This window comes from Pectobacterium araliae (genome assembly GCF_037076465.1).
Lineage (GTDB): Bacteria > Pseudomonadota > Gammaproteobacteria > Enterobacterales > Enterobacteriaceae > Pectobacterium > Pectobacterium araliae.
On sequence record NZ_AP028908.1, the window covers coordinates 4,552,117 to 4,609,787 of the forward strand.

General features: G+C 50.3%; 48 protein-coding genes, 2 tRNA genes and 3 rRNA genes (2 of these 53 only partly in view). 28 read left to right on the forward strand and 25 right to left on the reverse strand.

The window, feature by feature from the left end:
- The 4 genes from trmH to AACH44_RS20645 form a co-directional block, all read left to right on the forward strand.
- Positions 1-322 carry the end of a tRNA (guanosine(18)-2'-O)-methyltransferase TrmH gene (trmH, locus tag AACH44_RS20630; protein ID WP_261849943.1) on the forward strand. 371 nt of this gene lie to the left of the window's left edge, so the window shows 322 of its 693 coding nt (coding positions 372-693); its start codon lies beyond the left edge, outside the window; its stop codon occupies positions 320-322.
- The gene (recG, locus tag AACH44_RS20635) at positions 322-2,403 is read left to right on the forward strand and encodes an ATP-dependent DNA helicase RecG (RefSeq protein WP_261849942.1); all 2,082 of its coding nucleotides are present in this window, start codon (positions 322-324) and stop codon (positions 2,401-2,403) included. The genes trmH and recG overlap by 1 nt, the downstream gene beginning before the upstream one ends.
- 168 nt (positions 2,404-2,571) lie before the next feature.
- Positions 2,572-3,960: a nucleobase:cation symporter-2 family protein gene (locus AACH44_RS20640; protein ID WP_261849941.1), complete on the forward strand. Its 1,389-nt coding sequence runs from the start codon at positions 2,572-2,574 to the stop codon at positions 3,958-3,960.
- 157 nt (positions 3,961-4,117) lie between these two features.
- Positions 4,118-5,809, forward strand: a complete 1,692-nt coding sequence (locus AACH44_RS20645; RefSeq protein WP_261849940.1) for an AsmA family protein — start codon at positions 4,118-4,120, stop codon at positions 5,807-5,809.
- Positions 5,810-6,010: 201 nt separating this feature from the next.
- Here AACH44_RS20645 and fabY read toward each other — a convergent pair whose 3' ends face one another.
- The 4 genes from fabY to typA all read right to left on the reverse strand — a co-directional run bounded on the left by fabY (position 6,011) and on the right by typA (position 10,136).
- Positions 6,011-6,952, reverse strand: a complete 942-nt coding sequence (fabY, locus tag AACH44_RS20650; protein ID WP_261849939.1) for a fatty acid biosynthesis protein FabY — start codon at positions 6,950-6,952, stop codon at positions 6,011-6,013.
- A gap of 85 nt (positions 6,953-7,037) precedes the next feature.
- Positions 7,038-7,475: a D-aminoacyl-tRNA deacylase gene (gene dtd, locus AACH44_RS20655; RefSeq protein ID WP_014702091.1), complete on the reverse strand. Its 438-nt coding sequence runs from the start codon at positions 7,473-7,475 to the stop codon at positions 7,038-7,040.
- A gap of 64 nt (positions 7,476-7,539) precedes the next feature.
- Positions 7,540-8,151 carry a glucose-1-phosphatase gene (gene yihX, locus AACH44_RS20660; protein WP_261849938.1) on the reverse strand — a complete coding sequence of 204 codons (612 nt, stop codon included), beginning with the start codon at positions 8,149-8,151 and terminating at the stop codon, positions 7,540-7,542.
- Between the two features lie 161 nt (positions 8,152-8,312).
- Positions 8,313-10,136 (reverse strand): ribosome-dependent GTPase TypA, encoded by a 1,824-nt coding sequence (gene typA / locus AACH44_RS20665; protein ID WP_261849937.1) that lies wholly within the window; start codon positions 10,134-10,136, stop codon positions 8,313-8,315.
- 369 nt (positions 10,137-10,505) lie between these two features.
- Between typA and glnA the strand changes: the two genes are divergently transcribed.
- From glnA to AACH44_RS20685, 4 genes are all read left to right on the forward strand, one after another.
- Entirely contained in the window at positions 10,506-11,915 is a 1,410-nt protein-coding gene (glnA, locus tag AACH44_RS20670) for a glutamate--ammonia ligase (RefSeq protein WP_261849936.1), read from the forward strand.
- A 202-nt stretch (positions 11,916-12,117) separates the two neighbouring features.
- Entirely contained in the window at positions 12,118-13,167 is a 1,050-nt protein-coding gene (gene glnL, locus AACH44_RS20675; RefSeq protein WP_261849952.1) for a nitrogen regulation protein NR(II), read from the forward strand.
- A gap of 8 nt (positions 13,168-13,175) precedes the next feature.
- A complete protein-coding gene (glnG, locus tag AACH44_RS20680; protein ID WP_039349760.1) occupies positions 13,176-14,588 on the forward strand; it encodes a nitrogen regulation protein NR(I) in 1,413 nt (470 codons plus the stop codon).
- A gap of 143 nt (positions 14,589-14,731) precedes the next feature.
- A complete protein-coding gene (locus tag AACH44_RS20685; RefSeq protein WP_338659444.1) occupies positions 14,732-14,869 on the forward strand; it encodes a YshB family small membrane protein in 138 nt (45 codons plus the stop codon).
- Positions 14,870-14,926: 57 nt separating this feature from the next.
- Here AACH44_RS20685 and hemN read toward each other — a convergent pair whose 3' ends face one another.
- Complete coding sequence (gene hemN, locus AACH44_RS20690) at positions 14,927-16,300, reverse strand: oxygen-independent coproporphyrinogen III oxidase (protein ID WP_224717749.1); 1,374 nt, start codon at positions 16,298-16,300, stop codon at positions 14,927-14,929.
- A gap of 243 nt (positions 16,301-16,543) precedes the next feature.
- Complete coding sequence (yihI, locus tag AACH44_RS20695; RefSeq protein WP_261849935.1) at positions 16,544-17,101, reverse strand: Der GTPase-activating protein YihI; 558 nt, start codon at positions 17,099-17,101, stop codon at positions 16,544-16,546.
- Positions 17,102-17,304: 203 nt separating this feature from the next.
- Here yihI and yihA point away from each other — a divergent pair, with 203 nt between their 5' ends.
- On the forward strand, positions 17,305-17,940 hold the full coding sequence (gene yihA, locus AACH44_RS20700; RefSeq protein ID WP_261849934.1) for a ribosome biogenesis GTP-binding protein YihA/YsxC: 636 nt from the start codon (positions 17,305-17,307) through the stop codon (positions 17,938-17,940).
- Between the two features lie 418 nt (positions 17,941-18,358).
- Here yihA and polA read toward each other — a convergent pair whose 3' ends face one another.
- From polA to AACH44_RS20720, 4 genes are all read right to left on the reverse strand, one after another.
- On the reverse strand, positions 18,359-21,148 hold the full coding sequence (gene polA / locus AACH44_RS20705; protein ID WP_261849933.1) for a DNA polymerase I: 2,790 nt from the start codon (positions 21,146-21,148) through the stop codon (positions 18,359-18,361).
- Between the two features lie 377 nt (positions 21,149-21,525).
- On the reverse strand, positions 21,526-22,149 hold the full coding sequence (gene dsbA, locus AACH44_RS20710) for a thiol:disulfide interchange protein DsbA (protein ID WP_261849932.1): 624 nt from the start codon (positions 22,147-22,149) through the stop codon (positions 21,526-21,528).
- A gap of 24 nt (positions 22,150-22,173) precedes the next feature.
- On the reverse strand, positions 22,174-23,160 hold the full coding sequence (locus AACH44_RS20715; RefSeq protein WP_261849931.1) for a serine/threonine protein kinase: 987 nt from the start codon (positions 23,158-23,160) through the stop codon (positions 22,174-22,176).
- Between the two features lie 78 nt (positions 23,161-23,238).
- Positions 23,239-23,508, reverse strand: a complete 270-nt coding sequence (locus AACH44_RS20720; protein ID WP_261849930.1) for a YihD family protein — start codon at positions 23,506-23,508, stop codon at positions 23,239-23,241.
- 212 nt (positions 23,509-23,720) lie between these two features.
- Between AACH44_RS20720 and mobA the strand changes: the two genes are divergently transcribed.
- A complete protein-coding gene (gene mobA, locus AACH44_RS20725) occupies positions 23,721-24,299 on the forward strand; it encodes a molybdenum cofactor guanylyltransferase MobA (protein WP_261849929.1) in 579 nt (192 codons plus the stop codon).
- Positions 24,289-24,810: a molybdopterin-guanine dinucleotide biosynthesis protein MobB gene (gene mobB, locus AACH44_RS20730; RefSeq protein WP_261849928.1), complete on the forward strand. Its 522-nt coding sequence runs from the start codon at positions 24,289-24,291 to the stop codon at positions 24,808-24,810. Before mobA ends, mobB begins: the two co-directional genes overlap by 11 nt.
- A 190-nt stretch (positions 24,811-25,000) precedes the next feature.
- On the opposite strand, the gene rrf is transcribed toward mobB, so the two are convergent.
- The 12 genes from rrf to AACH44_RS20790 form a co-directional block, all read right to left on the reverse strand.
- Positions 25,001-25,116 (reverse strand): 5S ribosomal RNA (rrf, locus tag AACH44_RS20735).
- A 133-nt stretch (positions 25,117-25,249) separates the two neighbouring features.
- Positions 25,250-28,157 (reverse strand): 23S ribosomal RNA (locus AACH44_RS20740).
- Between the two features lie 210 nt (positions 28,158-28,367).
- Positions 28,368-28,443 (reverse strand) — tRNA-Ala (locus AACH44_RS20745).
- A 42-nt stretch (positions 28,444-28,485) separates the two neighbouring features.
- Positions 28,486-28,562 (reverse strand) — tRNA-Ile (locus tag AACH44_RS20750).
- Positions 28,563-28,635: 73 nt separating this feature from the next.
- Positions 28,636-30,177 (reverse strand): 16S ribosomal RNA (locus AACH44_RS20755).
- Together the 16S, 23S and 5S rRNA genes with 2 tRNA genes alongside form the textbook arrangement of a ribosomal RNA operon.
- Before the next feature lie 428 nt (positions 30,178-30,605).
- Positions 30,606-31,601 carry a ribose operon transcriptional repressor RbsR gene (rbsR, locus tag AACH44_RS20760; RefSeq protein WP_261847328.1) on the reverse strand — a complete coding sequence of 332 codons (996 nt, stop codon included), beginning with the start codon at positions 31,599-31,601 and terminating at the stop codon, positions 30,606-30,608.
- Between the two features lie 3 nt (positions 31,602-31,604).
- Positions 31,605-32,531 (reverse strand): ribokinase, encoded by a 927-nt coding sequence (rbsK, locus tag AACH44_RS20765; RefSeq protein WP_261847329.1) that lies wholly within the window; start codon positions 32,529-32,531, stop codon positions 31,605-31,607.
- A 71-nt stretch (positions 32,532-32,602) separates the two neighbouring features.
- Entirely contained in the window at positions 32,603-33,490 is an 888-nt protein-coding gene (gene rbsB, locus AACH44_RS20770; protein WP_261847330.1) for a ribose ABC transporter substrate-binding protein RbsB, read from the reverse strand.
- 24 nt (positions 33,491-33,514) lie between these two features.
- The gene (gene rbsC, locus AACH44_RS20775; RefSeq protein WP_137742409.1) at positions 33,515-34,483 is read right to left on the reverse strand and encodes a ribose ABC transporter permease; all 969 of its coding nucleotides are present in this window, start codon (positions 34,481-34,483) and stop codon (positions 33,515-33,517) included.
- A 7-nt stretch (positions 34,484-34,490) separates the two neighbouring features.
- The gene (gene rbsA / locus AACH44_RS20780; protein ID WP_261847331.1) at positions 34,491-35,996 is read right to left on the reverse strand and encodes a ribose ABC transporter ATP-binding protein RbsA; all 1,506 of its coding nucleotides are present in this window, start codon (positions 35,994-35,996) and stop codon (positions 34,491-34,493) included.
- A gap of 7 nt (positions 35,997-36,003) precedes the next feature.
- Positions 36,004-36,423, reverse strand: coding sequence for a D-ribose pyranase (gene rbsD / locus AACH44_RS20785; RefSeq protein WP_015731562.1), 420 nt, complete (start codon positions 36,421-36,423; stop codon positions 36,004-36,006).
- Positions 36,424-36,738: 315 nt separating this feature from the next.
- Positions 36,739-37,134 carry a YgiW/YdeI family stress tolerance OB fold protein gene (locus AACH44_RS20790; RefSeq protein WP_261847332.1) on the reverse strand — a complete coding sequence of 132 codons (396 nt, stop codon included), beginning with the start codon at positions 37,132-37,134 and terminating at the stop codon, positions 36,739-36,741.
- A 254-nt stretch (positions 37,135-37,388) separates the two neighbouring features.
- Here AACH44_RS20790 and qseB point away from each other — a divergent pair, with 254 nt between their 5' ends.
- Both qseB and qseC read left to right on the forward strand, forming a co-directional pair.
- Complete coding sequence (gene qseB, locus AACH44_RS20795; protein ID WP_261847333.1) at positions 37,389-38,051, forward strand: quorum sensing response regulator transcription factor QseB; 663 nt, start codon at positions 37,389-37,391, stop codon at positions 38,049-38,051.
- Positions 38,048-39,397 carry a quorum sensing histidine kinase QseC gene (qseC, locus tag AACH44_RS20800; protein ID WP_261847334.1) on the forward strand — a complete coding sequence of 450 codons (1,350 nt, stop codon included), beginning with the start codon at positions 38,048-38,050 and terminating at the stop codon, positions 39,395-39,397. Before qseB ends, qseC begins: the two co-directional genes overlap by 4 nt.
- 179 nt (positions 39,398-39,576) lie before the next feature.
- Here the strand turns inward: qseC and kup are convergent, their stop codons facing one another.
- A complete protein-coding gene (gene kup / locus AACH44_RS20805) occupies positions 39,577-41,445 on the reverse strand; it encodes a low affinity potassium transporter Kup (RefSeq protein WP_261847335.1) in 1,869 nt (622 codons plus the stop codon).
- Positions 41,446-41,782: 337 nt separating this feature from the next.
- On the opposite strand from kup, the gene ravA reads away from it, so the two are divergent.
- Together ravA and viaA are read left to right on the forward strand one after the other, a co-directional pair.
- Positions 41,783-43,282, forward strand: a complete 1,500-nt coding sequence (ravA, locus tag AACH44_RS20810; RefSeq protein ID WP_261847336.1) for an ATPase RavA — start codon at positions 41,783-41,785, stop codon at positions 43,280-43,282.
- A 5-nt stretch (positions 43,283-43,287) separates the two neighbouring features.
- On the forward strand, positions 43,288-44,766 hold the full coding sequence (viaA, locus tag AACH44_RS20815; protein ID WP_261847337.1) for an ATPase RavA stimulator ViaA: 1,479 nt from the start codon (positions 43,288-43,290) through the stop codon (positions 44,764-44,766).
- Here the strand turns inward: viaA and asnA are convergent.
- Positions 44,763-45,755: an aspartate--ammonia ligase gene (gene asnA, locus AACH44_RS20820; RefSeq protein ID WP_261847338.1), complete on the reverse strand. Its 993-nt coding sequence runs from the start codon at positions 45,753-45,755 to the stop codon at positions 44,763-44,765. The genes viaA and asnA overlap by 4 nt on opposite strands.
- A 206-nt stretch (positions 45,756-45,961) precedes the next feature.
- Here asnA and asnC point away from each other — a divergent pair, with 206 nt between their 5' ends.
- The 13 genes from asnC (at position 45,962) to AACH44_RS20885 (ending at position 57,426) form a co-directional block, all read left to right on the forward strand.
- Positions 45,962-46,369 carry a transcriptional regulator AsnC gene (gene asnC / locus AACH44_RS20825; protein ID WP_231566893.1) on the forward strand — a complete coding sequence of 136 codons (408 nt, stop codon included), beginning with the start codon at positions 45,962-45,964 and terminating at the stop codon, positions 46,367-46,369.
- Between the two features lie 89 nt (positions 46,370-46,458).
- A complete protein-coding gene (mioC, locus tag AACH44_RS20830) occupies positions 46,459-46,902 on the forward strand; it encodes an FMN-binding protein MioC (RefSeq protein WP_261847339.1) in 444 nt (147 codons plus the stop codon).
- A 391-nt stretch (positions 46,903-47,293) separates the two neighbouring features.
- Positions 47,294-49,183, forward strand: coding sequence for a tRNA uridine-5-carboxymethylaminomethyl(34) synthesis enzyme MnmG (gene mnmG, locus AACH44_RS20835; RefSeq protein WP_261847340.1), 1,890 nt, complete (start codon positions 47,294-47,296; stop codon positions 49,181-49,183).
- An 82-nt stretch (positions 49,184-49,265) separates the two neighbouring features.
- A complete protein-coding gene (gene rsmG / locus AACH44_RS20840) occupies positions 49,266-49,886 on the forward strand; it encodes a 16S rRNA (guanine(527)-N(7))-methyltransferase RsmG (protein ID WP_261847341.1) in 621 nt (206 codons plus the stop codon).
- 623 nt (positions 49,887-50,509) lie between these two features.
- Complete coding sequence (gene atpI / locus AACH44_RS20845; protein ID WP_261847342.1) at positions 50,510-50,893, forward strand: F0F1 ATP synthase subunit I; 384 nt, start codon at positions 50,510-50,512, stop codon at positions 50,891-50,893.
- Between the two features lie 22 nt (positions 50,894-50,915).
- Positions 50,916-51,716, forward strand: a complete 801-nt coding sequence (gene atpB / locus AACH44_RS20850) for a F0F1 ATP synthase subunit A (RefSeq protein WP_161530280.1) — start codon at positions 50,916-50,918, stop codon at positions 51,714-51,716.
- 49 nt (positions 51,717-51,765) lie between these two features.
- Positions 51,766-52,005 (forward strand): F0F1 ATP synthase subunit C, encoded by a 240-nt coding sequence (atpE, locus tag AACH44_RS20855; protein ID WP_005976545.1) that lies wholly within the window; start codon positions 51,766-51,768, stop codon positions 52,003-52,005.
- 63 nt (positions 52,006-52,068) lie between these two features.
- Complete coding sequence (gene atpF, locus AACH44_RS20860; RefSeq protein ID WP_261847343.1) at positions 52,069-52,539, forward strand: F0F1 ATP synthase subunit B; 471 nt, start codon at positions 52,069-52,071, stop codon at positions 52,537-52,539.
- A gap of 14 nt (positions 52,540-52,553) precedes the next feature.
- Positions 52,554-53,087 (forward strand): F0F1 ATP synthase subunit delta, encoded by a 534-nt coding sequence (atpH, locus tag AACH44_RS20865; protein WP_261847344.1) that lies wholly within the window; start codon positions 52,554-52,556, stop codon positions 53,085-53,087.
- 12 nt (positions 53,088-53,099) lie between these two features.
- Entirely contained in the window at positions 53,100-54,641 is a 1,542-nt protein-coding gene (atpA, locus tag AACH44_RS20870) for a F0F1 ATP synthase subunit alpha (protein WP_261847345.1), read from the forward strand.
- A gap of 52 nt (positions 54,642-54,693) precedes the next feature.
- Entirely contained in the window at positions 54,694-55,557 is an 864-nt protein-coding gene (gene atpG, locus AACH44_RS20875) for a F0F1 ATP synthase subunit gamma (protein ID WP_005976554.1), read from the forward strand.
- Between the two features lie 47 nt (positions 55,558-55,604).
- Entirely contained in the window at positions 55,605-56,987 is a 1,383-nt protein-coding gene (gene atpD, locus AACH44_RS20880) for a F0F1 ATP synthase subunit beta (protein ID WP_261847346.1), read from the forward strand.
- Between the two features lie 19 nt (positions 56,988-57,006).
- Complete coding sequence (locus AACH44_RS20885; protein WP_005976558.1) at positions 57,007-57,426, forward strand: F0F1 ATP synthase subunit epsilon; 420 nt, start codon at positions 57,007-57,009, stop codon at positions 57,424-57,426.
- Positions 57,427-57,508: 82 nt separating this feature from the next.
- Here AACH44_RS20885 and pelX read toward each other — a convergent pair whose 3' ends face one another.
- Positions 57,509-57,671: the 3' portion of a pectate disaccharide-lyase PelX gene (pelX, locus tag AACH44_RS20890; RefSeq protein WP_261847347.1), read on the reverse strand. It continues 2,072 nt past the right edge of the window; only the last 163 of its 2,235 coding nucleotides appear in the window; the start codon falls outside the window, past its right edge — the gene reads right to left on this strand; it ends in the stop codon at positions 57,509-57,511.

Consider the following 57,671-nt stretch of genomic DNA (forward strand, 5'->3'; position numbering starts at 1 on the left):
CATTACTGCCGAAGCACTCAAGCTGGCCGATCGAGATATCATCATTCCGATGACTGGCATGGTGCAGTCGCTGAATGTGTCTGTAGCCTCGGCGTTGATCCTGTATGAAGCCCAGCGCCAGCGCCAGATCGCTGGCATGTACCAGCGTGAAGACAGTCCGTTGGATGAAGAAGAGCAGCAGCGCCTGCTGTTTGAAGGGGGCTATCCAGTACTGGCACGCGTCGCAAAACGTAAAGGGCTGCCTCGCCCTTATATTGACCATCAGGGTCAGATTGTAGCGGATACCCCGTGGTGGGCCGCGATGCAATCGTCGGAGTGCTGATGAAAGGCCGCCTGCTGAACACCCAACCGCTGAGTACACTTGCCGGTGTGGGTGCAAGTCAGGCAACAAAACTCGCACGACTCGGTTTGGAAACCGTGCAGGATCTCTTACTGCATTTGCCTTTACGCTACGAAGACCGTACGCATCTTTACCCGATTGGTGATCTCCTCCCTGGCATGTATGCCACCGTGGAAGGTGAAATTCTACGCAACGACATCACCTTTGGCAGCCGTCGCATGTTGACCTGCCAAATCAGCGACGGCAGCGGCATGCTGACCATGCGCTTCTTCAATTTCAGCGCTGCGATGAAAAACAGTCTCGCACCGGGACAGCGCGTTACCGCTTATGGCGAGATCAAGCGTGGTAAAATCGGTGCGGAGATCATCCATCCTGAATATCGTGTTCAGGGGGATAATACGCAGGTCGAGTTACAAGAATCACTCACGCCCGTTTACCCCTCCACAGAGGGCATTCGTCAGGCGACCCTGCGCAAGCTCACCGATCAGGCGCTGGAGCTACTTACCGCAAATCACATTGATGAATTACTGCCTGAATCACTAAGCGGCTCGCTCATTAGCCTGCCGGACGCGTTGCGCACGTTACATCGTCCCCCGCCGGATATGCAGCTCAGTGAGCTTGAGAATGGGAAACACCCGGCGCAGCAGCGACTGATTATGGAAGAATTGCTGGCGCATAACCTGAGCCTGCTTGCCGTGCGAGCAGGGGAGCAGCGGCATAAAGCGTCGCCGCTACCCGCTAAAGACAGTTTGAAACAGCAACTGCTCGCCGCCCTGCCGTTCACCCCCACGCAGGCACAAGATCGTGTCGTGGCGGAGATCGAAACGGATATGGAGAAAGATTTCCCGATGATGCGGCTGGTGCAGGGTGATGTGGGCTCAGGGAAAACGCTGGTCGCCGCGCTGGCCGCATTACGTGCTATTGCCAATGGCAAACAGGTCGCGCTAATGGCACCAACAGAGCTATTGGCCGAACAACACGCGCATAATTTTCGTCAGTGGTTCGAACCATTAGGGCTTGAAGTCGGTTGGCTAGCTGGTAAACAAAAAGGAAAAGCGCGTCAGGCGCAGCAGGACGCTATTGCTAGCGGCCAGGTTTCCATGGTTGTTGGGACACACGCCATTTTCCAGCAACAGGTGAAATTCAACGGATTGGCATTGGTCATCATTGATGAACAGCATCGCTTTGGCGTGCATCAACGCCTTGCGCTGTGGGAAAAAGGCGAAGAGCAGGGTTTTCATCCTCATCAGTTGATTATGACCGCCACCCCCATTCCCCGTACGCTGGCGATGACAGCCTATGCCGATCTAGATACTTCTGTTATTGATGAGCTACCGCCGGGTAGAACCCCTGTCACCACGGTCGCGATACCAGACTCACGCCGCAGCGACATCATCGAACGTGTGAATAGCGCCTGTCAGCAGGAAGGTCGCCAGGCTTATTGGGTCTGTACACTGATTGAAGAATCCGATCTCTTGGAAGCGCAGGCAGCAGAAGCCACCAGCGAAGAGCTGAAGGCTGCTCTGCCGAACCTCAAGGTTGGATTGGTTCACGGCCGCATGAAAGCGCAAGAAAAACAGGCGGTAATGCAGTCGTTTAAACAGGGGGATCTGCAACTGCTGGTGGCAACCACCGTCATCGAAGTCGGGGTTGATGTACCCAATGCTAGCCTGATGATTATTGAAAACCCAGAACGTCTAGGTCTGGCGCAATTGCACCAATTACGCGGGCGTGTCGGACGCGGTGCGGTGGCATCCCACTGTGTGCTGCTTTATAAAACGCCCATGAGCAAAACCGCACAAAAACGTCTTCAGGTACTCCGCGATAGCAATGACGGCTTTGTCATCGCCCAACGCGATCTGGAAATTCGTGGGCCGGGGGAATTGTTAGGTACGCGTCAAACGGGTAATGCCGAGTTCAAAGTGGCCGATCTCCTGCGCGATCGGGATTTGATTCCACAGGTACACCGCGTTGCTCGCCATCTGCATGAGTACTATCCCGAGCATGCCATTGCGCTAATCGAGCGCTGGCTACCCGAGCGCGCACGCTACACCAACGCTTAATCACAGCAGCGCATTCTTCGTTTTTCTTAAAAGTATCACCTTACATAATAAGGTCTTGCTCATCAGACAAAATTCATATCGAAAAGATGCGTTAGCAAACGTTTGCTTTCAGCAAAGAGATCATTAAAATGCGCTCTTTGTCGTTTCAGGAACGCCAACACTCACATCATGACTACCACCACGGAAACGTCCCAAACAGAAGCCGCTGACGCCCCTCAGCGCAGTGAACTTATCTATCGTCTTGAAGACAGGCCGCCGCTGCCGCAAACGCTATTCGCCGCCAGCCAGCACCTGCTTGCCATGTTTGTTGCGGTGATTACTCCCGCGTTGCTGATCTGTCAGGCATTAGGTTTACCCGCTCAGGATACGCAGCGCATCATCAGTATGTCGCTTTTCGCTTCCGGCTTGGCCTCTATTCTACAAATTAAAACCTGGGGCCCCGTCGGTTCTGGTCTGCTGTCTATTCAGGGCACCAGCTTTAACTTCGTAACGCCGCTGATTATGGGTGGGCTGGCCTTGAAAAACGGTGGTGCGGATGTTCCCACGATGATGGCAGCACTGTTCGGTACGCTGATGGTTGCTTCCTTCACCGAAATCATTCTTTCACGTTTCCTGCATTTAACCCGTCGCATCATTACCCCGCTGGTTTCCGGCATTGTGGTGATGATCATTGGTCTGTCGCTGATTCAGGTCGGCCTGACCTCCATCGGTGGCGGCTATGCCGCAATGGGTAATAGTACCTTCGGCGCACCCAAGAATTTATTATTAGCGGGCGCAGTGTTGCTGGTGATTATTCTGCTTAACCGCCAGCGTAACCCTTACCTGCGCGTCGCGTCGCTGGTGATTGCCATGGCGGTGGGTTATCTGGGTGCCTGGTTGATGGGAATGCTGCCGGAAAGCACGCCAGCGCCACACGATACCGTCATCATGGTGCCCACGCCGCTGTATTACGGTTTAGGTTTTGACTGGAATCTGTTGGTTCCGCTGATACTCGTCTTCATGGTCACATCGTTAGAAACCATCGGTGATATCACCGCGACTTCCGACGTTTCTGAGCAGCCAGTCAGAGGCCCGCTGTACATGAAACGCTTGAAAGGCGGCGTGCTGGCAAACGGTTTGAACTCTTGCCTGTCTGCTGTATTCAATACCTTCCCTAACTCGTGCTTCGGCCAGAATAACGGCGTCATCCAGCTTACCGGTGTTGCCAGCCGCTATGTCGGCTTCGTGGTTTCGCTGATGCTGATCGCACTGGGGCTGTTCCCTGCCGTCAGCGGATTTGTGCAGCATATTCCAGAGCCCGTTCTGGGCGGTGCCACTATCGTGATGTTTGGTACGATCGCCGCTTCCGGCGTACGTATTGTGTCCCGTGAACCGCTTAACCGTCGCGCAATCATGATTATTGCGCTGTCACTGGCTGTTGGTCTTGGCGTGTCACAGCAGCCGTTGATTCTGCAATTTGCGCCGGATTGGATTAAAACATTACTGTCTTCTGGTATTGCCGCTGGTGGGATTACGGCGATCGTGTTGAATATGGTTTTCCCACACGAAGAAAAATAGCGCCAGCACGCAATAATTTCTGTTCAATTCATGTAAAAGCGAGCGGTGATGCAACACCGCTCGCTTTTTACTGTCTGTAACAGCATTACCTATTGAGCCTTCAGGGAAATTGCGGCATAAGAACAGTTCTCCCTGACGATTGGCATGGACTGACACGATGAAATTTATCGGGAAATTATTGCTGACCCTGCTGCTACTGGCCTTTTTAGCGCTGGTGGTCGTATACGTATTACTGCAAACCAGTTGGGCGGCAGGCTGGGTAAGCAATTGGGTAAACCAGAACACCGACTACCAGTTATCACTGGGCAAAATGAATCATGACTGGTCAACCGCCGATCATATCCAACTCACTGACGTCAGTTTTGGTCATAAAAACCAACCGCCGACCCTCACTGCAAAGCAGGTTTCCGCAGGGTTTAGCGTGCGCCAAATTACCGATCCGCGTCATTTTGCCAGCCTGGAATTAGAAGGCGGTACGCTGAACCTTTCCTCACAGGCAGCCACACTTCCTATCGAAGCCGACGTGCTACAGTTGCGTACCATGGCACTACAGGCAAAAGACGGTGATTGGCGCTTGAATGGTCAACAGATCAACGGCGGAATGATGCCGTGGCAGCCCGAAGCGGGTTATCTACTGGGCAAACAGGGGCAGTTCCAGCTCAGCGCCCGTTCACTCGAACTCAATGATATTCCTGCCAGTCAGGTCTTAGTGCAGGGCGAAATTAACCACAACCAACTGACGCTGAGTAATTTCGGCGCCGATGTTGCTCAAGGGCAGCTAACGGGCAACGCCAGTCGCGCAGAAGACGGCAGTTGGCAGATCGGTAGCCTACGACTCAGTAATGTTCGTTTGCAAACGCAAAGAACGCCGGAAGCCTTCTGGCAGCCTGTCACTGAACTGCCCTCTGTCACGGTTAACCGTTTTGATCTGATTGATGCTCGGATTGAAGGGCCAGGCTGGGCGTTTATCGATCTGGATGTCGCACTGCAAAATGTCACGTTTAAGCAGAATGACTGGCAGAGCGAAGGGGGGACGCTGTCGTTCAATGCAACCGATATTGTGAACGGTAATATGCATCTTATTGACCCGATCGTAAACCTGGATTTGTCTCCGGCGGGCGTTAACATCAAGCAATTTTCTACGCGTTGGGAAGGCGGTTTACTGCGAACCAATGGCAACTGGCAGCGAAACAACCGCCGTTTACAGCTGAATGAATTTGTTGTCGCCGGGATGGAGTACACGCTCCCCAGTGACTGGCGCCAACGCTGGCAAGCGACGCTGCCATCCTGGCTGGCAGAAGTGAATGTGCGAAAATTCACGGCGAACCGCAACCTACTGATCGATATCAACCCAGACTTCCCTTTCCAGCTCACGGCGCTAGATGGCTACGGCAGTGATTTACTACTGGCTCGCAATCACCAATGGGGAGTGTGGACAGGATCGTTGAATCTTAATGCCAGCGACGCGACGTTCAATAAAGTCGATGTTCGCCGCCCTTCGATGGCGCTAGTGGCCGATGACAACCAGATAACCATTAACGAACTCAGTGCATTTACGCAAAATGGCATGCTGGATGCCAAGGCAACCATCAACCAGCAACCAGCACGCAATGTCTCCCTGTCACTGACAGGGCGCGCCGTACCGCTGGATGTTCTGACACGTTGGGGATGGCCAGAACCCGCAACCGCACCGACGGGTAACACCAATCTGCAATTGCAGTTGAATGGACGACTTGCCGCTGATACACCGCTGAAACCAACGCTAAACGGTACGCTGCAAGGCGTGGATAGCAGTGACCACTCAATCAGACAACAAATGCATCAAGGAACCGTGACGGAAAGGCAGTAACTGTTATGGTATTCAAAATACGGACGGGGGAACGGTGATGAGGCTCCTGCAAGGATGCCTCGCGCCTTGGTAGCCCCCAGTACTTCGATCCTGAAACGATCGACATTAGGGCATCCCATTAAAAATCTTTAGGATTACGATGACAAGATACGAATATCACGATGTACTAATGAGAAGAACGTCATAATAGATGGCTGTGGGTTAATCTACTTCCGATCCGCCCTTTTCCAATGGCGCATCCGGCTGAGCAGGCAACACAATATAAACGCCTTCAAATAACGCGCCTTTATTGTCATCACCAAAGAGCTCGACGTTTAACTGCACGCGAGCTTTACGTCCACGCGCAAGGCGATCCAGATCGCCACTCAGCGAGCCTAAATCAGCAATCGCGCTCGGCCGACCACTCACCGGCGCACTGTAGCGGATGTGTGCGTCTGCCAGAATAATGGTTCCACCAAGGTGCCGTTCACGCAACAACAACCAGATCAATCCCCAACCGGTGAGCGTAGCAAGAGAAAACATGCTGCCAGCAAAAAGCGTGTGGTGTGGGTTCTGATTACCCGCTTCAGGCATGGTGGTGATAAATTTTTTGCCAGTGTATTGGCTTATCCTCACCCCCATTTTTTCACTCAGAGGGATGTGCTCATACCAGGCCTGTTGCAACTGCCCGCACCAGTCAGGGCGGTGTAAAATATCATCCAGCGTCGCCACCGGTTTGATCATCAGGAAGTGACGCACAGGCGTCGTTTGTGGCGCGGTGATTTCCCCCTGATTAACAAAACCCAGCTTGGAGAAGAAATCCATGGCATCTTCACGGGCGCTACAGACTACGCGCTTGACGCTTTCCTGACGCGCGACGGACTCCAGGGTAATCGCAAGCAACGTGCCTAACCCTTTCCCCCGCAGATCGGGATGAACGGCTAAGAAACGGATCGACGCTTCATTATCTGCATTAATAGAAAGACGCCCAATCGCGACCAGCTTCCCTTGCTCATCAACCACCGTTTGGTGATGTGCCAGCGCATCATAGGCATCGCGTTCGGAGCCTAGCGGCTGGTGTAGGGGTTTACGCAGCATTTCCCAGCGAAATTGATAGTACGCATCCAGTTCTTCCGCGCTTTCAGGTACTCTCAAATGATACATAACCCTTCCTCTATACCGAGATGCCTGATTGCATCAGGATTCATAAAACCAGACAGCCAATAAACTTATACACCGAACGATAAGTTTATGTTTGTAGCCAGAACGTCACCGGGCCATCATTCACCAACGCCACTTTCATATCCGCCGCAAACTGCCCCGTTTCTGTGTGAACGCCTTGTTCACGACACTGCCCGACAAAATACTGATAGAGGCGATCGGCCTCTGAGGGATGCGCACCGCGAGAAAATCCAGGCCGCATGCCACGCTGCGTATCGGCTACCAGCGTAAACTGGGAAACCACCAGCACATTGCCGCCAGCCTGACGAACATTGAGGTTCATTTTCCCGTCATCGTCACCGAATATCCGGTAACCCAATACGCGTTCGCAAAGTCGTGTGGCTTTTTGTTCGTCATCACCTTGCTCAACGCCCAGCAATATCAGTAAACCCTTATCGATTTCCCCAATGATATTGCCTTCTACCGTAACGCTGGCGCTGGAAACCCGCTGAATTAGCGCAATCATAAAACCCAACTACTCCTGATGTTATCATTCCCAATAGGGGCTGTGTCGGCCCCAGCGATATAAATCATGCTTTGGCCGTCGTTGTCTGCATCGCGAAAAAATCCGGCACCACCTGACGATCGGTCACCAGAATGCTGTGAATGCACAGACTCTGCGCAGCATCAACATTTGCAGGGTTATCGTCAAAAAACACGGCCTGCGCAGGCATAACACCTTCCTGTGTCAGGACATAGTGGTAAATCGCCAATTCAGGCTTACGTAGCCCAATGTCTTGCGATAAATAGAGTTTGTCAGCCGCCACCTCCACTTCTGGGAATAGTGCTGGCCAGTGTGAACAATGGAGGCGATTGGTATTCGACAGAACCACCACGCGGTGTCCTTCCTGACGCAAACGCTGCATGATGTCGATAACCTCAGGACGCAGTGCGACAAAAATAGCCTGCCAGCCAGCGGTGAACTGTTCGAAACTCAGAGCAATGCCCATTTCCTGGCACAGTCTGGTGGCAAATTCCTCGTCGCTAATTTCGCCTCGCTCGTGCTGTTCAAACGTTTCGCCCATGGCAAAACGCTCTTGCAGCGTTGCGAGCGGCGCGCTGCTCAGATTACTCCAAACGCCCAATACCCTTTTGAAATCAATATCAATGACAACATTACCCAAATCAAAGATATACAGCATGGCAGCTACCTCCTGACGTAATCGTAGGATTTTCACTGTAGCGGGAAATGGCATAACTGAACAGGGAGGAAATATAAGGAAAGGTTAAAGTGGAAGAAAGCGCATAAAATTCAGGGCACCCGAAGGTGCCCTGTTGTGTGACAAGACAAATCCGTCTGAAATTAGACGTCTTTGCTGCCGCGGCTCGCGCGTTTACGATCGTTTTCGGTCAGGTGACGCTTACGAATACGAATAGACTGTGGCGTAACTTCAACCAGTTCGTCGTCATCAATGAACTCCAACGCTTGTTCCAGAGACATTTTGATCGCGGGAACCAGCGTGGTCGCTTCATCGGTACCTGATGCACGCATGTTGGTCAGTTTCTTACCGGTCAGACAGTTGACTGTCAGATCGTTAGAACGTGAGTGAATACCGATGATTTGGCCTTCATACACTTCTGCACCGTGTCCGAGGAACAGCTTACCGCGATCTTGCAGGCTGAACAGCGCAAACGCGACCGCTTTACCCTGACCGTTGGAAACCAGCACGCCGTTCTGACGCTGGCCGATTTCACCCGGACGCACGTCATCGTAGTGGCTGAACGTGGAGTACAGCAGACCGGTACCAGACGTCATTGTCATGAATTCGGTACGGAAACCGATCAGACCGCGAGCTGGGATCAGGTAATCCAGACGGATACGACCTTTACCATCTGGGATCATGTCTTTCACATCACCTTTACGCTCACCCATGGCTTGCATGACTGAACCCTGGTGCTGTTCTTCGATGTCCAGCGTCACGTTTTCAAACGGCTCTTGGTTACGGCCATCGATAACGCGGTTGATAACTTTCGGACGTGATACGGCCAGTTCAAAGCCTTCACGACGCATGTTCTCAATCAGAACAGACAGGTGCAATTCACCACGACCAGAAACGCGGAACGCATCGGCGTCTTCGGTTTCGTCAACGCGCAGGGCGACGTTGTGCACCAGTTCTTTGTTCAGACGCTCCAGAATCTGGCGCGACGTCACATACTTACCTTCTTTACCGCAGAACGGTGAGGTATTGACGTTGAAGAACATGGTAACGGTAGGCTCATCCACGCTCAGTGCTGGCAGCGCTTCGACATTCTGCGGATCACAGATGGTGTCGGAAATGTTCAGCTCGCCCAGACCAGTAATCGCGATGATATCGCCCGCTTCTGCTTCAGTCGCGTCGATACGCTCCAGACCCAGGTGAGTCAGAACTTTACCCACTTTACCGTTACGGGTTTTGCCTTCGCTATCAACAATAGTAATTTGTTGGTTAGGCTTAACTTTACCGCGCTTGATACGGCCGATACCGATGACGCCAACATAGTTGTTGTAGTCCAGCTGAGAGATCTGCATCTGGAACGGCGCATCCATCTCAACCTGAGGCGGAGAAACATGATCGACAATCGCCTGATACAGCGGAGTCATATCTTCCGCCATGTCGGTATGGTCGAGACCCGCAATACCATTCAGCGCAGAAGCATAAATGATCGGGAAATCCAGTTGCTCGTCAGTCGCATCCAGGTTCACGAACAGGTCGAATACCTGATCGACAACCCAGTCAGGACGCGCACCAGGGCGGTCAACTTTGTTGATAACCACAATAGGCTTCAGACCGTTGGCAAACGCTTTTTTGGTCACGAAACGAGTTTGCGGCATCGGGCCATCCATCGCATCAACAACCAGCAGTACCGAGTCAACCATCGACATAACACGCTCAACCTCGCCGCCGAAATCGGCGTGTCCCGGGGTATCTACGATGTTAATACGGTAGTCTTTCCAATTAATGGCGGTATTTTTTGCGAGGATAGTAATTCCACGCTCTTTCTCCAAATCGTTGGAGTCCATTACACGCTCAGTTGCTTCGACACGTTCACCGAACGTTCCGGATTGTTGCAACAGCTTGTCAACCAGGGTGGTTTTCCCATGGTCAACGTGCGCAATAATGGCGATGTTACGCAAATTTTCGATCACAGCTTTGCCTCAGGCATTTAGAAATAGCGCGCTATTGTACACGTATTAATCGAGGGACTAAACAAGATCACAAGCATCTATGATAAACAACCTAGAGCTGCCTGCTTTGTGATCCCTTTCACGGTGCAAAAGCGCTACAAGCGAACATCAATGCACTAAATAAGTGCAATAATTCACATACGAAGCACCATTTTGGTGCTTTAGACTATAATGGTGCAGTGGGTTTACGTGGGAAAGCCCCAAGGGGCAACACATTGCACGAATTTAAAAAGTTGGCACACTTTTAGCTTTAGTCTACTCACGGCAACAACATCAATCCACAACGATATTCGTTCCACGACGATAAATGACCAATCGGGAGAACCAAGTATGTCCGCAGAACATGTTTTGACGATGCTGAATGAGCACGAAGTGAAGTTTGTTGATTTACGCTTCACGGATACTAAAGGTAAAGAGCAGCACGTCACCATTCCGGCTCATCAAGTCAATGCCGACTTCTTCGAAGAAGGTAAAATGTTTGATGGTTCCTCGATTGGCGGCTGGAAAGGTATTAACGAGTCAGACATGGTTCTGATGCCTGATGCCAGCACCGCGATGATTGATCCGTTCTTCGAAGATTCCACGCTGATCATTCGTTGTGACATCCTTGAGCCAGGCACCATGCAGGGCTATGACCGCGACCCGCGCTCTATCGCGAAACGTGCGGAAGATTTCCTGCGTTCTTCTGGCATTGCCGACACCGTACTGTTCGGGCCTGAGCCAGAATTCTTCCTGTTCGATGACATCCGTTTCGGCAGCAGCACGTCCGGTTCTCACGTTGCTATCGACGACATCGAAGCTTACTGGAACTCCGGTAAAGCATACGAAGGCGGTAACAAAGGTCACCGTCCTGGCCTGAAAGGCGGCTACTTCCCAGTTCCACCAGTCGATTCATCACAGGACATCCGTTCTGCTATGTGTCTGACCATGGAGCAAATGGGTCTGGTTGTTGAAGCTCACCACCACGAAGTGGCTACCGCTGGTCAGAACGAAGTGGCCACCCGCTTCAACACCATGACCAAAAAAGCGGACGAAATTCAGATCTACAAATATGTTGTGCATAACGTGGCTCACGCCTACGGCAAAACCGCGACCTTCATGCCAAAACCCATGTTCGGTGATAACGGTTCAGGTATGCACTGCCATATGTCCCTGTCTAAAGACGGTACTAACCTGTTCGCTGGCGACAAATACGGCGGCCTGTCTGAACTGGCTCTGTTCTACATCGGCGGTGTTATCAAGCACGCTAAAGCCATCAATGCTCTGGCGAACCCAACCACCAACTCCTACAAGCGCCTGGTCCCGGGCTATGAAGCTCCAGTTATGCTGGCTTATTCTGCCCGTAACCGTTCTGCTTCAATCCGTATCCCAGTGGTTGCTAGCCCGAAAGCGCGTCGCATCGAAGCGCGCTTCCCTGACCCAGCAGCTAACCCGTACCTGTGCTTCGCTGCACTGCTGATGGCTGGCCTTGACGGCATCATCAACAAAATCCACCCTGGCGATGCCATGGACAAAAACCTGTACGACCTGCCGCCAGAAGAAGAAGCAGAAATTCCAAAAGTTGCAGGTTCTCTGGACGAAGCTCTGGCTGCATTGAACGAAGACCGCGAATTCCTGACCCGTGGTGGCGTGTTCACTGACGACGCTATCGAAGCGTATATCGAACTGCGCAAATCTGAGATTGACCGCGTTCGTATGACGCCGCACCCAGTTGAGTTCGAACTGTACTACAGCGTTTAATTTACGACTTAGGCATGGTTGGGTGTGCTGATACTCAACCATGACCGATAAACAACAGAATATTAAGAAGTTTGTTTTTGTTGCCGTGGAAACGCTTCAGCCCATCTTCGGATGGGCTTTTTTCACCACCGGCATTGGCCGTTGCGACGTAACATCCATCATCCACACTACAATGCACCGTGACGGTGCGGGAGTCTGCGTTATGGCAACAGGCACGCTGCCCGATGCTGGGCAGATCCTAAATTCCCTGATAAATAGCATCTTATTGCTGGATAACGATCTGGCGATTCACTATTCCAACCCGGCAGCACAGCAATTACTGGCACAAAGCTCGCGTAAATTATCCGGCACACCGCTGCCGGATTTGCTGGGATATTTTTCTCTGAACATCGATCTACTGCGTGAAAGTCTGGATTCAGGGCAAGGTTTTACGGATAACGAAGTCACCCTCGTCGTGGATGGCAAAGCGCACATCATGTCGCTCACCGCTCAGCGGGTACAAAACGATTTTATCTTACTGGAAATGGCGCCGATGGATAATCAGCGCCGTCTCAGTCAGGAACAACTTCAACATGCACAACAGCAGGCCGCTCGTGATTTGGTCCGAGGCCTAGCGCATGAGATAAAGAATCCGCTTGGCGGATTGCGCGGAGCCGCGCAGCTGCTTGCCAAGGCGCTGCCCGACCCAGCATTGACGGAATACACCAAGGTCATTATTGAACAGGCGGATCGCCTGCGTAATCTGGTTGATCGTCTACTTGGGCCACAGCAGCCCGGCCTGCACGTCACCCAAAGCATCCATCAGGTTGCCGAACGCGTGTGTCAACTTGTTTCGCTGGAAAAGCCAGATAACGTGACGCTGATAAAAGATTATGATCCCAGCCTGCCAGAATTAATTCACGACCCTGATCAGATTGAACAGGTACTGCTGAACATTACCCGCAATGCGCTACAGGCGCTGGGTGAGGAAGGCGGGACGATTACAATACGTACCCGCACGGCTTTTCAGCTTACCTTGCACGGCGTGCGCTATCGCCTTGCCGCCCGTATTGACGTGGAAGATGACGGCCCCGGCGTCCCCGCTCAACTACAGGACACCCTGTTTTACCCGATGGTGAGCGGACGCGAAGGGGGCACTGGTTTAGGGCTTTCCATTGCCCGCAGTCTTATCGACCAGCACTCGGGTAAAATTGAATTTAACAGTTGGCCAGGACACACCGAATTCTCGGTTTACCTGCCCATTCGCCAGTGAGGTTCACAATGCAACGAGGGATAGTCTGGATTGTCGATGACGATAGCTCCATCCGTTGGGTGCTTGAGCGCGCGCTTGCTGGTGCGGGTTTAACCTGCGCAACGTTCGAGAACGGGAATCAGGTATTGCATGCGTTAGCGACACAAACGCCTGACGTTCTGCTGTCCGACATCCGCATGCCAGGAATGGATGGATTAGCGCTCTTACAGCAAATCAAGCAGCGCCACCCGATGCTCCCGGTCATCATTATGACGGCACATTCTGATTTGGATGCCGCTGTTAGCGCTTACCAACAGGGTGCGTTCGATTATTTGCCGAAACCGTTCGATATTGATGAGGCGGTTGCGCTAGTCGAACGCGCAATCAGCCATTATCTGGAGCAGCAGCAACCGGTACGTAACCAGCCGATTAATGGCCCGACAACGGATATTATCGGTGAAGCGCCAGCAATGCAGGATGTCTTTCGCATTATCGGTCGTCTATCTCGTTCGTCGATCAGCGTACTGATCAATGGCGAATCGGGAACCGGTAAAGAGCTGGTAGCACATGCTCTGCATCGCCATAGCCCGCGCACCAAAGCCCCTTTTATCGCGCTGAATATGGCCGCGATCCCTAAAGACCTGATAGAATCCGAGCTGTTCGGCCATGAAAAAGGCGCATTTACGGGTGCAAACCAGATCCGTCAGGGCCGCTTTGAGCAGGCTGATGGGGGTACGCTGTTTCTGGATGAAATCGGCGATATGCCGCTAGACGTACAAACACGTCTGCTGCGCGTACTGGCAGATGGACAGTTTTATCGCGTTGGCGGCTATGCAGCGGTGAAAGTAGATGTTCGCATTATTGCAGCAACGCACCAAAATCTTGAGCAGCGCGTGCAGGAAGGCAAATTCCGTGATGACCTGTTTCACCGCCTGAATGTGATCCGCGTTCATCTGCCACCATTGCGTGAGCGTCGGGAAGACATCCCCCGTCTGGCGCGTTATTTCTTGCAGGCCACGGCCAAAGAACTGGGCGTCGAGCCGAAGAATTTGCATCCAGAAGCAGAAACGGCATTAACCCGTTTACCGTGGCCTGGCAACGTGCGCCAATTGGAGAATACCTGCCGCTGGCTGACGGTTATGGCCGCCGGTCAGGAAGTATTGATCCAAGATCTGCCGCCTGAACTGTTCGAGACCACTGCGCCTGATTCTACCGTGCATATTCTGCCAGACAGTTGGGCCACGCTGTTGGCACAATGGGCCGATCGCGCACTGCGTTCCGGTCATCAAAACCTGTTGGCAGAAGCACAGCCAGAAATGGAAAGGACGTTGCTGACAACGGCACTGCGGCATACTCAGGGACATAAACAGGAAGCGGCAAGATTGCTGGGATGGGGCAGAAATACCCTGACGCGTAAATTAAAAGAGCTGGGAATGGAGTAGCGGGATTGTTTTTTTATTGCTCAATTGTTAACAAGCAATTTGGTGATAAAAAATACAATCTGGCGCACGAAATTGTCACTAATTTGTCCTTTACTTGCCTTGAGTCCGCAGTATGATCGTGTCGCTGATTCGGGAGGAATACCATGCTGGGCTCATTGATTTCTGCGGCAACACTTTCCGTTGCAACACACGGCGCTGAAATTGGCTCTGCGGCAAGCCATTCGCCGCAGGCTGCTATTGCCGCCGTTTTGTGTGCCGCACTGATTAACTTCTTTAGTTGATCATAAAAAACTCGAGAACAGCCAGTCGATGCTAACATCGACTGGCTGTTTTTTTGGTTAAATCACGCGGGAAAATTGCTGTGTTCTGAGCTTGTTACGTAGATAGACATCAAAGCACATACAGATATTGCGGATCAGCAAACGTCCTTTCGGCGTCACTACCAGCCCGTCTTCCTGACTATCGACCAGCCCATCGGCCACCAGCGGTGCCAGCAAGGCTAAATCTTGCTCAAAGTAGGTTTTAAAATCGATAGCGTATTCCGCTTCAATCGGCGCATAGCTGAGTTGGAAATTACAGATCAGCGTCTTAATCACATCGCGGCGAAGGCAGTCGTCACGTGTCAATTGCAGCCCACGCCACAAGCCATTTCCTTTGTCTTTGACCTGCGCATAATACTGCTTCAGCTCTTTCTGGTTCTGGGCATAGCTATCACCGATCATACTAATCGCCGAAACCCCCATCCCAAGCAGATCGCTATCGCCCTGTGTCGTATAGCCCTGAAAATTGCGATGCAACTTCCCTTCTCGCTGCGCCACCGCCAGCTCATCGTCTGGGCGCGCAAAGTGATCCATACCGATAAACTGATAGCCCGACTGCGTCAGCGATCCAATCGTCTGTTGCAGAATATCCAGCTTTTGTTCCGCGCTCGGTAAATCGGCTTCTTTAATCTTGCGCTGTGCCGCGAACAGGCTGGGTAAATGCGCATAGTTAAAGACGCTAAGCCGGTGAGGGTTTAATTCCGCAACGCGCTGTAGCGTAAAGGCGAAGCTTTCCGGCGTTTGTTTCGGTAGGCCGTAAATCAAATCAATATTGGTTGAGGTGAAGCCTAGCGCTTTTGCCCGCTCAATAAGAGCAAAAATAAAGTCTTCATCCTGCTCACGATTAACCAGTTTCTGAACGTCTTTATTAAAATCCTGCACGCCCATGCTAAGGCGGTTGAACCCTTCAGCCCGCAGATGATCGAGGACGTCCAGCTCAATTTCCCGCGGATCGACTTCAAGCGACAGCTCAGCCTGATCGGAAAAAGAGAACAGCTCGCGCAGCAGCGACATCAGCCGACTGATTTGTACTTTATTCAGGTAGGTTGGCGTACCGCCGCCCCAATGCAGTTGCGTCACCGTTCGTCCGACGAATAGCGGCGCGCGCTGGCGAATTTCCAACTCCAGCACATCAAGGTATTCATCCGCTTTATGCTGCTGACGCGTAACCAGCTTATTACAACCGCAGAAATAGCACAGCCGATGGCAAAAAGGGATGTGGATATACAGCGACAGCGGTCGCTGCGGATAACGGGCGATAGCCTGCTGAAACGCAGGCTCATCGTAAGCTTCACTGAATTCTAACGCTGTGGGATAAGACGTATAACGCGGCCCAGAATAGTTATATTTTTGAATCAGGGCCAGATCCCAGTCAACGGACGGTATCGACATATTCGCTCACTCCTTCCAGTTTTTACTCGGTGGGTTATCCTTACCCTCCTTCAGATCACCAAAAAACGGCGCTCAAAAACGTTTCCTACGTTTTGCTACTCGTCTCATCCCTGAGACACGCCCGTTAAGCAGGGCGCGATGCAACCGATGCTTACGCTTCGACAAGAGCCATAGTTTACTGAACAGACAGAGCAGATAAAACGCGACCAGCAATATCAGGAACAGAAACAGCCATTTCATTGATTAGAACGCGTCTTTCGGGTTATTACGTTTTAAAAGCTGCAACATGTCTTCCTGTTGCTCTTCTTCGTCATCATCATCACCCAGCTCGATTCCAAGCTCTTCCATCAGGATATCGATACGATCCAGCGTTTCATCAACCCATGACTGATCTTTGGCGCTCAGCGTTTCACCGCTATCCAGACGATCCAACAAGGCATCCAGACGCGTATCGTTTTCTAACATTTCCAGCTCTTCTTCTGGAGACATTGCTGGCTTGGCAGCAACGACTTTCTCCACGGGCTCAGAAGGCTTTGACTTAGGCTTCGGTTTAGCGATAGCGCTATCCAACACGCCAAGCTGTACAGGTTTTTTGCTACCAATACGCGGATCGGCGGCTTTACGCTGACCAGAACGCTGATCGGCGGACGCTTTTTCCTGAGTTCGGCTGCCTGACACGTGACCACGATGCTTTTTATCTTTTTTCCGCTCACGCGCTTCGCGCTCTAATTCTTCGCGGGTCTTTCTTTTTACTTTGGGCTTTTCTGCCTTATCGGCAGCCCCTTTGACAGGTCGGTTCATAATGTTGTTCTCAGGTACACAGATATAAGGGAAGTGCGGCGGAATCTAGCAGAAAGCCCGATAATAAAAAAGCGCCCACATCAGACGAGTGAGCTTTTCTTTTCATATCAGTCTGCTGCATTTTAAGGCAGATAAAACCGCCTTTATTGTCAGTTACAGGTATAATCCCCAACCAGACAGAGATCCAGACAGAGATAACGATCGTGACCCAGCAATATAACTACCACATGACGCGTTTTATCATCAGCGCCCCGGATATTCACCACCTGGCAACAGATAGCGGTATTGAAGTGGCCTTTGCTGGGCGTTCTAACGCCGGAAAATCCAGCGCGCTGAATACGCTGACCAACCAGAAAAACCTGGCACGAACCAGTAAAACACCGGGCCGAACTCAGTTGATTAACCTGTTCCAGGTGGCCGACGGCGTGCGTTTAGTCGATCTCCCTGGCTATGGTTATGCCGAAGTGCCAGAGCAAATGAAGATCAAATGGCAACGTGCGCTCGGTGAATACCTGCAAAAGCGTAACAGCCTAAAGGGTCTGGTTGTACTGATGGATATTCGTCATCCTCTGAAAGATCTCGATCAGCAAATGATTCAGTGGGCAGTCGATGTCGAGCTTCCGGTCTTAGTTCTGCTGACCAAAGCCGATAAGCTGGCTTCAGGTGCACGTAAGACACAGTTGCATAGGGTTCGCGAGGCTGTTGTACCATTTATGGGTGATATTCAAGTCGAGGCATTTTCGTCACTGAAAAAACTCGGCGTCGATAAACTACAGCAGAAATTGGACAACTGGTTCAGCACGCTGCCACACGCTGAAGAAGAACAAGAAGCAGAATAACCCTTTTGCGTGGTGCAGAGTATCATTTCATTACTCGCATCACGCCCTTACTTTCCGCGATAATCACCGACCAGAGACGTTTTTCTCACACTCGAACAACGCAAACGCATTGCAGCCTGTCACACAGCTACCGGCGTTTTGAGGGTAAAAATCCTGGATAAAGCCCATAAAAAACGCCCCGCTCAAAACTGAGCGGGGCGGCTAATATTCAGCCAAATCCGATTACGTGAAGTAAAAGGTCTGAAAGATAGAACATCTTACCTCTGTACCCTACGTCTTTAACTCTACCCTATTTTTTCACGGGAACAAAGGCTTTTTTGTTGTTTACTTTCATAGAAAATGGTTATCGATTACACAAAGTTAAACCAGGTCACACAATACTGTTATTTAATTACAAAAATAGCACAAAAATCGGCCATTAATGTGCTTGATCCCAATTCATGCCTGTACCGATATCTACCTGCAACGGTACATTCAATTGCATACAACCTTCCATTAATAGCTTGATTTTACTAATGGATTCTTCAATAACCGAATCGTGAATCTCGAAAACCAGCTCATCGTGAACCTGCATGATCATCTTCACCTGCGGCATGTCTTTCTGTAGCCAGTCGTCAATCGCGATCATCGCTTTCTTGATAATATCAGCAGCTGTTCCCTGCATCGGGGCGTTAATCGCCGCACGCTCCGCACCTTTACGCGCCATAGCATTGCGAGAATGGATATCAGGCAGATAGAGACGGCGGCCATCTAATGTGGACACATAACCATGCTCAGCGGCCTGTTGGCGCGTCCGCTCCATGTAATCCTGCACACCGGGATAACGCTCAAAATACAGATTCATGTATTTCTGCGATTCGCTACGTGGAATATTCAGTTGGCGTGACAAACCAAACGCACTCATACCGTAGATCAAACCGAAGTTGATCGCTTTCGCACTGCGACGCTGTTCTGATGTCACCTTATCCAGCGCGGTGCCAAACACTTCTGACGCCGTTGCCCGGTGGATATCCAACCCGTTCGCGAATGCATTCAACAGCCCTTTATCACCCGATAAATGCGCCATGATACGCAGTTCAATTTGCGAGTAGTCAGCGGCAACAATGCTGTAGCCCTTCGGTGCAATGAATGCCTGACGAATACGGCGTCCTTCGTCATTACGCACTGGGATATTTTGCAGGTTAGGATCGCTGGAAGACAAACGCCCGGTCGCAGTAACAGCCTGATGATAAGACGTATGCACGCGCTTCGTCGCCGGATTGATCATCAGCGGCAGCTTATCGGTGTATGTGGATTTCAGCTTGGCCAAGCCCCGATATTCGAGGATCAGCTTCGGCAAAGGGTAATCTAGTGCCAGTTCGGCCAGCACTTCCTCATTGGTTGATGGCGCGCCTTTTGGCGTTTTCTTCAGAATCGGCAGCTTTTGCTTTTCATACAAAATACCCTGTAGCTGCTTGGTCGATGAGAGATTGAATTCTTCACCCGCCAGCTCATACGCTTGTGTTTCCAGCTCCGCCAAACGAGTCGTTAGCTCTTTTGAGTGTTCCGCCAGAATCGCGGGATCGATTAGCACGCCCGTACGCTCGATGCGGGATAAAACTGGCACCAGCGGCATATCAATAGTCTGGAAGACCTGACACAGATCGGCATGTGGCTGGAGTTTCCCCCAGAGCTTCTGGTGCAGATGCAGCGTAACGTCCGCATCCTCAGCCGCATACGGCCCAGCCTGTTCCAGCGCGATCTGATTAAACGTCAGCTGATTTTTGCCTTTACCCGCGATCTCTTCAAAGGTAATGGTTTTGTGCTTCAGATAACGCTCGGCCAAACTATCCATATCGTGGCGACCCGCCACGCTGTCGAGCACATAGGATTCCAGCATGGTATCAAACGCGATGCCGCGTAAATCGATGTCATACCGCTGCATCACGCCTTTATCAAACTTGAGATTCTGACCAATCTTAAGCAGATTTTCATCTTCCAGCAGCGGTTTGAACAAGGCCAATACCGTGGCACGATCCAACTGCTCCGGCGCATCCAGATAGTCATGCGCCAGCGGCAAATAAGCCGCTTCACCGGGCTTAATAGCAAATGACAAACCAATCAGATTAGCAGTGAGTGTATCCAGCCCGTCGGTTTCCGTATCAAAAGCGAAAACCTCAGCCTGTTTTAAACGCTCAACCCAATCGAGCAGCGTTTTCTCATCAAGAATCGTGACGTAACCGTCAGCAGAAAGCGTAGGCGCATTATCTTCTTCAGCAACTTGCTCAACCACCGAGTTACTCACCGCCTGAACAGGTGGGCTGCTCTTTTTACCCTGCATCCAGGTACCTGATTCAATATCTGATAACCAGCGTTTAAATTCATAACGGGAAAAGAGGCGATGCAGTTCATCCACATCCAGCTCGTTAACGGTAAGCTGATCGCAGCTAAGTTCCAGCTCAACATCCGTTTTAATGGTGGCAAGCTGATAAGAGAGGTAAGCCACTTCTTTATGTTGTTCCAGCTTCGGCGCCATGGTTTTCGCACCGCGAAAAGAAAGCTCAGCAATTTTATCAAGATTGGCATACAGCGAATCTAACCCGCCAAGCCCTTGCAATAGCGCCTGAGCCGTTTTTTCACCCACACCAGGCACACCGGGAATGTTATCCGATGCATCTCCCATCAACGCGAGGAAATCGATAATCAGCTCAGGGGGAATACCGTATTTATCACACACTTCCTGTGGGCCAAGAATGGTGTTGTTCATGGTATTAATGAGCGTGACGCTCGGCGTCACCAGCTGTGCCATATCTTTATCGCCGGTACTAATCAGCACCGACTTACCCGCTTTTTCCGCCTGCACCGCAAGTGTACCGATGACATCGTCCGCTTCTACACCGGAAACTGCCAGAAGCGGCAACCCCATTGCTTTCACCATATTATGCAGAGGCTCTATCTGTTCACGTAGATCCTCAGGCATAGGTGGGCGGTGAGCTTTATAATTTTCGAACAACTCGTCGCGAAACGTTTTCCCTTTCGCATCAAAAACAATGGCAACGTGGCTGGGGCTATATTGCAACAGCAAACTGCGTAGCATATTCAGTACGCCATACATTGCACCGGTTGCTTCTCCCGCGCTGTTCGTTAACGGTGGAAAAGCGTGATACGCACGATACAAATAGGATGAACCATCTACCAGTATTAAAGGGTTTTCTGCAATCTGAGCCATAACCTGCCGTGATCGTTGTTAGTCTGTCATAGCGCTAAGCATGCCATAGGTCAGAGAAAGAGACGATCCTTAACGTAAGATATCGGTTGATTTTGCATGGAGCCTCGCAAGATTTTCCTGTGGATAACTTTGTGAATAGTTTTATTCACGTAATTATTAATTACTCCTTTTATCTAATAGAGTTATTTTATATTAATAAAATTCATAATGTTATAATATAATTTGTTTGTTTTTTATGCATGGCAAACTGTCATCCAATTTGTGGATATAAAAAAAAGATAAATAGATATTGTGAGCTGTGAGATATAAAAGAGTGAACGGCTTGAAGTATAGCGGGTATAAGGCCATGCGGTTAGCCCGCATGGCCTATTACGTGATTACTTTTTAGTAATGAGGAAATTCACCACATCAGCATACTGTTTTACGTAAGCGTCCATAGAGCTGGTATCGAGACCATCGTTCTTGATCATATATTTACCATTAACGAACATGGCTGGAACACCACGTAATTGCAAATCTGCCGCCGCTTTTTCTTGCTGGGCAACCAGAGATTTCACAACAAAACTATTCAGAGCACCATCAAACTCTTCCGCACTCACACCCGCTTTTACAAAGACGGTGCGAATATCTTCCGGTTTTTGTAAGGTCTGCGTTTTCTGAACGGCATCAAACATCAGCGGGGTAATTTTATCTTCCACACCCAGCGCCATGGCCACAGCCCAAGCCTGCGTCAGGTTTTTACCCAATGTGCCCAAGAAGTCCACGTGATAACGCGTCATCTTTGTACCCTCTGGCAACGCTTTTTTTACTGCATCAGGAACGTGATAAACCTGTTCAAATTGATAGCAGTGGGGACAATAGAATGAGAAGAACTCGAGAACCTGAGGCTCTTGCGTTGCAGGTTTATCTAATTCTACATATTGCTTACCGTCAGAAAACTCTGCAGCAGAGGCACTAAATGCCAGAACGGCACCAATCAGCGCAAGCCATAATCTTTTCATAAAGTTAACTCTCTCCATTTAATTTCAGTACATTGGCATCAGCTGTAGAGGAGGCTCCTGCAACAGCTGAGTTTGCCCAATAAATATTGCCGTTTGCTTCAACCAGAAATCAGCATCCGTCATCCAAGGGAAACTTTTCGGAAAAGCAGGATCTTCCCAACGACGCGCAACCCAAGCCAGATAATAAACCTGTCGCATCGCGCGAAGAGGCTCAATCAACGTCAGTTCTTTCTCCTGAAAATCCGAAAATTCGCTATAAGCGTCTAATAAGATATCCAATTGAATACGTTGTTCACGGCGGTCACCATGCAACAGCATCCATAAATCTTGTATTGCCGGGCCATTGCGAGCATCATCCAAATCCACAAATAGCGGGCCATCACGCCACAAAATATTTCCAGGGTGACAATCCCCATGCAGACGCAATGGACGCCAGTCGCTGTGCCAATAAGTTTCAACTGTATCAATCAGTTGACGGGTTGCCTGTAAAAAATTATGTCGATGTATTTTTGGTATTAGCGGACACGTTTCCAGCAGCCGATAAGGTTCATGCAAATATTCATTTACCCCAATCGTTGGTCGCTCGGTGAATAACGATTTCTGCCCCGTCTGGTGAATTCGTCCGAGAAAACGGCCGACCCATTCGAGCTGCTCTTCATTATCCATCTCATACTGCCGGCCCCCCATACTAGGGAATACGGCAAAATGAAATCCTTCATAGACATTCAACGTCTGCCCATTAAGAAAAACAGGCGCGACGATAGGAACGTCATCTTCTGCCAGTTGTTGGGCAAACGTGTGTTCTTCCACAATTTGCGCCGCGCTCCACCGTTCCGGGCGATAAAATTTCACGACGAATCGCTTACGATCTTCATCAACGAATTGATACACCCGGTTTTCATAGCTGTTTAATGCTGTCAAACCGGAATCAACGCGCAGCCCGACATCCAACAAGGCATCCACGATCAAATCTGGGAACAGTGTCTGGAAATTAAATACTGAACTATTCATCGAGGCCACAAATGGCCAGAGGCGGCATAAGATATACGCGTAAAATAGTTAGCATCATGAACGTGTTATTTCTTTTCACTAGTCTTTAATAACCCCACGGGCACGCAGCAAAGCTGTTTTGAAATCTTCCTCATAGTCTTTCTTTAGACCGGGAATGACTTGTTTTTTATCTGCATCACGCATTTTCAGATGGTAAATAAGGATATCATCAGTTAGTTCGTTTAACTGCCCCTCAAACCCCGCCTCCTGTGCAAGGTTTTGTAAAAATTGTACCAGGTTTAAATCAGGCTCTTTTTGCCAGGCTGGATGCAGCAGCTCTATCAGCTCATTAACACGGTGACATTTCATTTTTTTCTCCTTAAAAACGGTTTGTACTCAATAAATTTCAAGAAGTAGAAAACAACTTGAGTGATGCTGAATATATAACGATAAAAATAACAGCCTTGTGCACATGAGGAAAGAACTTGGTCTTCTGTGAAAGTTTTCAGAGAATAATGTATGGTTTCTCCCTCACGCGCTTTCGTATGAAGAAAAGTGGGCATAGATAATTGGGTAGTGAAATGATTACAGGCGTTATTCTCGCGGGCGGACGTGCAACGCGCATGGGCGGGCATGATAAAGGTCTGATAGCACTAAACGGTGTACCGCTATATCTACACGCTCTGTCTCGGCTTAAAACACAGGTTGACGAGATCATCATCAGCGCTAATCGTAATCAGGATGTGTATGCACAAAGCGGGTGTCGGATTATTGGTGACTTTGATGCAACCTTTCCAGGCCCGCTTGCTGGCATCCTGAGTGGATTACACGCATCTACGTCCGAATGGGTTGTATTCGTTCCTTGTGATGTTCCGGCCTTCCCCATCGACTTGGTACACCGCTTATGGCAAGCACGCGGGGGGGCAAATGCGATTTATGCCACAGACGGAGAACGACCACATCCCACATTACTCTTAATCAATAAAAACCTTATTGAATCACTAGAGACCTATCTGCATCTCGGAAACCGTAAGCTGATGCTATTTATGGAACAGGTTGGAGCAAACGCCGTTTCATTTAGCGATCAGCCTGAAGCTTTTCGCAATATGAATTCGCCTGAAGATTTATCCAATTGGGAGGAGCAACACCGTGAATCCTAATAGTGTACCTTTGCTCGCAATTGTTGCTTACAGCGGTACAGGTAAAACAACATTACTCAAACGCGTCATCCCTCTGCTAACTAATCATGGCGTTCGGGTCGGATTAATTAAACATACACATCATCAGATGGATATTGATACGCCAGGTAAAGATAGCTATGAGCTCCGTAAGGCAGGCGCAGCACAAACGATAGTTGCCAGCAGCCAAAGATGGGCGCTGATGACGGAGACTCCTGATCAGGAAGAACCAAATATTTACGATCTAGCTGGGAAAATGGATGCATCAACTCTCGACCTGGTGCTGGTTGAGGGTTTTAAACACGAGAAGATCGCTAAAATAGCCTTGTTTCGCCAATCATTGGATAAGGAATTAAGTGATTTGATCGATGAATATGTCATCGCGATTGCAGCGGATACAGAGATAAACACCCGACTTCCGGTGCTTGATATCAATCAACCAGAGCAGGTTGCTACCTTTATCCACCAATGGCTCAAAAATAACAGTCTTTAGTTCAGAGCAGATCGCCATTCACACGAAGCCATTAGGTAATATCTGGTAGAAAGTGGACTTCTGAACCCAAATACCAAGCTATCCATGCCTCATATTCATTATGCAGACTGCGGGATCTCGTAAAAATGTTCACAACGCACGCATAGCAAAAAGCCCCTGTCTTTCGACAGGGGCTTTCCACGTGTTTGATGCCTGGCAGTTCCCTACTCTCACATGGGGAGACCCCACACTACCATCGGCGCTACGGCGTTTCACTGCTGAGTTCGGCATGGGGTCAGGTGGGACCACCGCGCTATCGCCGCCAGGCAAATTCTGTTTCATTCCAACCGTTATGCTTCGCTCTCGCTCTCGCACAACCATCAGAACCAATACTAAAACAAGCTAAATATCAAAACATGTCTCTATGAGTCATCATCACTCAAAACACCTTCGGTGTTGTAAGGTTAAGCCTCTCGGGTCATTAGTACTGGTTAGCTCAACGTATCGCTACGCTTACACACCCAGCCTATCTACGTCGTCGTCTTCAACGGCCCTTCAGGGGCATCAAGTGCCCAGGGAAGACTCATCTCGAGGCAAGTTTCCCGCTTAGATGCTTTCAGCGGTTATCTCTTCCGCACTTAGCTACCGGGCAATGCAATTGGCATCACAACCCGTACACCAGTGGTGCGTTCACTCCGGTCCTCTCGTACTAGGAGCAACCCCTCTCAATCTTCCAACGCCCACGGCAGATAGGGACCGAACTGTCTCACGACGTTCTAAACCCAGCTCGCGTACCACTTTAAATGGCGAACAGCCATACCCTTGGGACCTACTTCAGCCCCAGGATGTGATGAGCCGACATCGAGGTGCCAAACACCGCCGTCGATATGAACTCTTGGGCGGTATCAGCCTGTTATCCCCGGAGTACCTTTTATCCGTTGAGCGATGGCCCTTCCATTCAGAACCACCGGATCACTAAGACCTGCTTTCGCACCTGCTCGAGCTGTCACTCTCGCAGTCAAGCTAGCTTATGCCTTTGCACTAACCTCCTGATGTCCGACCAGGATTAGCTAACCTTCGTGCTCCTCCGTTACGCTTTGGGAGGAGACCGCCCCAGTCAAACTACCCACCAGACACTGTCCGCAACCCCGATTAGGGGCCCACGTTAGAACATCAAACATTAAAGGGTGGTATTTCAAGGTCGGCTCCATGCAGACTGGCGTCCACACTTCAAAGCCTCCCACCTATCCTACACATCAAGGCTCAAGGTTCAGTGTCAAGCTATAGTAAAGGTTCACGGGGTCTTTCCGTCTTGCCGCGGGTACACTGCATCTTCACAGCGAGTTCAATTTCACTGAGTCTCGGGTGGAGACAGCCTGGCCATCATTACGCCATTCGTGCAGGTCGGAACTTACCCGACAAGGAATTTCGCTACCTTAGGACCGTTATAGTTACGGCCGCCGTTTACCGGGGCTTCGATCAAGAGCTTCGCCTTGCGGCTGACCCCATCAATTAACCTTCCGGCACCGGGCAGGCGTCACACCGTATACGTCCACTTTCGTGTTTGCACAGTGCTGTGTTTTTATTAAACAGTTGCAGCCAGCTGGTATCTGCGACTGGCTTCAGCTCCGTCCGCAAGGGACTTCACCTACGCGCCAGCGTGCCTTCTCCCGAAGTTACGGCACCATTTTGCCTAGTTCCTTCACCCGAGTTCTCTCAAGCGCCTGAGTATTCTCTACCTGACCACCTGTGTCGGTTTGGGGTACGATTTGATGTTACCTGGAGCTTAGAGGCTTTTCCTGGAAGCGTAGCATTGGTTACTTCATCACCGTAGTGACTCGTCATCACGCCTCAGTGTTAACGATGACCCGGATTTACCTAAGTCACCCACCTTCACGCTTAAACCGGGACAACCGTCGCCCGGATAACCTAGCTTTCTCCGTCCCCCCTTCGCAGTAACACCCAGTACAGGAATATTAACCTGTTTCCCATCGACTACGCTTTTCAGCCTCGCCTTAGGGGTCGACTCACCCTGCCCCGATTAACGTTGGACAGGAACCCTTGGTCTTCCGGCGTGCGGGTTTTTCACCCGCATTATCGTTACTTATGTCAGCATTCGCACTTCTGATACCTCCAGCAACCCTCACAGGTCACCTTCGACGGCTTACAGAACGCTCCCCTACCCAACAACACCTAAGTGTCGCTGCCGCAGCTTCGGTGCATGGTTTAGCCCCGTTACATCTTCCGCGCAGGCCGACTCGACCAGTGAGCTATTACGCTTTCTTTAAATGATGGCTGCTTCTAAGCCAACATCCTGGCTGTCTGTGCCTTCCCACATCGTTTCCCACTTAACCATGACTTTGGGACCTTAGCTGGCGGTCTGGGTTGTTTCCCTCTTCACGACGAACGTTAGCACCCGCCGTGTGTCTCCCGTGATAACATTCTTCGGTATTCGTAGTTTGCATCGGGTTGGTAAGTCGGGATGACCCCCTAGCCGAAACAGTGCTCTACCCCCGAAGATGAGTTCACGAGGCGCTACCTAAATAGCTTTCGGGGAGAACCAGCTATCTCCCGGTTTGATTGGCCTTTCACCCCCAGCCACAAGTCATCCGCTAATTTTTCAACATTAGTCGGTTCGGTCCTCCAGTTAGTGTTACCCAACCTTCAACCTGCCCATGGCTAGATCACCGGGTTTCGGGTCTATACCCTGCAACTTAACGCCCAGTTAAGACTCGGTTTCCCTGCGGCTCCCCTATTCGGTTAACCTTGCTACAGAATATAAGTCGCTGACCCATTATACAAAAGGTACGCAGTCACCTAACGAGTAGGCTCCCACTGCTTGTACGTACACGGTTTCAGGTTCTATTTCACTCCCCTCGCCGGGGTTCTTTTCGCCTTTCCCTCACGGTACTGGTTCACTATCGGTCAGTCAGGAGTATTTAGCCTTGGAGGATGGTCCCCCCATATTCAGACAGGATGTCACGTGTCCCGCCCTACTCATCGAACTCACAACTTGTGCATTTTTGTGTACGGGACTATCACCCTTTACTGTGCGACTTTCCAGACGCTTCCACTAACACACAAACTGATTCTGGTTCTGGGCTCCTCCCCGTTCGCTCGCCGCTACTGAGGGAATCTCGGTTGATTTCTTTTCCTCGGGGTACTGAGATGTTTCAGTTCCCCCGGTTCGCCTCATTAACCTATGTATTCAGTTAATGATAGTGTGTCGAAACACACTGGGTTTCCCCATTCGGGTATCGTCGGGTATTACGCTTCATATCAGCTTACCGACGCTTATCGCAGATTAGCACGCCCTTCATCGCCTCTGACTGCCTAGGCATCCACCGTGTACGCTTAGTCGCTTAACCTCACAACCCGAAGGTGTCTTTGAGTAATCAAAGTCACATATCGCGCTGCGATTATTTGAGAGACTCATTGACAGACTGATTCATCATTGACACCCGCAGGTATCAATGTTCATTCAGCTGTCATGTTTCAATTTTCAGCTTGTTCCAGATTGTTAAAGAGCAAAATACTTCGCAGCATACTGTTTCCAATACGCTCTGAAGTCTTTTTAATGGTGGAGCTATGCGGGATCGAACCGCAGACCTCCTGCGTGCAAGGCAGGCGCTCTCCCAGCTGAGCTATAACCCCATCTCTACTTACAGTTACCTTAGATACCACTCATGGAAGAGTTGGTAGGCCTGAGTGGACTTGAACCACCGACCTCACCCTTATCAGGGGTGCGCTCTAACCACCTGAGCTACAAGCCTATTAAGGTATTTCTGCTCGTTATTTTCATCAGACAATCTGTGTGAGCACTTCACTTAACACACATCTTCTTGGTAAGGAGGTGATCCAACCGCAGGTTCCCCTACGGTTACCTTGTTACGACTTCACCCCAGTCATGAATCACAAAGTGGTAAGCGCCCTCCCGAAGGTTAAGCTACCTACTTCTTTTGCAACCCACTCCCATGGTGTGACGGGCGGTGTGTACAAGGCCCGGGAACGTATTCACCGTAGCATTCTGATCTACGATTACTAGCGATTCCGACTTCATGGAGTCGAGTTGCAGACTCCAATCCGGACTACGACGTACTTTATGAGGTCCGCTTGCTCTCGCGAGGTCGCTTCTCTTTGTATACGCCATTGTAGCACGTGTGTAGCCCTACTCGTAAGGGCCATGATGACTTGACGTCATCCCCACCTTCCTCCGGTTTATCACCGGCAGTCTCCTTTGAGTTCCCGACCGAATCGCTGGCAACAAAGGATAAGGGTTGCGCTCGTTGCGGGACTTAACCCAACATTTCACAACACGAGCTGACGACAGCCATGCAGCACCTGTCTCACAGTTCCCTAAGGCACCAAAGCATCTCTGCTAAGTTCTGTGGATGTCAAGAGTAGGTAAGGTTCTTCGCGTTGCATCGAATTAAACCACATGCTCCACCGCTTGTGCGGGCCCCCGTCAATTCATTTGAGTTTTAACCTTGCGGCCGTACTCCCCAGGCGGTCGATTTAACGCGTTAGCTCCGGAAGCCACACCTCAAGGGCACAACCTCCAAATCGACATCGTTTACAGCGTGGACTACCAGGGTATCTAATCCTGTTTGCTCCCCACGCTTTCGCACCTGAGCGTCAGTCTTTGTCCAGGGGGCCGCCTTCGCCACCGGTATTCCTCCAGATCTCTACGCATTTCACCGCTACACCTGGAATTCTACCCCCCTCTACAAGACTCTAGCCTGTCAGTTTTGAATGCAGTTCCCAGGTTAAGCCCGGGGATTTCACATCCAACTTAACAGACCGCCTGCGTGCGCTTTACGCCCAGTCATTCCGATTAACGCTTGCACCCTCCGTATTACCGCGGCTGCTGGCACGGAGTTAGCCGGTGCTTCTTCTGCGAGTAACGTCAATCGATAAGGTTATTAACCTTACCGCCTTCCTCCTCGCTGAAAGTGCTTTACAACCCGAAGGCCTTCTTCACACACGCGGCATGGCTGCATCAGGCTTGCGCCCATTGTGCAATATTCCCCACTGCTGCCTCCCGTAGGAGTCTGGACCGTGTCTCAGTTCCAGTGTGGCTGGTCATCCTCTCAGACCAGCTAGGGATCGTCGCCTAGGTGAGCCATTACCTCACCTACCAGCTAATCCCATCTGGGCACATCCGATGGCAAGAGGCCCGAAGGTCCCCCTCTTTGGTCCGAAGACGTTATGCGGTATTAGCTACCGTTTCCAGTAGTTATCCCCCTCCATCAGGCAGTTTCCCAGACATTACTCACCCGTCCGCCGCTCGTCACCCGAGGAGCAAGCTCCTCTGTGCTACCGCTCGACTTGCATGTGTTAGGCCTGCCGCCAGCGTTCAATCTGAGCCATGATCAAACTCTTCAATTTAAGATTTGTTTGATTTGCTGAACTCGTCAGCGATGCTCAAAGAATTAAAACTGTTTATTCGTAATGAATTTACTGTTGTTCACTCTTCAAGACTTTTTATATCGTTAAGATACGGTCTTGTGAGTGCCCACACAGATTGTCTGATTATATTGTTAAAGAGCAGTGCCACTTCATCGGTGGCGCGGGCTGCATATACTATGCTTTTCCGCTGTAAAGTCAAGTCATTACTGACCGCCTTCGTTGAATCTTTTTTCCTGACACCGCAATCGCGTGTCGCTGTTGCCGTGTCAGTGGAGGCGCATTATAGGGACTTCTCGCACGCTGACAAGTGCTAAATGCAAAATAATTACCGAGTGAGTTTTTTTTCAGCAAAGCGCATTAAAAGACAGCGTTATGCCGGGTTTTTCAGCGTTTTCTTAGCCAAAATATTACCGAACAGACTGGCGCACCATTAATTCTGGCGTCAGCACCAACACATTGGGTTCAGTATTTGGATGTTCCAGGCGATACAGCAACGTATCAACCGCTAATTCGCCGAGTTCATCCTTTGGTTGATGAACCGTAGTGAGAGGCGGAGACATATAGCGGGCCAGTTCAATATCATCGTAACCAATAACCGCCATGTCTTGAGGGATTGAAAGCCCTGCCTGATAAAGAGCGTGGTAAACACCAACAGCCATTGCATCGTTACTGGTGAACACCGCTTCGGGCTTATCTTCCAGCGCTAACAACTGCTGCATCGCGCGGTAGCCCGTTTCAAATTCAAAATCACCAAAAATCTCATAATCAGCGGGAACAGATAGCCCCGCGAGCTGCATCGCCTGTCGATAACCTTCTAATCGGTTATAGGCTGTCGTCTTATCTTTCGGACCCGCAATGCAGGCTATCTTTTTATAACCACGAGAAATGAGGTAATTAGTCGCGATCTCGCCGCCGAGCAGAGAGTTATCTTTAATGACATCCATGACGCCTTCAAAGGGTGCCCAATCCATCATGACCATCGGTATAGAAGGATAGCGGCTCATCATTTCAGGCAAAGGGCGATGGCTTTCGGTGCACATAAGCAGTACACCGTCGACCCGCTTTTGCAGCAGCGTTTCGAGACTATGGCTCATTCTGTCGTGATCGCCCTCGGTGTTGCACAGAATCAGGCTATAGCCTCGCTCATAACAACAGCGCTCTACGCCCCGAACCACTTCGGCATAAAACGGGTTACTACTGGCCGTGAGCAACATGCCGATGGTACGGGTCTGGTTTATTTTCAGACTTCTGGCCAGCGCAGACGGCGCATAGTTGAGATCCTCAACAGCCTTCATCACCTTTTCGCGAATGCTATCACTAACAAAGCGATTGTTATTAATGACGTGAGATACGGTAGAAGTAGAAACGCCCGCCAAACGGGCGACATCTTTCATGGTGGCCAAAAATCACCCCTGAGCTTGTAAAAATGTGTCGATCTCTTCACGCCACGGGACAGAAGGTTGCGCACCTCGGCGAGTTACCGCAATAGCCGCCGCCGCATGAGCGAACGTCACAGCAGAAAACATTGGCCGGTTTTCCAGCAAGGCGGTAACCAACGCACCATTAAAGGTGTCTCCAGCGGCAATAGTATCTACCGCTTTTACGCGATACCCCGGAATACGCTGCCCTTCACCACCTTCACTCAACCATACACCACGGCTACCCAATGTGATAAGTACTGTCTCGATACCTTTATCATGCAGCACCTGTGCAGCGCGAGCCGCATCTTCTTCTGTCTCAACGGTAATTCCCGTCAGGAACTGCGCTTCGGTTTCATTCGGCGTGATCATATCGACTAGCGATAGCAGTTCATCAGGCAGTTCACGGGCAGGCGCGGGATTAAGAATCACTTTTGTTTGGTGTTCGTGCGCCAGTTTGGCGGCCGCGATGACCGTTTCCAACGGCGATTCAAGCTGCATAAGCAATGCAGAAGCATCAATAATGTGTTGCCGATGACGATGAAGATAATCAGGCGACACAGCAGCATTCGCGCCTGCATTAATCGCGATCATATTCTCAGCGTCGGCGTTAACAAAAATCAGCGCAACGCCAGTGGTTTCCCCGGAGATAGCCTCAACGGAGGAAACATCAATATTGTCCTTGGATAGCTGCTGACAAATGCGGGCGCCGATATCATCTTCTCCGACGCAGGCAATAAAGGCGATATCAGCACCACTTCGGCCAGCGGCAACGGCCTGATTAGCGCCTTTCCCGCCGAAAGCGACGCTATACTGTTCACCGATCACCGTTTCGCCCGGGCGGGGAAATTGCTCAAGATTGAGAATATGGTCAGCATTAATACTGCCCAGCACCACCAGCTTACCCGTTTTCATTATGTCGAATCCCGCTATGTTAATAATGCGCCACCACAAACGGGTGGCGCGAGCCCTGCTTTATTCTTTACTTATTTAGCGACCAGCTTCAGGTCAACCGGAATGATGGCCTGCGTTTTTTCACCTTTCAGCACTTTCGCAGCCGTTTCGATACCGATTACGCCGATCTGGTCTGGACGCTGAGCCACCGTTGCTGCCAGCTTGCCTGACTCAACGGCCTTCACGCCATCCTGAGTACCGTCAAAGCCCACAACCAGCACATCTGTTTTACCTGCGGTTTGCAGTGCACGCAGTGCGCCCAGCGCCATTTCATCGTTCTGAGCAAATACGGCCTGAACGTCAGGGTGCGCGGTCAGCAGGTTCTGCATCACGTTCAGCCCTTTAGTACGGTCAAAATCAGCAGGCTGGCTGGCCAGCATAGCGAATTTATTTTTCTCAGCAGATTTCATGAAACCCGCCCCACGCTCACGCGCGGCAGAGGTTCCTGCAATCCCTTCCAACTGAATCACCTTGGCACCTTCACCCAATTTCTTGGCAATGAAATCACCGGCAACTTTACCGCCGAACGCGTTATCAGAAGCCACGTGGCTCACCACTTCACCACTGCTAGCAACGCGATCCAGCGTAATGACCGAAATTTTTGCCTGATTAGCCATTTTAATCGCATTGCCTACTGCATCAGAATCGGTTGGGTTGATCAGCAAGACTTTGGTGCCACGTACCGTCAGATCCTGAACGTTAGCCAGTTCTTTCGCTGGGTTATTCTGGGAGTCCAGCACAATCAACTCATAGCCCAGTTTGTCAGCTTCTTTCTGCGCCCCCTCTTTCATGGAAACAAAGAACGGGTTATTCAGCGTAGAAACCACCAGCGCAACCGTATCTTTGGCCAAGGCATTAGCACTGACAGTCGCGCTCAGCGCAACAGCGGAAACCAGAGTAGCCAGCTTTTTCATATTCATACTCAATTCCTGTGTGAATGAAGGTTATTTACTGCTTTTGTTATCTACCAGAACCGCCAGCAAGATAACGACTGCTTTAACGATCATTTGGTAGTAAGAAGAAACACCTAATAAATTCAGTCCATTGTTGAGAAAACCAAGGATAAGTGCGCCGATCAACGTACCAACAATACGCCCCTTGCCACCAGCCAGACTGGTGCCGCCCAATACCACGGCCGCGATGGCATCCAGCTCATACCCTGTACCCGCTGTAGGCTGTGCAGAGGACAAACGTGCAACTTCAATAATTCCCGCCAGGGCAGACAGCAGCCCACACAGGGAATAGACAATAATCTTGATCTTATCAACGCTGATACCGGATAAGCGGGTCGCGGATTCATTACCGCCAAGCGCATAGATATAGCGCCCCAGTCGCGTATGGTGCAGCATGTACCAGGTTGCAACGAAGACGATAGCCATGATCCAAATTGGCGTCGGAATCCCCAACGGACGACCGATACCGAACCAGCCAAACGCATCTGCCACGTCGGAAAAACCCGTATTAACCGGGCTACCATTGGTATAAACCATCGTCACGCCACGCAGTAACAGCATCATGACCAGCGTAGCGATAAATGCCTGCACTTTGCCTTTGGAAACGATGATGCCCGTGCCCGCACCGATCAGCGCGCCCAGTGCCAGTGCGCCAAATACCGCCACCAGCGCATTAACTTCAAGCCCAACGATGGAAGCCGCAACGGCACCCGTCAGTGCCAACAGTGAACCCACCGACAAATCGATGCCCGAGGTCAAAATCACCAGCGTCATACCGACGGCCATAATGGCGTTTACCGACGTCTGCTGGAGAATATTGAACAGGTTATTCAGGGTGAAAAAATTAGGGCTCATGGCGGACACAACCGCAATCAGGATTAGGAGTGCGATCAGCGATTTCTGCTCCAGTAACCACTCTTTGCTGAACCAGCGTTTTGCCGCGATAGATTGAGAACTCATGTCTGACTTACTCCTGCTTTGCACCGTATTGCTTACCAACAGCCGCAGCCATCAGTGCTTCCTGGGTTGCTTGCTCAATCGGGAAATCACCGCTTAAGCGCCCTTCATGCATCACAATGATGCGATCGCTCATTCCCAAGACTTCGGGCATTTCGGATGACACCAATATGATGCTCAACCCTTCTTCTTTGAATTGATTGATTAGCTGATAAATTTCTTTCTTCGCCCCCACATCAACGCCACGCGTCGGCTCATCAAGGATCAGGACATTCGGGCGCGTCATCAGACCACGGGCAATCGCCACTTTTTGCTGATTACCACCGGACAGCAAACCGATAGGCTGCATCATCGAAGGCGTTTTAACGTTGAATAGGCGAATAAAGTCGGCGACGGCCAACTGCTCTTCGGCGTGTTTGAGACGACCGCCCGCATGGCTGAAATAGCGCAATGCAGTTAACGACATGTTTTCTTTCACCGACATGCCCAGCACCAGACCATCTCGCTTACGATCTTCAGAGATATAAACGATGCCATTCGCTAAGCCATCCTGCGGTTTACGGGTCACCACGTCGCGGCCATCCAGCGTCACATTGCCGCCAGTGCGCGGTAGCGCCCCGTAGAGAATCTTCATCAGTTCAGTTCGGCCCGCGCCCATCAGCCCTGCGACGCCCAGAATTTCACCTTTCCGCACCGTAAAGCTAACGCGCTCTACGCCCGGTCCCGACAGGTTCTGCACCTTAAGCCGCACCTCTCCCGGTGCTTTATTCGAGCGTGGGTACTGATCTTCCAGCTTGCGCCCCACCATCATTTCAATCAGCGTATCTTCCTGTAATTCACTGACCGGACGCTCGCCGATAAGCTGACCATCGCGGAAAACAGTAATGTCATCGCAGATTTCAAAGATTTCTTTCAAACGGTGGGAAATATAAACGATGCCGCATCCCTGAGATTGCAGCTCTTTGATCACGCTGAATAGCGCCGCGGTTTCGGTATCCGTCAGGGCATCGGTAGGTTCATCCATGATGATGACTTTCGATTCAAAGCTCAGCACTTTGGAAATTTCTACCATTTGCTGATCGCCAATCGATAAATCCCCGACCATACGACGGCTGTCGTAGCGCAGATTAAGGCGTTTCAGCAGCTTATCGGCTTCCGCATACATCTTGTTCCAATCGATACGACCGAAACGATTGGTAAATTCACGACCGAGAAAGATATTCTCGGCAATCGTGAGCTGGGGAATCAGGTTAAGTTCCTGATGGATAATACCGATACCTGCTTCCTGAGATGCTTTCGGCCCGCTGAAATCCACCTCTTGCCCCAGAAAATGGATGCTGCCAGCATCTTTACGGTAGATCCCAGTCAGGACTTTCATCATGGTGGACTTGCCCGCACCGTTCTCGCCCACCAGCGCCATCACTTTTCCCGGGTAGACATTGAGTGCCGCACCGGAAAGCGCTTTAACGCCGGGAAAAGATTTCGTGATGCCTTGCAGTTGCAGTAAAGGTTGCATGGATGCCTCAGAACGTTACGCCAGCACACAGGATGACATTGGCATACGGGGAGCACTCTCCGCTGCGAATGATGGCCCGGCTTTTGCCGCTTTGGGTTTTAAATTCTTCATGGCTGACATAGTGCAATGCAATTGAGTTTCCCTGGTGTTGTTCTAGTTGCTTCAATTGATCGAGTAATGCGTCATGGACTGCGGGGTTCTTTTCAATCATCTCTTCCGCCAGAATAGCGGCCTCTACCTGCATTTCACTGGTGACAACATTAACCACCTGCAAAAACGTTGGCACATTGTGCGTCAACGCCAGATCGATACGGGTCGTTGTTTCTGGAATCGGTAAACCCGCATCGCCAATAACCAGGCTATCGGTATGCCCCAGCCGGGCAATCACGGAAGAAATATCTGAATTCAATAATGCTGCTTTTTTCATCTCTCATCCCACCAGCGAAACGTTTCGCTGATAATATTCTAGAAAAAGAAGAGAGAAAGGCAACGAAGAAATAAAAAAAATGTGATCGCCATCGAAACGTTTCGCTAACAAAAAATAAAGACAAGATCACGAGGTTATTTACCCTAGATAACTCAGGTTTCAGGAAGATGGCAAAGAAAGGCGTCTCGGAGAGCTTAATCACATCGACTACTCGGGTGAACCAATGTAGGCAACGTGAAACATGGCGGATATAGATGGTTGATAAATAGAGAAATGGCGGGCAATAGCCCGCCACGAGGGATTGACAATAACGGATTAGAGTTTACGAATCTGCTTCACATCCAGCTCGACGGAATTGAAGTCTTTATCCAACTCACCCTGAATTTCCACTTTATCCGTGGGCGAAATCATCTGACCATTCCAACGCTTGTGATCGATTTCAACTTCTATCGTGCCTGTCGAATCTCGGAACAAATAGTTCTCATCACCAACCCGTTTTTCAATATTGCCACTCAGCGTAACCCAACTATCGTCACGCAGATCTTTAGCCTTAGCGACTGTCGTGAGGGAATTCTGTGGATCGCTAAATCCCCCTTTATGTGTGCCAACTGCGGGCGTATCTGGGTTGACGAAACCACCGCCGCTTTGTGCAGCAAATACGGGTGCAGAAACCAGAGCGGTAATGGCGAATAACGCAGCTGCTTTTTTCATAATATTCCTTCCTTATTTTGCCTGTTGTTTCGCAATAAATTATTTCTCAGTAAAGTATTTCGCAGTCAGCCTGCGGGAGTAATCGGTCTTCGGGAAGGATTAAAGCAAACCGTTCTTAACAGAATCTTAAGGAATCAGCGTTTGGATTTTTATTTTTTTATATTGCCGAAATCGCCCGATTTCAGCGATTTGTCCTGTACACGTTGCCCAACGATTTCGTATAAAACCGGAAAAGGCGCAAATGCGAGGCAGCCATGAGAATATTGTTAATCGAAGACGATCGCCTAATCGGTGATGGCCTAAAAGCTGGGTTGACCAAACTGGGCTTTAATATCGATTGGTTTCTGGAAGGTAAAGCGGGTGCCGCTGCATTAAAAGCTGCCCCCTATGATGCGGTTGTGCTCGATCTCAGCCTGCCGGGCATGGACGGGATGGATATTCTGCGCCAGTGGCGTCAAGCAGGGAACGACGAACCGGTGCTGGTTTTGACCGCCCGCGATGCGCTGGAGCAGCGGGTGGAAGGATTGCAACAGGGTGCCGATGATTATTTATGTAAACCCTTTGCGCTGACAGAAGTTGCCGCTCGTCTTCAGGCACTGATTCGCCGCCGCCACGGTCAACTGCAACCTTCATTAACACACGGTGCCGTTTCCCTTGAACCAAGCTCACGGAGCGTCACGCTTAACAATGAACCGCTGATATTAAAATCGCGCGAACTGGCACTGCTGGAACTGTTTCTACTGAACCCGAATCGCGTGCTCACACGCGCGCAGTTGGAAGAAAAACTCTATGGGTGGGACGATGATGTCTCCAGCAATGCGGTAGAAGTGCATATCCACCACCTGCGCAAAAAGCTGGGTGGCGGGTTTATCCGTACCGTGCATGGCATTGGCTATATTTTGGGGGATGCGCCATGAACCGACTCAGCCTGCGTTTACGTCTGGTTGCGGGCTTTACGCTGCTAACAGTGGTGTGCTGGGGCGTAGCCAGTCTGCTTTCATGGTCTCAAACGCGTCATAACATCAATGAGTTATTTGATACCCAGCAAATGCTGTTTGCCAAACGTCTTGCCACGATGAACCCCGATGAATTGCGAATTCAGTCGACTTCTCTGCCCAAAACCAAAAGTCTGGTACATAAGGATCGAGGCAAGCAGGACGACGATGCCCTAGCCTTTGCCATTTTTACTCGCGACGGGAAGATGGTGTTGAATGATGGTGAGAACGGCAAAGATTTCATTTTTGATTACCAGCGAAACGGCTTTACCGACGGCAAATTGCGTGATGACAGTGACGCATGGCGCATCGTCTGGTTAACGACGGCAGATGATCGTTACGTGATCGCTGTCGGACAGGAATGGGAATACCGTCAGGATATGACGCTGGATATTGTAAAAACCAACCTGATGCCCTGGCTATTTGCGCTGCCGATCATGCTGGCGCTGCTGTTCTGGCTGGTAACGCGTGAACTCTCACCGCTAAAACAGATTGCCGCTGAGCTTCAGTTACGCTCCCCCGACGAAAGCACACCGCTTGCGACACAGCCTATCCCACAGGAAGTCCGCCCACTGGTCAACGCACTGAATCTCCTATTTTCCCGCATCAGCGATATGTTGATTCGTGAACGCCGTTTTACCTCCGATGCCGCTCATGAATTGCGTAGTCCACTGGCGGCGCTGAAAGTTCAAACCGAAGTCGCGCAGTTGGCGCATGACGATGAAGCCATGCGTCGCCATGCATTGATTAATCTGGATAAAGGAATCGATCGCGCCACCCGGCTGGTGGATCAACTTCTGACGCTGTCGCGGCTGGATGCCGAATCGTCCCCCGAAGGTATGCTGCCCGTTCAACTTAATGACTTACTGCAACAGGCAGTGATCGCACACTACTACACGGCGCAAACTGCGGGTATCGAACTGACGCTGGATTTACCGGACACCGTAGTTATCCGACAGGGTCATCCGCTGCTACTGACGCTGCTGGTGCGCAATCTGTTGGATAACGCCATTCGCTACAGCAATGCGGGGGGAACGGTCAATCTGACGCTGACAGAGCGCGGCTTCAACGTTGTCGATAATGGACCGGGTATCAGCGAGGAGGCGCGGGCAAGAATCGGCGAGCGTTTTTATCGTCCACCAGGACAGGAAAAATCCGGCAGCGGTCTGGGGATTTCCATCGTGAACAACATCGCCACGCTGCACAAGATGCGGGTCACGTTCACCAACCAGCCCGAAGGCGGGCTGATTGTGTCGGTGAATTGGTAACTATTATTCTCTCTATCTATACGTTAACGCACTGAGCAATATGGCTTCCCCAACAGGCAGCAACTCGCTGCTTGTTATTAGGGAAACACGGGGATGAGGTTCCCGCAGGGACGCCTCGCCCCGTGGTCGACCGTATATCTCGATCTTATCCCAACATAGCGCCCTAATCGTAGGATCACTTAAATCTCGACCTGTATCCCTAGCTCAATCAGCCTATTCGGCGGTATTTCAAACTGATCCGCCGCTCGCAGCGCATTTCTGCTGAGCATCATGAATAGCTTACCGCGCAAACGCAGATACCACGGGCGTTCACCGATAATCAGCGACTCATTGGACATAAAGAAAGACGTTTCCATCATTTGGCAGGTTAACCCGTCCTGCCAACAGCGCTGAAACACCTCTTCCACATCCGGTGTTTCACGCCAGCCATAGTTAGCGATCACGCGCCAAAACGTCGGCGAAAGCGGTTCAACCGTCACGCGGCGCGCGTTCAATACATAGGGCGCATCCTCCGTTCTCATGGTCAACAGCACCACGCGCTCGTGCAGGATTTTATTGTGCTTAAGGTTATGCAGTAACGCGAACGGGATCACGCGAGTCGCACGCGAGAAATACACGGCAGTCCCTGGCACACGCGTCGGCGGCGTTTTCTCCAGTGACGCAATCATGGCATCCAGCGAGTTACCATGCTCATGCAACCGGCGCAGTAACCTGAAGCGCTCACTTTTCCACGTCGTCATGATGATAAACATCACCATACCCAGCGCTAGCGGTAGCCAGCCACCAGAGAGGATCTTGACCACGTTTGCCAAAAACATTGGCACGTCAATCAGCAGCAGACCCGCCAGCAACACCCATGCCAGATAGCGATTCCAGAGCCAGTTCTTCACCGCGACCGTATAGAACAGAATGCTGGTAATCACCATCGTGCCCGTTACTGCAATCCCGTAAGCCGCAGCCAGATTGCTCGAATGCTCAAAGCTGACAATCACAATGACGACAGCGATATACAGCATCCAGTTAATGGCGGGAATATAAATCTGGCCGGATTCCATATCTGATGTGTGTACGATACGCATCGGCGGCAAATAGCCCAGCCGCACCGCCTGACGGGTCAAGGAGAACACACCGGAAATCACCGCCTGCGAGGCAATGATTGTCGCCAGCGTGGCCAATATCATCAATGGGATCAGCGCCCAATCTGGCGCCAGCAGGAAGAACGGATTCTTGATCGCTTCCGAGTTCTTCAACAGCAACGCGCCCTGCCCAAAGTAATTTAATACCAGCGACGGCAGCACCACCGTAAACCACGCCAGACGAATCGGAAATTTACCAAAGTGGCCCATATCGGCATACAGCGCCTCGACCCCGGTAATGGCCAACACCACGGCACCCAACGCGAAGAACGACACCGCTTTATATTCGATAAAGAAACGCACAGCGTACATCGGATTCAACGCCTGCAAGACTTCGGGGTTAGCGATAATACTGCGAGCCCCCAGTATGCCGAGCGTCAAAAACCAAATCAGCATCACAGGCGCAAACAGCTTGCCGACGCTACCCGTACCGTGTTTTTGAATAATAAACAGTAATGTCAGGACGACAATCGATAGCGGAACGATATAGCTGTCCATCGACGGTGCGGCGATTTCCAACCCTTCCATTGCCGACATCACCGAGATGGCTGGCGTGATGACGACTTCCCCATAAAAGAAGCTGCCGCCAATCAATCCCATGATAACCAGGACGGATGTCATGCGATCGGAGGTATTACGCCCAGCTAGCGACATTAATGTCAGAATGCCACCTTCGCCTGCGTTATCGGCACGCATCACATAGGTCAGGTATTTCAGCGAAACAACAAGAACCAATAACCAAAAGATCAGTGAAAGAAAGCCAAAGACCGAATCAGGCTCGACCCCAAAACCAAACTGCCCTGATAAACATTCCCTTAACGTATAAAGAGGGCTGGTTCCTATATCTCCATAAACCACCCCGATGGCCGCCAGCGTGACAGCCGGAAGCGAACGTTTATGTTCTGAGCTCATAAACCTATCTTCTGTTATTAATCAGTCCGTGAAGCGCGTCATTCACAGCAACTCGTCCAAAAGCGCACAGTATGCACAAATCAGGGTAAAAACCCATTTTTATTGTGCGGTTCGCCTGCTCAAGAAACATCCTGTAAAGGGTGATTTATTGCTTACTCACCCCGTTAGGGTGTAATAATCCGTAAAAGTATTCTAATAAAAATCTGTGATCTGCCGTTTATTATTACTATTGTCTTTCTGAAAGTAAGTTTTTTCTTAGACACCACTTTCAGCCAAGCAGTCGGATTCAAAAATAAACGATTTCAGTACATCACATCATGGGACTAACGGATTAATTATGCGTCAAACTGCGGCATTGGCTGAAAGAATTTCTCGCCTCAGCCATGCGCTAGAACATGGGCTTTACGAAAGGCAGCACGCCATTCGCCTCTGTCTACTGGCTGCGCTAAGCGGAGAAAGCGTATTTCTGCTAGGGCCACCCGGGATAGCCAAAAGCATGATAGCTCGGCGTCTTAAATTCGCTTTTCGTCATGCGAACGCATTTGAATACCTGATGACCCGCTTTTCTACCCCGGAAGAAGTGTTCGGCCCGCTGTCCATTCAGGCGTTAAAAGACGAAGGCCGCTACCAGCGCCTGACCGCCGGTTATCTGCCAGAAGCTGAAATCGTCTTTCTGGACGAAATTTGGAAAGCAGGCCCCGCGATTTTGAACACGCTACTGACGGCCATTAACGAACGACGTTTCCGCAATGGCAACAGCGAAGACACGATCCCCATGCGCCTACTGGTCGCGGCCTCGAATGAACTACCGGAGGCGGATGGCGGTCTGGAAGCGCTCTACGACCGGATGCTCATCCGTCTATGGCTCGATCGCGTGCAGGAAAAACAGAATTTCCGCGCACTGCTCGTGAATACCAGCAGCGATCGCGATAATCCCGTACCACCCGCTCTCAGCGTCAGCGATGAAGAGTACCAACAGTGGCAGAAAGACATTGAGCATATCGCGCTGCCGGAAGCCGGCTTCGAGCTGATTTACACGCTACGCCAGCAGCTTGATGCACTGGAACAAGCGCCCTATATTTCCGATCGACGATGGAAGAAAGCCTTGCGTCTACTTCAGGCCAGCGCGTTTTTCTGCGGCCGAGATGCCATTACACCGGTTGATATTATTCTGCTGAAAGACTGTCTCTGGCATGACCAAAGTACGCTGATGCTCATCGAACGCCAGCTTGAGCTACTAATTACTGAGCACGCCTATCAACAAAAAAGCCTGCTGTTCCGTCTTCAGCAGGTGAATACCAAACGCCAGCAATACCAGCGTGAGCAAAGTGAATTACAGGCATTTTCGGTAGAGAAACAGGGGCACTTCCTTGGCCGGAAATTCCATTACACGTTACCTGACACGATTGTCACTGAAACGCTGGATCTGGTGCTGCAACGCCCGTTGATCTTGCATGATATTGAAGTCAACCACCTGATCATCGAGAAAAATGCTCTGCAAGGTTGGCTGCAAAAAGGCGGGGAAATCCGGGGTAAACTCAACGGCATCGGTTTTACCCAACGTCTCGATCTGCTGGTGGACGATCGTCAGCATCTGACTATCCGCGATATCAGCCTGCAATCCTCCATTCTTTCTCTGCCGGAAAAACGCGACGGTGCGCTGCCTGCCAACATTATCGATGAATATGAAAAGCTGAAGCTGCAACTGCGCGAACAGCGCCGCTTATTTAGCCAGCATCAGCCTTGTCTGTTCGTCCCCGCAGAGTGGCTCGCTAAAATAGAAGCCAGCCTGCAACAGGTTGCCGAGCAGATCCAGCAATCAGAGCAACAGGACTAACGCCGATGATCACGCTGGAATCACTGGAGATGCTGCTGTCTATTGATGAAAACGAACTGTTGGACGATCTTGTCGTTACGCTGCTGGCGACGCCCCAGCTCGCTTTCTTCTTTGAAAAATATCCTAGCCTGAAGCCCGCGTTACTCAACGATCTTCCTCACTGGAAAGAAACCTTAAAGCAGCGCCTGCGTACCACGCAAGTTCCGCCAGAGTTGGAAAGGGAATTTAGCTGCTACCAACGTTCACAATCAATCGACAACCAGGCTTTTCAGACACGCCTGCCTGCGATTATGGATACGCTGAACACCGTGGAATCACCGTTTCTGACACTGGCCTCACAGCTTATGGCCTCTCCAGAGCGAACCTTAGGGCAGAAAATAACGAGTGGGCTCCACGCGCTCTTTCTTCAGAACTGGCGGCTGAGCCTGACATTGCAAACCGTTTCACTACATCAGCAATTGATGGATCAAGAGCGGGAAATCCTGCTGGATGAATTGCAACAGCGTCTGACCCTCAGCGGCAAGCTCGAACCGATTTTGGCAGAGAATGAAAGTGCAGCTGGACGACTTTGGGATCTTAGCGCAGCACAGCGCATCCACACCGATCCCCGCCCATTACTGGATTTCGGGGCTTTCCTGCAACGTCAGCCTGCATTGCAAAAACTGGCGGAACGTCTGGGGCGCAGCCGGGAGACCAAATCCGTCCTGACTCAGGAAGCACCACAAGAAGCCTTCAGAGTAAACGTACGGGAACCAGCCACCGTGCCTGAGCAGGTAAGTGGCGTACATCAGAGCGATGATATCCTGCGTTTGATGCCGACAGAGCTGGCCACGCTGGGTATCAGTGAACTGGAATACGAATTTTATCGTCGCCTGCTGGAACACCGACTCCTGACCTATCGCTTACAAGGTGAAAGCTGGCGCGAGAAGGTCACCGAGCGGCCAGTGGTGCATCAACAAAACGAACAGCAGCCGCGTGGCCCGTTTATCGTCTGCGTTGATACGTCAGGCTCGATGGGTGGCTTTAATGAACGCTGTGCCAAAGCTTTCTGTCTGGCGCTGATGCGTATCGCACTCGCCGACAATCGCCGTTGCTACATCATGCTGTTTTCCACTGGCGTGGTGAAATACGAACTCACGTCTGCGGATGGCTTAGAACAGGCGATACGTTTTCTCAGCCAGTCCTTCCGTGGCGGCACGGATATGAGCGCCTGTCTGTCAGCATTGTTGGATAAGATGGACGACGCACTCTGGCATGATGCCGATGCGGTGGTGATTTCAGATTTTATCGCCCAGCGGTTGCCGGATGAGGTCGTGAACAAGGTGAAAAGCCGTCAGAAACAACTACAGCATCGTTTTCATGCTGTAGCGATGTCCGATCACGGCAAACCCGGCATCATGCACATCTTTGACCATATCTGGCGCTTTGATACCGGGTTAAAAAGCCGCTTAATGCGCCGTTGGCAGCACGGCAAGGCTTATTAAAGCAGGCCGGAAACCGACTCTCGCAGCGATTGTGGCCATACGCCGCACTGAACCTGACCAATGTGTGGCAGTTGCAGCAACAGCATGACCAGGCGAGACTGGCCGATTCCCCCACCGATCGTCTGCGGCATTTCACCGCGCAGCAGCGCCTGATGCCATTCCAGCTTCAGGCGTTCTTCATCCTGCGTCAACGCCAGCTGGCGTGTTAATGCCTCAGCATCCACGCGAATGCCCATTGATGAAATTTCAAACGCATCATTCAGAACTGGGTTCCATACAACGATATCACCGTTCAAACCGGCCAGTTCTTGCTCACCTGGCGTCGTCCAGTCATCATAATCTGGTGCACGTACATCGTGAGACTGCCCACTGGACAGCTTACCGCCAATCCCAATCAGGAAGACCGCACCCAGCTCTTTAGCAATGGCTCGCTCACGCCCTTTGGCATCCAGATCGGGATAGCGCTTCAGCAACGTTTCGGTATGCACAAAATGAATCTGTTCCGGTAGGAACGGCTGAATGCCAAACGCCTGGTGTACTGCCGCCTCAGTCGCTTTAATGCCTTGATAAATACGCGTCACCGTCGATTTCAGATACTCGGCATTGCGTTCGCCATCTCCCATCACACGCTCCCAATCCCATTGATCGACATAAACGGAATGGATCGGGCTCAGGCGATCTTCGTCTGGGCGCAGCGCCTTCATGTGGGTATAGATACCTTCGCCGAAGCTAAAATCATACGCGCCCAGCGTTTTACGTTTCCACTTCGCCAATGAGTGCACCACTTCAAATGTGGCATCAGGCAGGGCTTTAACCTTCACCTGTACCGCTTTTTCCGTACCAGACAAGTTATCCTGCGTACCATCGCCGATACGGCTAAGAATCGGTGCCTGGACTTCAATCAATCCCAGAAGCTGCTCCAGTTGGCTGGAGAAGAAAGACTTAACGAAGCTGATTTGCTGCTGTTTTTCGATGTACTGTTTTTTCATTGCCGCGTCTCTTATTCATCATATTTAGTTATTCATTAAGCAATATAAACCGCTAGTCATTCAATAATCTTATGGATAAATTGCACTTGTGCTTTTAATCCGTCATTTTATAGCGGTATAAAATCATTATTCGATAAAATAGGAGGTTCAAAGTGGCAGAAATTTATCAGATCGATAATCTCGATCGCGGCATCCTTTCCGCCTTAATGGAAAATGCGCGCACCCCTTACGCCGAATTGGCAAAACAATTTTCCGTTAGCCCAGGAACGATCCACGTTCGGGTGGAAAAAATGAAACAGGCGGGCATCATTATCGGCACGCGTTTGGATGTGAATCCAAAACAGCTGGGCTATGACGTATGTTGTTTTATCGGCATCATCCTGAAAAGTGCTAAAGACTACCCCTCTGCGCTGGAGAAGCTGAACAATCTTGAAGAAGTGGTCGAGGCCTATTACACCACCGGGCATTACAGCATCTTTATTAAGGTCATGTGCCGCTCAATCGAGGCACTACAACATGTGCTTATCAACAAGATCCAAACAATTGATGAAATTCAGTCCACTGAAACGTTAATCTCCCTGCAAAACCCCATCATGCGGACGATCGCGCCATAATACTTTTTTCCTATACCCCTATTATCCACAGGTAGATCCCAGCCAGATCACAGCGTACAATGTCCCGTCTTTTATCAGATGGGATCGCTATGGCAGACATTACCTTAATCAGTGGCAGTACCCTTGGCAGCGCCGAATATGTGGCAGAGCATTTGGCTGAACTGCTGGAAAAGGATGATTATTCCACTGAAACGCTTCATGGCCCCATGCTTGATGCACTGCCTGAAAGCGGTGTATGGCTAGTAGTGACGTCTACACACGGTGCTGGGGAATTTCCAGACAACCTTAAAGCGCTGTTTGAACAGTTGGAACAGCAAAAGCCCGATCTTTCTCAGGTGAGTTTCGGTGCAGTGGGGATCGGAAGTAAAGAATACGACACGTTCTGTGGCGCGATCCAAACGGCGGATCGTGTACTTGCTCAGTTAGGGGCTAAACGGATCGGTGAAATCCTCGAGATCGACATCACACAACATCAGATTCCAGAAGATCCAGCAGAAGAATGGCTAGGATCGTGGGTTAATTTACTCAAATAAGATGAAATATTCAGCAGTTGAATGTGGATAACTATGCTTAATTCAGGTGTAAAAGCCGTAGTTATCCCAATAACAACCCGAGTATGTTTTTTGTCCTGTGCATAAACCCGCATTTAGATCCCAGCTTATACTGACTAGGATCACCGATCATTCACAGGTAAGGATCATCAGCATTCTCTTGATCTTTAATATGAATTATCACTTATCCACACAACATGACGATCCTAATAAGAGATCTAATAAAGAGATCTTTAAATAAAAAGATCTTTCTTTAATTAACGAGGATCTAACGGACTTGGTCGTTGGCTCAAAGTTGAGTAGAATCTCCCACCCCAGGGCAAATAACGATCGTTTACCACTCATCATTCGCAATCATGCGAGGAGCAGTACCATGTTTTATCCAGATCCATTTGACGTCATCGTGATCGGTGGCGGTCATGCCGGAACAGAAGCGGCGATGGCCTCTGCGCGAATGGGCCAACAGACGCTTTTACTCACACACAATATTGATACGCTAGGACAAATGTCTTGTAATCCAGCGATCGGCGGTATTGGAAAAGGCCATCTGGTTAAAGAGATTGATGCCATGGGAGGGTTGATGGCGCGCGCCGTCGATCAGGCAGGTATACAGTTTAGGATACTAAACAGCAGTAAAGGCCCCGCGGTCAGAGCCACTCGCGCACAAGCGGATCGCGTGCTCTATCGTCAGGCTGTTCGCACCGCGTTGGAGAACCAACCAAACCTCACGATCTTCCAGCAGGCAGTTGACGATCTGATCGTAGAAAACGATCGCGTCGTCGGTGCTGTTACCCAGATGGGACTTAAATTTCGTGCAAAAGCGGTGGTATTAACGGTAGGTACTTTTCTTGACGGCAAGATTCACATTGGGCTGGATAACTACAGCGGTGGGCGTGCAGGCGATCCGCCTTCCATTCCACTCGCGCGCCGTCTACGTGAACTGCCTCTGCGCGTCAACCGCCTAAAAACCGGTACGCCGCCACGTATTGATGCCAGGACCATTGATTTTAGCGTGCTCGCACAACAGCACGGTGACAACCCAATGCCGGTTTTTTCATTCCTGGGTAACGCGAGTCAGCATCCGGCGCAAATGCCGTGCTATATCACGCATACCAATGAGAAAACCCATGATGTGATCCGTAATAATCTGGATCGTAGCCCGATGTATGCTGGGATCATCGAAGGGATCGGCCCACGCTATTGTCCCTCGATCGAAGACAAAGTCATGCGTTTTGCCGATCGAAACACGCATCAGATCTTTCTTGAGCCAGAAGGACTGACCAGCAACGAAATTTATCCTAACGGGATCTCAACCAGTTTACCGTTCGACGTTCAGTGGCAGATAGTTCGTTCAATGACGGGTATGGAAAATGCGCGCATTGTTCGACCTGGCTATGCCATTGAGTACGATTTCTTCGATCCTCGCGATCTGAAGCCGACGCTGGAAAACAAATTTGTTCATGGCCTGTTCTTTGCCGGGCAGATCAACGGCACAACAGGGTACGAAGAGGCCGCGGCACAGGGCATGCTAGCAGGGCTGAATGCGGCTCGATTGGCTGCCGACAAGGAAGGCTGGTCACCACGTCGCGATCAAGCCTATCTCGGCGTGTTGGTTGACGATCTCTGTACGCTGGGGACAAAAGAACCCTACCGTATGTTTACGTCGCGTGCTGAATACCGTCTGATGCTGCGTGAAGATAACGCCGATCTGCGTTTGACTGAAATCGGTCGTGAGCTGGGTATGGTCGACGACCGTCGTTGGGCTCATTTCAATGAGAAGCTTGAAAGTATTGAGAAAGAGCGTCAGCGTTTGCGTGACATTCACGTTCATCCACAATCTGAGCAGCTAGACCAGATCAACTCACTGTTAAAGACGCCGCTGTCCCGTGAAGCGAATGGTGAAGAGCTGCTGCGTCGCCCAGAAGTGGATTATGTTCAGCTTACTGCACTACCGCTGTTCGCTCCGGGATTAACCGACGAGCAGGCTGCTGAACAGGTTGAAATTCAGGTCAAATACGAGGGGTATATTGCTCGTCAACAGGATGAAATCGAGAAACAGCTGCGTAATGAAAATACATTGCTGCCAGCCAATCTGGAGTACAAACAGGTTAGCGGATTGTCCAATGAGGTTATCGCCAAATTGAACGATCACAAACCGTCGTCTATCGGCCAGGCTTCACGGATTTCCGGTATTACGCCTGCGGCGATCTCCATTCTGCTGATCTGGCTTAAAAAGCAGGGTTTGCTGCGCCGTAGTGCCTGATTTACGGTAAACTTATCCCCTAAATAGCCGGTTATCCGGCTATTTTTATTATTAACTTCATATTTTTCATCGGGATCTTATTGTGCGCAACACACTCGATAATCTGCTAAACGCGGCTGGCATTGTGATTTCAGATAAGCAAAAAAATCTTCTGATACAGTATGTTGACATGCTGAATAAGTGGAATAAAGCTTATAACCTGACGTCGGTACGCGATCCGCAGCAAATGCTCGTCCGCCATATCATGGACAGCATCGTGGTTGAGCCGCATTTACACGGGCAGCGTTTTATCGATGTGGGAACAGGGCCTGGATTACCGGGGATTCCGTTGGCAATTGTTCGTCCTGAGTCGCATTTCACTTTGCTGGATAGTTTGGGTAAACGTGTACGCTTTCTGCGTCAGGTACAGCATGAGCTACAGCTTGAAAACATCACTCCCGTACAGAGTCGCGTTGAAGCATTTCCAGCAGAGCCACCTTTTGATGGGGTGATTAGTCGGGCATTCGCCTCTCTACAAGATATGATTAACTGGTGTAGCCATCTTCCAGCCAGACCGACAGGGCGGTTTTATGCGCTAAAAGGCATCCTTCCAGAGGATGAATTGTCATCGTTACCACACGGTGTTTTGTTGGATCAGGTCGTTCGCTTAACTGTTCCCGATCTGGAAGGTGAACGCCATTTGGTTGTGCTTAAACCAAACTAATTTTGTTTTTTATCAAAAAAATTATAACTAAATATTGCGTGTCAGGTTGCCACCTTGTTTATCGGTGGCATCGATCCAGATCGCATCGCGATCACTGAAATTTTACATCTCCGTTTTTTCAGCGTCGTCCTTTTGCTTTCGCGCTGAATAATAACGAGCGAAAATAAATGATTGGCATCAAAAATTAGTTATTTTTGTGTTAATTGAGTAAAAAAACGATATCAATAATGTCAATAGCTGGTTGAAACGTTGTTTATTGCGTTTTTTGAATGAAAATTTTTATAACTTATTGAAGTTAAATAAAATAAATGACTTCTTTTGCTAAAGACAAAAAAAAGCATGTTCTGTTATAAATAGTCGTAGAGCCTTTTATGTGAGTCGCATCACAGATTAGATGGCTTTAGAAATTAATTACACCAGATGTGATCAGGGATGATTGTTAGTAAAAATGGGGCTTCAGAAAGAAATTTAAATAATTGTTCACCTTTTCGCTACTTATCGATTGAATTCGCAGGTATGACCCGTATAATTTGCTCGTTTTTTGCTGCTTGACTCAGTGGTGTAAAGGCAGTTCTATACGTCATTCGGTATACCACTGAAAAGGTACGGAGAGAGCAAACGTCATGCCTGTATCCCTTTACAGTGGAAAAGTGGCCTTAAGGCTGCTGTTGCTACAGTTAGTGACTTTTGCTTTGTTGAGCGCTGTTTTCAGCCTCAAGAGCGTCAACGCTGCCGCTTCTGCATTAGGTGGAGGGTTAGCAGCCTGGTTACCGAATGTCTTGTTTGTGCTGTTTGCCTTACGTCATCATTCACACAAGCCTGCTGATGGGCGTGTGGCTTGGTCATTCGCGATTGGCGAGGCGCTTAAGGTATTTATCACCATTGCACTGTTAGTGGTGGCGTTAGGCGTGTTTAAAGCGGCATTCTTTCCGCTTGGCCTGACTTATTTATCGGTGCTGGTTATGCAGATCGTGGCACCGGCCGTAATTAATCGTTACCGTAATTAACAACAAAAGGGTAAGAGACATCATGGCTGCTGGAGAAATCTCTACTCCGCAAGAGTATATCGGTCACCACTTGCAGCATTTGCAGGTCGGGACGGGTTTTTGGTCGATCAACGTCGATTCGATGTTTTTCTCCATCGCTCTTGGGGTCCTCTTTCTGGTTATCTTTCACCGCGTAGCGAAACGTGCAACCAGCGGTGTGCCAGGTAAACTGCAAACGGCTGTCGAACTGATTATTGGTTTCGTTGATGGCACCGTGCGCGATATGTTCCATGGCAAAAGCAAACTGATTGCTCCTCTGGCGCTGACCATTTTCGTCTGGGTCTTCCTGATGAACCTGATGGATCTGCTACCTATCGATCTGTTGCCGCAAGCTTGGGCGGGCATCTACAGCCTGCTGGGATACGATCCGGCGCATGCTTATCTGCGTGCAGTGCCGACGGCTGACGTGAATATCACGCTGTCGATGGCGCTTGGGGTGTTTATCCTGGTTCTGTTCTACAGCATCAAAATGAAGGGGCTCGGTGGTTTTGTTAAAGAACTGACCATGCAGCCGTTCAACCATCCAGTATTTATTCCTATTAACCTGATTCTTGAAGGTGTCAGCCTGCTGTCCAAACCTATTTCCTTAGGTTTGCGACTGTTTGGCAATATGTATGCGGGTGAGTTGATCTTCATCCTGATTGCCGGTCTGTTGCCGTGGTGGTCACAATGGCTGTTAAATGTGCCTTGGGCTATTTTCCACATTTTGATTATTACGCTTCAGGCTTTTATTTTCATGGTTCTGACGGTTGTTTATCTCTCGATGGCATCTGAAGAGCATTGATTTTCTTTCAACAAATAACGTTTTTAACTGAAACAAACTGGAGACTGTCATGGAAAACCTGAGTGTGGATCTGCTGTACATGGCTGCCGCGTTAATGATGGGTTTGGCGGCAATCGGTGCTGCGATCGGTATCGGCATTCTGGGTGGTAAATTCTTGGAAGGTGCTGCTCGTCAGCCTGACCTGATTCCTTTACTGCGTACACAGTTCTTTATCGTCATGGGTCTGGTTGACGCCATCCCAATGATCGCTGTTGGTCTGGGGCTGTATGTGATGTTTGCGGTGGCCTAAGCAGAATGTTTTCTGCTGAGGTTAAAACATCAACTTATTTAACTTTGAAAGAGGCATTGTGCTGTGAATATTAATGCAACAATCCTCGGCCAGGCCATTGCGTTCGTCCTGTTTGTCTGGTTCTGCATGAAGTTTGTATGGCCGCCGATGATGGCAGCCATCGAGAAACGTCAGAAAGAAATTGCTGACGGTCTTGCTTCTGCTGAACGTGCCAAAAAAGATTTGAACTTGGCTCAGGCCAATGCGACAGATCAACTGAAGAAAGCCAAAGCGGATGCTCAGGTTATCATCGAGCAAGCGAACAAACGCCGTGCTCAGATCCTGGATGAGGCGAAAGCTGAAGCGGAAGTTGAACGTAACAAGATTGTGGCGCAGGCGCAGGCTGAAATTGAAGCCGAACGTAAACGCGCTCGTGAAGAGCTGCGTAAGCAAGTTGCCGTATTGGCGATTGCTGGTGCCGAGAAAATTATTGAACGTTCCGTGGATGAAGCTGCTAACAGCGACATCGTTGATAAACTGGTCGCTGAACTGTAAGGAGGGAGGGGCTGATGTCTGAATTTGTCACGGTAGCTCGCCCCTACGCCAAAGCAGCTTTTGACTTTGCGGTTGAGAATCAGGCCCTGGAGCGCTGGCATAACATGCTGGCGTTTTCGGCCGAAGTCGCGCGCAATGAGCAGATTGCCGAGTTGCTTTCTGGTGCGGTAGCACCGATTGAGCTGGCGAAGACGTTTATTGCCGTTTGTGGTGATCAACTTGATGAAGCCGGTCAGAACCTGATTAAGGTGATGGCCGAGAACGGGCGTTTACCGGTACTTACTGAAGTACTGGAACAATTTATTCAACTGCGGGCAGCACTAGAATCGATGGTTGACGTCGATGTGATTTCTGCCAACACGTTGAATGAGCAGCAGCTATCAAAAATCGCTGCCGCTATGGAAAAACGTCTGTCACGCAAAGTGAAGCTGAATTGCAAAATTGATAAGTCTGTCATGGCCGGCGTGGTTATTCGCGCGGGCGATATGGTGATAGATGGCAGCATTCGCGGTCGTCTGGAACGTCTGGCAGACGTCTTGCAGTCTTAAGGGGACTGGAGCATGCAACTGAATTCCACCGAAATCAGCGAACTGATCAAGCAGCGCATTGCTCAGTTTAATGTGGTGAGCGAAGCTCACAATGAAGGTACTATTGTTTCCGTCAGTGACGGAATCATTCGCGTCCACGGTCTGGCAGACGTGATGCAGGGAGAGATGATCTCTCTGCCGGGTAACCGTTATGCGATTGCACTGAACCTGGAGCGAGACTCCGTTGGTGCGGTTGTCATGGGGCCGTATGCGGATCTGGCTGAAGGCATGAAAGTAAAATGCACCGGCCGTATTCTTGAAGTTCCTGTTGGTCGTGGCCTGCTGGGTCGCGTGGTCAACACACTAGGTGCACCGATTGATGGTAAAGGCGCACTGGATCATGACGGCTTCTCTGCGGTTGAAACGATTGCGCCTGGCGTTATCGAACGTCAGTCGGTTGATGAGCCAGTACAAACGGGCTATAAATCCGTTGACGCCATGATTCCAATTGGTCGTGGTCAGCGTGAATTGATTATCGGCGACCGCCAGACGGGTAAAACCGCACTGGCCATCGATGCCATTATCAACCAGCGTGATTCCGGTATCAAATGTGTGTACGTTGCTATCGGCCAGAAAGCCTCCACGATTTCTAACGTGGTGCGTAAACTGGAAGAGCATGGCGCACTGGAAAACACCATTGTCGTTGTGGCTACGGCGTCTGAGTCTGCTGCTCTGCAATACTTGGCTCCGTATGCCGGTTGTGCGATGGGTGAGTATTTCCGCGACCGTGGTGAAGATGCGCTGATTATTTATGATGACCTGTCTAAACAGGCCGTTGCTTACCGTCAAGTTTCTCTGCTGCTTCGTCGTCCGCCAGGTCGTGAAGCCTATCCAGGCGATGTTTTCTATCTCCACTCCCGTTTGCTGGAACGTGCATCGCGTGTTAATGCGGATTACGTTGAGGCATTCACCAAGGGTGAAGTGAAGGGAAAAACCGGTTCGTTGACCGCACTGCCGATTATCGAAACGCAAGCAGGTGACGTTTCTGCGTTCGTTCCGACCAACGTAATTTCTATTACTGATGGTCAGATCTTCCTGGAATCCAACTTGTTTAACGCCGGTATTCGTCCAGCGGTTAACCCAGGGATCTCGGTATCCCGTGTGGGTGGTGCAGCACAGACCAAGATCATGAAGAAACTGTCCGGTGGTATTCGTACCGCTCTGGCACAGTACCGTGAGCTGGCGGCATTCTCTCAGTTCGCTTCCGATCTTGATGATGCAACACGCAAACAGTTGAACCATGGTCAGAAAGTGACCGAACTGTTGAAACAGAAACAGTATGCGCCGATGTCTGTCGCACAGCAGTCTCTGGTTCTGTTTGCGGCGGAACGTGGTTACCTGGAAGATGTTGAGCTGTCTAAAGTCGTTAGTTTTGAAGCGGCTTTACTGGCTTACGCTGACCGTGAGCATGGCGAACTTCTGCAACAAATCGACCAGACTGGCGCTTATAACGATGAGATCGAGGGCAAGTTTAAAGGCATCCTCGATACTTTTAAGGCAACCCAGTCCTGGTAACGCCCGGTGGCCTGCTGTAAAGCAGGCCGCAAGGCTTTGAGGAGAAGCAAAGATGGCCGGCGCAAAAGAGATACGTAGTAAGATCGCAAGCGTCCAAAATACGCAGAAGATCACCAAAGCAATGGAAATGGTCGCCGCTTCCAAAATGCGTAAATCGCAGGATCGTATGGCGGCCAGCCGTCCTTATGCGGAAACCATACGCAATGTGATTGGTCACCTTGCGTTAGGAAATCTGGAATATAAACACCCGTACCTGGAAGAACGCGATGTTAAGCGTGTTGGGTATTTGGTGGTGTCTACTGACCGTGGCCTGTGTGGTGGTTTGAACATTAACCTGTTCAAAAAACTGCTGGCTGATATGAAATCCTGGAGCGATAAAGGCGTTGAAACTGATTTAGCGCTGATTGGTTCCAAAGCGGTCTCTTTCTTCGGTTCAGTAGGCGGAAACATTGTTGCTCAAGTTACCGGTATGGGGGATAACCCTTCCGTATCAGAACTGATCGGCCCGGTTAAAGTTATGCTGCAAGCCTATGACGAAGGTCGTCTGGACAAGCTGTATATCGTAAGCAACAAGTTTATTAATACCATGTCTCAGGAACCGCTTGTTGTTCAAGTGTTACCGTTGCCGCCTTCGGATGACGGTGAGTTGAAGAAGAAAGCCTGGGATTACCTGTATGAACCCGATCCTAAGTCGCTGCTGGATACCCTGCTGCGCCGTTATGTAGAATCTCAGGTTTATCAGGGCGTCGTAGAAAATCTGGCTAGTGAGCAGGCCGCGCGAATGGTTGCGATGAAAGCCGCGACCGATAACGGCGGTAGCCTGATCAAAGAGCTTCAGTTGGTATACAACAAAGCTCGTCAGGCCAGCATTACCCAGGAACTCACCGAAATCGTCGGGGGAGCCTCCGCGGTTTAAAGCAGGTTTACGAATTACGTATTGTCGAATTACGTAGAGGATTCAAGATGGCTACTGGAAAGATTATCCAGGTAATCGGCGCCGTGGTGGACGTCGAGTTCCCGCAAGATGCCGTACCGAAGGTGTACGATGCGCTTGAGGTAGAGAACGGCGCTGAAAAATTGGTGCTGGAAGTGCAGCAGCAGTTGGGCGGCGGCATTGTACGTTGTATCGCTATGGGGGCTTCTGACGGCCTGCGTCGTGGGTTGAGCGTGAATAACCTGGACCACCCGATCGAAGTACCAGTAGGTAAAGCAACGCTGGGTCGTATCATGAACGTGTTGGGTGATCCCATCGACATGAAAGGCGATATCGGCGAAGAAGAGCGTTGGGCTATTCACCGTGCAGCGCCAAGCTATGAAGAGCTGTCAAGTTCACAGGAACTGCTGGAAACCGGCATTAAGGTTATCGACCTGATGTGTCCGTTTGCCAAGGGCGGTAAAGTGGGTCTGTTCGGTGGTGCGGGCGTAGGTAAAACCGTAAACATGATGGAGCTGATCCGTAACATCGCGATCGAGCACTCCGGTTACTCTGTGTTTGCTGGTGTTGGTGAGCGTACCCGTGAAGGTAACGACTTCTACCACGAAATGACCGACTCCAACGTAATCGATAAAGTATCACTGGTTTATGGCCAGATGAACGAGCCACCAGGTAACCGTCTGCGTGTAGCATTGACCGGTTTGACCATGGCGGAAAAATTCCGTGATGAAGGCCGTGACGTACTGTTGTTCGTCGATAACATTTACCGTTATACCCTGGCTGGTACGGAAGTCTCTGCACTGCTGGGGCGTATGCCTTCTGCGGTAGGTTATCAGCCGACGCTGGCGGAAGAGATGGGCGTTCTGCAAGAACGTATCACCTCAACAAAAACTGGTTCTATCACCTCTGTTCAGGCCGTTTACGTTCCTGCGGATGACTTGACTGACCCATCACCAGCCACCACCTTTGCCCACTTGGATGCAACTGTGGTACTGAGCCGTCAGATCGCTTCTCTGGGTATTTACCCAGCAGTTGACCCGCTGGACTCTACCAGCCGTCAGTTGGATCCGCTGGTCGTTGGTCAGGAACACTACGATGTGGCTCGTGGCGTGCAGTCTATTCTGCAACGTTATCAGGAACTGAAAGACATCATCGCGATTCTGGGTATGGACGAGCTGTCTGAAGAAGACAAGCTGGTGGTATCCCGTGCGCGTAAGATTCAGCGCTTCCTGTCTCAGCCGTTCTTCGTTGCTGAAGTATTTACTGGTTCTCCGGGTAAATACGTTTCCCTGAAAGAAACCATCCGTGGCTTTAAAGGGATTATGGACGGCGAATACGACCACCTGCCAGAGCAGGCGTTCTACATGGTTGGTTCCATTGACGAAGTCGTGGAAAAAGCCAAGAAACTGTAACGCCTTGTAGGAGGGTGACATGGCTATGACTTACCATCTGGATGTCGTGAGTGCGGAGCAGCAAATGTTCTCCGGTCTGGTGCAGAAGATCCAGGTAACGGGGAGCGAAGGCGAACTGGGTATTTATCCGGGACATGCCCCTCTGCTCACTGCCATTAAACCGGGTATGATTCGTATCGTTAAGCAGCACGGTGAAGAAGAGTATATCTACCTTTCTGGTGGCGTCCTTGAGGTGCAGCCGAATATGGTTACCGTACTGTCTGATACCGCTATTCGTGGACAGGATTTGGATGAAGCCCGTGCGTTGGAAGCGAAACGCAAAGCAGAAGACCATATCCGTAATTCGCATGGCGACGTGGATTATGCTCAGGCTTCCGCAGAGCTGACCAAAGCGATTGCGAAGCTGCGTGTTATCGAGCTGACCAGAAAAGCGATGTAACAGGTAAGCTTGCAATAATTGAAGGCCAGTCAGTTCACACTGACTGGCCTTTTTGTATTTAAGGTGATGCCTTTACACGGGCTTATTTTTTCTTCAGGAAGTCGCCAAGTACCAGATTGCCTTTGGCATCACGCGTAAACGTCTCCGGAACGGTAACGGATACGACGTTATTTACTGTGATTTCCTTACCTTGCGCGTTAACCGAACGGTCTTCTTTGATGAAATAGTTGGTGTTATCGATATTG

What these genes read in the sequence shown, in the direction of transcription:
- recG (WP_261849942.1), top strand. Translation starts at nt 322, where the DNA reads ATGAAAGGCCGCCTGCTGAACACCCAACCGCTGAGTACACTTGCCGGT.
- AACH44_RS20640 (WP_261849941.1), top strand. Translation starts at nt 2,572, where the DNA reads ATGACTACCACCACGGAAACGTCCCAAACAGAAGCCGCTGACGCCCCT.
- AACH44_RS20645 (WP_261849940.1), top strand. Translation starts at nt 4,118, where the DNA reads ATGAAATTTATCGGGAAATTATTGCTGACCCTGCTGCTACTGGCCTTT.
- fabY (WP_261849939.1), bottom strand. Translation starts at nt 6,952, where the DNA reads ATGTATCATTTGAGAGTACCTGAAAGCGCGGAAGAACTGGATGCGTAC.
- dtd (WP_014702091.1), bottom strand. Translation starts at nt 7,475, where the DNA reads ATGATTGCGCTAATTCAGCGGGTTTCCAGCGCCAGCGTTACGGTAGAA.
- yihX (WP_261849938.1), bottom strand. Translation starts at nt 8,151, where the DNA reads ATGCTGTATATCTTTGATTTGGGTAATGTTGTCATTGATATTGATTTC.
- glnA (WP_261849936.1), top strand. Translation starts at nt 10,506, where the DNA reads ATGTCCGCAGAACATGTTTTGACGATGCTGAATGAGCACGAAGTGAAG.
- glnL (WP_261849952.1), top strand. Translation starts at nt 12,118, where the DNA reads ATGGCAACAGGCACGCTGCCCGATGCTGGGCAGATCCTAAATTCCCTG.
- glnG (WP_039349760.1), top strand. Translation starts at nt 13,176, where the DNA reads ATGCAACGAGGGATAGTCTGGATTGTCGATGACGATAGCTCCATCCGT.
- AACH44_RS20685 (WP_338659444.1), top strand. Translation starts at nt 14,732, where the DNA reads ATGCTGGGCTCATTGATTTCTGCGGCAACACTTTCCGTTGCAACACAC.
- hemN (WP_224717749.1), bottom strand. Translation starts at nt 16,300, where the DNA reads ATGTCGATACCGTCCGTTGACTGGGATCTGGCCCTGATTCAAAAATAT.
- yihI (WP_261849935.1), bottom strand. Translation starts at nt 17,101, where the DNA reads ATGAACCGACCTGTCAAAGGGGCTGCCGATAAGGCAGAAAAGCCCAAA.
- polA (WP_261849933.1), bottom strand. Translation starts at nt 21,148, where the DNA reads ATGGCTCAGATTGCAGAAAACCCTTTAATACTGGTAGATGGTTCATCC.
- dsbA (WP_261849932.1), bottom strand. Translation starts at nt 22,149, where the DNA reads ATGAAAAGATTATGGCTTGCGCTGATTGGTGCCGTTCTGGCATTTAGT.
- AACH44_RS20715 (WP_261849931.1), bottom strand. Translation starts at nt 23,160, where the DNA reads ATGAATAGTTCAGTATTTAATTTCCAGACACTGTTCCCAGATTTGATC.
- AACH44_RS20720 (WP_261849930.1), bottom strand. Translation starts at nt 23,508, where the DNA reads ATGAAATGTCACCGTGTTAATGAGCTGATAGAGCTGCTGCATCCAGCC.
- mobA (WP_261849929.1), top strand. Translation starts at nt 23,721, where the DNA reads ATGATTACAGGCGTTATTCTCGCGGGCGGACGTGCAACGCGCATGGGC.
- rbsK (WP_261847329.1), bottom strand. Translation starts at nt 32,531, where the DNA reads ATGAAAACGGGTAAGCTGGTGGTGCTGGGCAGTATTAATGCTGACCAT.
- rbsB (WP_261847330.1), bottom strand. Translation starts at nt 33,490, where the DNA reads ATGAATATGAAAAAGCTGGCTACTCTGGTTTCCGCTGTTGCGCTGAGC.
- rbsC (WP_137742409.1), bottom strand. Translation starts at nt 34,483, where the DNA reads ATGAGTTCTCAATCTATCGCGGCAAAACGCTGGTTCAGCAAAGAGTGG.
- rbsA (WP_261847331.1), bottom strand. Translation starts at nt 35,996, where the DNA reads ATGCAACCTTTACTGCAACTGCAAGGCATCACGAAATCTTTTCCCGGC.
- rbsD (WP_015731562.1), bottom strand. Translation starts at nt 36,423, where the DNA reads ATGAAAAAAGCAGCATTATTGAATTCAGATATTTCTTCCGTGATTGCC.
- AACH44_RS20790 (WP_261847332.1), bottom strand. Translation starts at nt 37,134, where the DNA reads ATGAAAAAAGCAGCTGCGTTATTCGCCATTACCGCTCTGGTTTCTGCA.
- qseB (WP_261847333.1), top strand. Translation starts at nt 37,389, where the DNA reads ATGAGAATATTGTTAATCGAAGACGATCGCCTAATCGGTGATGGCCTA.
- qseC (WP_261847334.1), top strand. Translation starts at nt 38,048, where the DNA reads ATGAACCGACTCAGCCTGCGTTTACGTCTGGTTGCGGGCTTTACGCTG.
- kup (WP_261847335.1), bottom strand. Translation starts at nt 41,445, where the DNA reads ATGAGCTCAGAACATAAACGTTCGCTTCCGGCTGTCACGCTGGCGGCC.
- ravA (WP_261847336.1), top strand. Translation starts at nt 41,783, where the DNA reads ATGCGTCAAACTGCGGCATTGGCTGAAAGAATTTCTCGCCTCAGCCAT.
- viaA (WP_261847337.1), top strand. Translation starts at nt 43,288, where the DNA reads ATGATCACGCTGGAATCACTGGAGATGCTGCTGTCTATTGATGAAAAC.
- asnA (WP_261847338.1), bottom strand. Translation starts at nt 45,755, where the DNA reads ATGAAAAAACAGTACATCGAAAAACAGCAGCAAATCAGCTTCGTTAAG.
- asnC (WP_231566893.1), top strand. Translation starts at nt 45,962, where the DNA reads ATGGAAAATGCGCGCACCCCTTACGCCGAATTGGCAAAACAATTTTCC.
- mioC (WP_261847339.1), top strand. Translation starts at nt 46,459, where the DNA reads ATGGCAGACATTACCTTAATCAGTGGCAGTACCCTTGGCAGCGCCGAA.
- mnmG (WP_261847340.1), top strand. Translation starts at nt 47,294, where the DNA reads ATGTTTTATCCAGATCCATTTGACGTCATCGTGATCGGTGGCGGTCAT.
- atpI (WP_261847342.1), top strand. Translation starts at nt 50,510, where the DNA reads ATGCCTGTATCCCTTTACAGTGGAAAAGTGGCCTTAAGGCTGCTGTTG.
- atpB (WP_161530280.1), top strand. Translation starts at nt 50,916, where the DNA reads ATGGCTGCTGGAGAAATCTCTACTCCGCAAGAGTATATCGGTCACCAC.
- atpE (WP_005976545.1), top strand. Translation starts at nt 51,766, where the DNA reads ATGGAAAACCTGAGTGTGGATCTGCTGTACATGGCTGCCGCGTTAATG.
- atpH (WP_261847344.1), top strand. Translation starts at nt 52,554, where the DNA reads ATGTCTGAATTTGTCACGGTAGCTCGCCCCTACGCCAAAGCAGCTTTT.
- atpA (WP_261847345.1), top strand. Translation starts at nt 53,100, where the DNA reads ATGCAACTGAATTCCACCGAAATCAGCGAACTGATCAAGCAGCGCATT.
- atpG (WP_005976554.1), top strand. Translation starts at nt 54,694, where the DNA reads ATGGCCGGCGCAAAAGAGATACGTAGTAAGATCGCAAGCGTCCAAAAT.
- atpD (WP_261847346.1), top strand. Translation starts at nt 55,605, where the DNA reads ATGGCTACTGGAAAGATTATCCAGGTAATCGGCGCCGTGGTGGACGTC.
- AACH44_RS20885 (WP_005976558.1), top strand. Translation starts at nt 57,007, where the DNA reads ATGGCTATGACTTACCATCTGGATGTCGTGAGTGCGGAGCAGCAAATG.